Origin of the sequence: uncultured Cetobacterium sp. (assembly GCF_947072685.1) — a bacterium.
Lineage (GTDB): Bacteria > Fusobacteriota > Fusobacteriia > Fusobacteriales > Fusobacteriaceae > Cetobacterium_A.
In genome coordinates this window covers 57,672-104,315 of record NZ_CAMTIK010000007.1, presented here as the reverse complement: position 1 = coordinate 104,315, position 46,644 = coordinate 57,672, and the positions used below count along the sequence as shown (strand labels likewise).

The window sequence follows — 46,644 nt, the reverse complement described above, 5'->3', positions numbered from 1 at the left end:
GGAGTTATTAGAAGTATTTTTAATGAATCCTCTTATGAAGATATAACTTTTGATATAACTGATAAAAATATAATAAAGATAGAAGTTTTTGAAAATGCTACAAATAACTTAATGTCTCAGAGGATTGTAACTCCAAATGGATACAATACTCTTGTTATTAATCCAGCTTTAAAAGAGTATTGTACAGAGAATTTTGAATTTATAAAAAATGGACCACGTTTTCTTTATAATGAAAAAGATATTTTACTAGAAGAGCAAGAGTATAAAGATGGAGAGTTGGTAGGAACTTCTAAATATTATTATGAGGATGGAAGTTTAAAATTTTTAACAAATTTAAATCAAACAATAGAATTTTACGAAACAGGTGAATTAAAAAGTAAAGTATATAAATTTAAAAAGTTTTCAAAAATTGTGGAATACTATTTAAATGGAAATTTGATGAGCATAGGAACTTTTAATAATAGTAATGAATATATTGGAATGGGATGGACTTTTTATGAAAATGGTCAGCTAAAAAAGATTTGTTCTTATGTGGACAACTTAATAGATGGAGAGTATAAAGACTATTACAAAAATGGAGTTATAAAAACTGATAGTTTTTATATTTTAGGAAAAGAAAATTGCGAGTTTAAAAGCTATTATGAGAACGGCCAAATAGAATGTATCATAGATTTAGAAGATGGAAAACGTTGTGGGAAGTTTTTTAAATATTATAAATCTGGTCAGCTACAAGATGAGACATATTATTCTAATAATGCTCCAATAGATGATTCGTTACTTTATTATGAAAATGGTAAATTGTATGCTAAATTAGCTTATAAAAATGGATTAAGAGTTGGAATATCTCAGTGGTTTTATGAAACAGGAGAGTTACAATCAATTAGTAAATATGATTTAATTGATTGTAACTCGTACTTAAATTATTCAAAATCATATTATGAATCGGGAGCTTTAAAAAGCTATATTCAATGGGAGAATGCTCTTTGTGAGCATAACGACCAAGATTACTCATATAATATAACTCAGGGATCTGAGATATTAGAAACCTCTTATTATGAAAATGGAAATTTAAGAAAAAAACAGAAAATAGTTGGAGAAAACAAATACTCAATAGAGCGTTATGATGAAAATGAAATTCTGATACAAAAGGGAGTTTTCTTTAGAGATGAAAATGTATTTTATTGGATAGGTGAGCTACTAACATTTAATCAAAATAAATCTTTAAAAATAGTGACAAACTATTCAGAGGACGGAAAGTTTATAGATACACAAAACTATCTTAATGAGATTTTAGAGAGTACTACAATTTATTTATCAGATGAAAGTGTATATAGATTTATAAGTTATTATTCCAATGGAAATATGAGAGAAGAGGGACATTATATTTACGAAGATAATTATAATAACGATATCTCTTGGATAGGAGATCATAATTTTTATTCAGAAGGGGGAGAATTAATAGAATATGAAAAATAGAGTTGTTGAAAAATTTATATACAACAATTCTAGAGATTTACTATTTGGATGGCGTGAAATTATAAAAAGATATGATCCTATAGAAATAAAATACTATAATAAATACGGGCAGTTTCAGAAAATGGAGGGTACAGATGAGTAATTATATAAAATCAAACCAGAAGGATAAAGAGTTTTTAGAAAATAATGAGGAAGATATATTAAAGTGTATTGATAAAAAAGGGGAATATTATCTAAATATTTTTAAAGGATCAAAAAATAAAACGAATTTTTGTGCTTTATTTTTAGGTCCTTTATGGATGGGTTATAGACAAATGTATTTTGAAACTTTTATCGTTGGTTGTTGCGTTGCTCTATTAGGATTTTTAGCAATGATATATGAATTTGTTTCTGTAACAGTTATTTCTAACTCTGTTATTAGAAGTTTGAACTATGCTTTAATGGGATTGATGGGATTTTTTGGTAACTATATCTATTTTTTATCTTTGAAAAGAAGAATAAATAACGGTGATAAAAAAATAGGAGTTTCAAAAATAGGGATATTATATGGATTTCTTTTAGGTGTTTTAATGCCAATGGCTATTACCGGAGCAGTTGGAGTTATTTTAATGCTTTTATTAATTGACTAGTATGAAAGCCTCAAATAAAAAATTAATAATAGGAATTTGTATAGCTATTTTTATATTTTTAACATCTTTCACATCTAAAATTAAAAGAAGAGAGGGTTATATAGGGGTATATCCCTCTCTTAATTTCAAGGGAAGTAGCAATAGCTCAGAGGGAACGTTCTACATTCTTCTTAAACTAACTGTGGGACCTTTAGTAATCCCTATATATATGCTGGATAGAACATCGTCATTTATATATGATACTATTCTTTTTCCTATAGATGCATACAAAGATTACAAAGCTAGCAATGGGAAAATTACTAAATACTATGAGGATGAGTTTAGAGTTCAGTGGATTGGAAGAGGAGAAATAAAACCACTTTATACTGATAAAAAAAGATTGGAATATACTTTAAAAAATGGGAAATATATAGGTGAGTACTATGAATATTTTGAAGATGGAAGTATCAAAGAGTTTTCCAATTGGAAAAATGGAGAATTAGATGGAGTGAAAAAAACATATTATTCATCTAAGGAGATTCAAACAGATGAGGTATGGAAAGATAATCAATTAATATCTTTAGTTTATTATGATTCTGGTGATAAAAGAACAGGTTTTAAAGAGATTAAGTATTCAGAAAATGGGGATATTATCTATGAATGTGTTTTAAGTGAAGAGGAAGAAAAAGAATTATATAAAAAATTTTATAAATCTGATAATTAAATAATAATTTATAGAAACGAGTGGAAATGGGAGAAATTTTAATAATTACATTTTTTATTATTTGGTGCTATCTATGTTATGTTTATGATAGCTTTTATTCTGAACGAGTGACTGAGGAAAAATTAGAAAGTATTAAAGAGACTAAGGATATTTTATCTAAAAAAGATTTACTTATATTGAGTGGGATTTATAAAAATATATTCTTATTAAAAAATAAAGGAATTGTAACTATTTTAGAGGGAAAGATTAAAAAAAAAGATAGAAGCTTTCGTGGGAAATATGGGATTAAGTATACATATCCCTTTGATTATATTAACGATTGGAAAATAAATATTTTTAATACTTATTTTATAAATAAGGGCGAAATCTTTTTAAAAGAAAATGAAGTTGCAACTTTAAAAGGAGTTGTTGCTTTAGGTAGTTTTTATGTTATTGAGATAAATGGATTTAATATTTTAGATTATGCTAAAGAGGTTAAGAGCTTTCCAACTGAAAGAGATAAAACAGATCCAATTGTTAGTAACCTTGTTTTATCTTTTATATTTTTATTTGCTGCTTTTTTTAATCCTTTTTCAAAACTAACAACTGTGTTTACTTCGGTTGTTGTGGGGTGTACTATTATTTTTAATCTAAGAGGTATATTTTTTTCAAAACTGTATAAAATTGACAATAAATTATGTAAAGTGGAATATTTTCCAACTTTTTCAATAGATGATGTTATAACAAATGGAAGATTAACTACTAGAGTTAGTCGTCTTAGATGTATTGAAATATCTATTCTATTAACTTTAATAGTTTGCTTAATTTTTTCATTTAAAACTTTTAGAATATATAGTGATGGATTGCATAGATATACTCAAAAAGAGATAGTTATTGAGGGAAGCAAAGAGTATAGTTTTTTAGATTTTGAAATAGGGGATAAATTAATTTTAAAAAATATTCAGGCTATGTCAGATGAATCTACAGGAATAATCCATCTTTTAAGAAAGGAAAATCCAAGTGAAGATAATGAGGTAATGACTCTTCTTAAAGGGCTTCCACTATATCCTTTGAGAAATGAAAGCGTTATTCAAATAGCTGACATCTATAATTTTTATGAAAAAGAGATTGAGTTTTTAAAAGAGCATAGAGAGATTAGAAAAAATGATTTTATGTTTAAAATAGATTTGATACCTGAAAATATAAGACGTTACTATATTCTTTCAAATGGAGGTGTAAGTTACGATCTATTAAAAAGAAATTCAAAACAAATTTTAAAATTTATAAACGGAACGGAGTTTAGCACAACAGGGATTATAACGAAGAAAAATAAAATGACTAAAATAATAACGTTAGATGCCTCTAAAAAAGATTTTGGTGAAAAGGAGTTTGAAAATTTAAGAGTGATATTCAAACTTTATATTTTAATTGCTCTGTTATATTTATATCTATTTTTTACATATCTATATAAGTATTGGTTTATAAAAAATAGATTGGATGACACTGAAGATATTTAGGAGAGGTGGATGAAAAAAAAACGTGGATTTAGATTTATTTTATTTGGAATTATTATCTTTATTTTTTTTAAAAGTTGCCTCAATTATGAAAAAAACCCCCCTGAGTTTTTTGGAGATACTATCCACTGGAAAGGTAGTAGCTATATTATCTCTCAGGGCGGACACAAAGAGGGAGAAAGAATAGCTAAGGGAGATGGGTTTTCTCTATTTAGTGCAGGAGATCCAACAGAAACTTTTATAGTTTACAGATCTTTTTTAGATAATGCACTCTATGTAAAGGAGGATTTTAATATACCTACGGAGGGGAAGATAACTAAAGTGTCTTGGGCATACGAGATTTTTACTGATAAAGATCTGTGTGATACGATTTTAAAAATATTGGAAGAGAGTAAAAATTTAGAAATAAATAGATATGAATCAGAAGATCTAATTTTTAGACTAAAACCAGGTTTAGTTATGAGGACTTTATATGTTGCGTATGAAGACACATATATTCCAACCAAATATAAGGGAGAGATAGGAGTTATTAATGGGAAGTGGTCAATAACAACTAGTGCCGAAGAGAAGATTGGCGAGAATGGAATTTTATATAAATATAGTTATATTCTTGTCCCAGAAAATTATGTGAATGTTTTAGAAGATTACTTTAAAATAGGGGTGTATGGTGAATAAATTATGTTATAAATTTTTAATTTCTTTTATTTTTTTCTTTCAATTAAACCTATATGGAGACTCAATTCACAAAAATTTGGAATTGGAATTATATAAAGATGAAACAACAAAAATGAATGGAGTTTTAAAGTTTCAAAAAAATAAAAATAGATACGATATTATTTTTGAGATGCCTGAAAAAAATTTAAGTGCCGTTTTAGATACTTTAAATGTTAAAAAAGAGATTAAAAGTGTATTTTTATATGATATTAATAAAGATAATATTAAAGAGATATTTATAATTTATAATGAAAATAATAAAAATTCTTTGGAGGGGTATTCGTTAGGAAATTTATATCTAGATGAGATAGGGTATGAAGAAGATGAAGTAATAGATTTTTTTAAAACACTTAATATTGCTACTTCTCAAAAGTTAAATAAAAAAATTGAGAATGTTAAAAACTTCAATGCTAGCTTAGCTAAAAAAGAGCTGGAACAACTGGAACCTTACTATAAAGTTGTAAATTTTAATAATTATAATATTTGGGATGTTTTAGAAAGAGTTGGAAAAGATGACTACTATAGTAAAGGCTATCTTTATCAATATGAGCTTATTCCTCAAGACTATGAAAAGTTTAATCTCCAGAAATATTTTAAAATCTATTCACTTGATAAATTGAATTTCATAAAAAATATTGGTAGTAGCACTATATTTAGTGATGGAAATTACTATTTTCTTTTTCAAGTTCAAAGACAGGGACTAATAACTTTAGAAGAGGTTTTTCAGGGGGATATTTCAAAAGAAGGTATCGTAAAAAACGGAGAATACTTTAATAAATTTGAGAATGGTTATTATGAAAAAAATAATAAAGTTGAAATTTGGAACTCTTATGAGTATTCAGAGCAATTAAAGCGTTATCTTCCTGTTAAAAAATATTTTGCTAAAGGAGTGTTAACTAGAAAAGATATTCTCTACAGAAGGACGGAAGAACTTCACACATTTTCTTCAACTTTTTATAATTTAAAAAATGAAATAGAAAAAATAAAGTATTATGAACCAAATGGAGATATCTCGCAAATTAAAACTTATAAAAACTCTATTTTAGAAAAAGTTGTAAATTATACTCACTATAAAAGGAAGTATACAATCTATGATAAATTAGTCAATCCAAAAACTGGATATGAATATTATAAAGCTAGAGAGTCTTTAACACAGTTTAAAGATTTAAATCTTTTAGATGCAAATTTGGAAAATGAGGAACTTAATCTATACTCTCTAAAGGATTCCAATGACAAAGATATTTTTATAGTATTTCAAAGTTATTCTCCTGGAAAAACTTCTCAAGAGGGGATTCGTTGGTATGAAGATCCACTTAAATATTTTGGAATAAAAGAGATTTTTTATGGGAAGAGAAAAAGTGAAAAAATAAAATCTTATGAAGATATAGTTAAAGATGGGTATTTTGAAGAGTTTAATTTAGGATTTTTCCCTGGGACAGCCTCTATAACAGGATCACCATGTAATATAGAAACTGTTGTAAAAACTGGATATTTTGAAAATGGATTGGAAAGTGGAGTTCGGAAAAACTATGATTCTTCTAGTGGAGATTTAGTTTCATCATTCACCTATATTAAAGGTATTTTACAAGGGTCTTATAACCTGTATGATAGTGATAAGATATTAAAAGAGAATGGTGAGTACAAAGATGGTGAGAAAATTATCCTTTGGAAAGCACCACCTTTCTTTATTTTTAGTTCTTAATTTAGCTTTCTAAGAACAAAAAAAGGTTCTCAAGTATGAGGACCTTTTTTGTTGCTTTATAGGTATAGTTAAATTAAGGTGAGTTTTTTTAAAGATTTGATCATTAGTGGAATACTTACACCTAAACATAATAATTCAGCAATCGGAGTAGCAAGCCAAATACCTATATCTCCAAGTATAATTGGAAGACTAAAAAGAGGGATCATAACAAATATTATAGATCTACCACAAGAGATAAAAGCTGACTCAAGAGGCTTTTCAATAGAGGTATGAAAACTACTAGAAATAATATTGATAAAAGATAGTAGGTAAGTAAAAGTAAAGAAAAATATTACATCATTAGTTAAGGAAGCAAGTTTTTTATCTCCATTAGAAAATATATTTATTAAGCTTTCACCAAAAATTTGCATAGCAATAAAAGCGACAATTCCAATAGCAGCCCCAGATTTTAAAGATATTTTAAGGACATCTTTTATTTTATCTATTCTTTTAGCTCCAAGATTGTAGGAAACAATTGGTTGAAGTGCTTGAGAAAGACCGTATAAAGAGATATTAACTATTGAATTTACATAAAAAACAATACTTAAAGCTGAAATTCCCAAAATCCCAATATTTTTCATAACAATAATATTAAAGATAAAAGTTGTGATAGCAGATGATACGGTAGTCAACATTTCAGAACTACCATTGTAAAAAATGTCTTTGACATCGTTGAGAGAACCAGCTAATTTCCCAAATTTTATATGTGGAATAAGAGTCAGAGCTCCTAGCATATTAGCAAAACAAGTAGCAATTGCAGCTCCTTCCATTCCCATTCCAAGTTGAATTATGAATATAAAATCTAAAAAAACATTTCCAATAAAGCAAACTAATGCACTGATAAAAACTTGATTGGGTTTTCCTGCTATTCTAATAAATGTTTCTGTAAATATAGGCATGTTAAAAAATACAGAACCTGCAACCAATATAGAAAGATAGTTTTTGACATAAGGATAGATTTCCTCAGTAACTCCTAATAGGCTTGTAACTGATTTGAAGTTAATCAAAACCAATATAGATAAACTAAGTAAAACAGAAAAAAATAATACCAGAGTTAAAGTTGTTAATCCTTCAGCTTTAGTGATATTCTTATTACCGGAAGCTATTCCAACAAGAACCCCCCCACCAACGCAAATCATAAGAGCGATACTTAAAAATAAGTTTATCAGAGGCATTGAAAGATTAACTGCAGCCAATCCAATAGATCCGATACCTTTGCTTAGAAAGATTCCATCGACAATCATTTGCAAAGATACAATAAGCATGCCTAAAATACTGGGTATAGCAAATTTAAAAAATAATTTTTTAACACATCCATTTTCTAATGTGATATTTTGTGCCATTGTTGTCTCCTTTTATAAAAAAAATTTATTTATTTATTTAAGTGTTATATGATATTATAAACTATATACTTTAGTATATAGTCAAGGAGGGAAAATGAAAAATAGGTATAAAACTTCAGAATTAGCTAAAATCTTTAATATATCTAAGCAGACCCTTATTTTTTACCACAAAAAAGAGATTCTAGTTCCTGATTATATAGATGATGAGAATGGATACAGATATTATTCAAATTCACAAATTTGGGATTTATTTTTTATAATAGCTTTAAAAGAAGCAGGATTTTCTTTAGAAGAGATAAAAAAATATAGTAGAGTTAAAAAAGTAGTTGAAAATATAGAATTTTTAGAAGAAAAAGTGGATGATATAGATGAAAAAATAAGTGAACTAATGCGAAGTAAAAAAATAATAAAGGAAAAAATATTATGTTTAAAAGAGATGTCAAGCAATTTGGAAGAGAAAATAAAACATGTAAGAAGAGCAAAAGAGAAAGTGTTTTTCATAAAACTGAAAAATCCTTTCGATGAGGGAGAAATAGCAGAAACTTACGATAAGCTAAAGCGAATATGTAACAAAAATAATATAAAAGATATAGTTTTTATTACAACAGTAGGGATAACTAAATTTCAAAAGATAAAAGATTTACCGTTAGAAAAAATAGGAATTCTTTTGCCTAATGAATTAAATATGGAGGGACAAGAGTATATTCAAGAGGGTGAGTATATCTCGCTGAAGCATAAGACAACGTTTGATATGATAGACTTGACATATCAAAATTTAATAAAGTATATACTCGAAAAGGGGTACGAGATAATGGGGGATTCGATTGAGATAGGAAATGAAGTGGTCATACCGATGGAAAATGGTTTTGGAGGGATTATAGAGATTTTTATACCTGTAAAAAAAATTGAAAAAATTGAGTAATTAGGTTATTCTATTTATAGCATAAAAATAAGGAGAGGTTATGGATACTAAAAAAGCAAGAAAGAAAAAAGCGATGGGGTTAGAAGGAGTAATTTGTATATTAGTTTTATCAAGCTTAATATACCTGTTGTCAAGTAAAATGGGTGGAATAAACATGATAAATACAATTATAAAAACGGCACATGATTTGTTATTAAATACCGTATTTTTTATAATGGGAGTTTCTGTTATAGCGGGGGCATTCGCAGGGATACTATCCGAGTTTGGTGTGATAGCTATTTTGAATAAAATGTTATCCCCACTTATGAGACCTCTGTATAGATTGCCTGGAGCAGCAGTTTTAGGAATACTTACGACATACATATCTGATAATCCAGCAATTTTAAGTTTATCTGCAGATAAGGGATTTACTAAGTATTTTAAAAAATATCAGCTCCCTGCATTAACAAATTTAGGAACATCTTTTGGTATGGGTTTTATAGTATCAACATTTATGATTGCTCAGAGTGGAAGCATGGGCGAGAACTTAGTACTTCCAGTTATAATAGGAAATTTGGGAGCATTTGCAGGAAGTATAGTAAGTGTGAATCTTATGATAAACTCCACTAAAAAAATATTCCATGAAAATGGAAATGATTTGGAAGAAAGTTCAACATCAGATTTCTTGAACTATAGAGAGATAAGAGATGGAAATGTATTGGAAAGATTGTTAGAAGCTCTTTTAGAAGGTGGAAAAAATGGTGTACAGATGGGAATGGAAATTATACCAGGAGTACTAATAATTTGTACAACAGTTCTATTGTTGACAAATGGACCTACAGTAAATGGTTATACAGGTGGGGCTTATGAGGGAATAGCACTATTACCTTATATAGGAGAAAAGTTACAATTTATACTGAAACCACTGTTTGGATTTACAAGTGCAAAAGCGTTAGCTTTTCCAATAACATCACTAGGTGCAGTAGGTGCAGCATTAGGATTAGTCCCTCAGTTTATAGCAGATGGGGCAATAACCTCAAGAGAGATTGCTGTTTTTACAGCAATGGGAATGACATGGAGCGGTTACTTAAGTACTCATGTTGCTATGATGGATAGTTTGGGATACAGAAAATTGACAGGAAAAGCTATATTTAGTCATACAATAGGTGGAATTGTAGCTGGAATCACAGCTAATATTCTATATACAATTTTTATATAGGAGGACAATACTATGAAAAGAGATTATAAAATTGATTTACATATACACACAAATGTGAATCCCCACGCTTTTAGTACTTTGGAAGAGAATGTAAGGGCTGCATCTAAAAAAGGAATGGATGTGATTGCTATAACAAATCATGGGCCAGCTTTGCCAGATACACCTCATTGGTGGCATCTTGTAAATATTGCGATACTTCCTGAGTATATTGAAGGGGTTAGAGTTTTAAAAGGAGTAGAAGCAAACATATTAGATGAAAATGGAAAGTTGGATATAAATCAAAATATTTACGGAAGAATGGATATTATTTTGGCAGGATTTCATACAGTGAATGAGTATGAAGATATAGATAACATCACTAAAAATACTAACGCCATATTGAATTTGATAAAAAGTCAAAAAGCTGATATAATAGTTCATCTAGGTAATCCAATTTTTCCTGTGGACTATGAAAAAGTAGTTAAGGCTGCAAAAGAAAACAGTGTAGCTTTGGAAATAAATAACACCTCTTTAGGTACAATAACAAGAGCGGGCTCAAGAAAAAATTGTAAAAAGATGTTAGAGTTAGCTAAAAAAGAAGGGTGTTATATAGTATTAGGATCGGATTCACACTATTCTGACCATATAGGTGAGTTTACAAATGCAATTAAACTTATAGAGGAAGTAGGATATCCCGAAGAGTTAATATTAAATAACTCAGTGGAAAACCTTGAAAAATTTTTAAAATTAAGAAAAGGGTTAAGACCGAAAGAGATTAACACTTAAGTTTAGGAGGAATTAATGAAAAAAAATAGAGTTTGCGAACTATTAGGAATTAAATATCCAATAATCCAAGGAGCTATGGCTTGGATATCGGACGGAAATTTAGCAGGACACGTTTCTAAAGCTGGTGGACTAGGAATAATTGCTGGTGGAGGAATGCCGCCAGAAATATTAAGACAAGAGATAAAAAAAGCAAAAGCTATAACAGAAAATCCATTTGGTGTTAATTTAATGCTTATGATGGAAAGTGTAGCTGAACAAATAGATGTATGTATTGAAGAGGGTGTAAGGGTTGTTACAACTGGAGCCGGAAATCCAGGAGTTTATATGGAAAAGCTAAAATCAGCTGGAATAAAAGTTATACCAGTTGTTGCATCGGTTGCTCTTGCAAAAAGAATGGAGAAAATAGGTGCGGATGCAATTGTTGCTGAAGGATTAGAAGCAGGAGGTCATATTGGTGAAATAACAACAATGGCTTTAGCTACACAAGTGGCAAGAGAAGTTTCTATTCCTGTAATAGTAGCTGGTGGTATAGCTTCGGGAGAACAATTCTTAGCAGCTTTATCTTTAGGAGGAGAGGCAATTCAAGTTGGAACAATTTTTATTGTTGCTGATGAGTGTAATGTTCATGAAAACTATAAAAAATTAGTACTGAAAGCTAGAGATAGATCAACAGTGACAACTGGAAATTATACAGGGCATCCAGTGAGAGTTTTAAATAATAAATTTTCAAAAGCAATTTTAGAATTAGAGACAAAGGGAGCCTCTAAAGAAGAGATTGAAGAGTTAGGAAGAGGAAAGTTAAGACTTGCTGTTGTAGAAGGGGATATAGAGCAAGGAAGTGTTATGTCTGGACAAGTTGCTGGAATGGTAAAAGAGGCTTTAAGTTGTCAAGAGATTGTGGATAAGCTAATGTCAGAATTAAAAGTTGAAAAAGTAAAATTAGATGAAAAAATTTCAACTATAATTTTTGAATAAAATAAAAAATGGGGTGGAGAAATCTACCCTTTTTATCTAAAATAACAAATTAGGGAGAGGATAAGTATGTTTAAAAGAGTATTAGAAACTACACAGTATTTAGAAAATAGAGTTGAAAATAGACCAAAAATTGCAATAATATTAGGATCAGGTTTGGGTGGACTTGTAGACTATATTGAAAATAAAGTAGTTATTCCTTATGAAGAGATTCCAAATTTCCCAGTATCTACAGTAGCAGGTCATGCTGGAGAGCTTGTATTTGGAACTATTAATGGAATTGAGGTTCTTGTGATGAAAGGAAGATTTCATTACTATGAAGGATATGATATGAAACAGGTAACTTATCCACAATATGTATTCAAACAGTTTGGAATAGAGACAATGATAGTTAGTAATGCTGCAGGTGGAGCAAATAAAACTTTTAAACCAGGAACATTAATGATTATAAATGATCATATAAACTTTTTTGGGACAAGTCCATTGATAGGAAGTAATGATGAAAGATTTGGACCGAGATTTCCAGATATGTCAGAAACTTATAGTAAAGAATTGATAGATACAGCTAAAAAAACAGCTAAAAAATTAAATATAGAATATAGAGAAGGAGTTTATTTAGGATCTTCAGGGCCAGCGTATGAAACAGCAGCAGAAGTGAAGATGATGATGACTATGGGTGCCGATGCCGTAGGAATGTCAACTGTACCAGAATCAATTGTAGCAAACTACTTGGGTATAAAAATACTAGGTATTTCTTGTATAACTAATATGGCGACAGGGATTGCCACAAAACCTCATTCTCACGAAGAGGTAATGGAAATAGCTAACCAAACAGGAGCAAAATTCTGCAATTGGATTGCAGAGACTGTAAAAGAGTTATAAAATATTAATTTTCACAGGAGGAATATTATGAAGGCAGCATTTTTTGATATTGATGGGACAATTTACAGAAATTCACTATTGACAGAGCATTTTAAAAAACTTATAAAATATGAACTTTTAGATATAAGGGAATATGAACTAAAAGTAAAAGATGCTTTTAAAAAGTGGGATGAAAGAGTTGGTGATTACGATAAGTATTTGGAAGAAATTACAACAACTTATGTAGATGCTATAAAAGGATTATCACTACAATATAATGATTTTATTTCAGATCAAGTGCTTGAATTAAAGGGGAACAGAGTTTATAAATTTACAAGAGATATGATAAAATGGCATAAAGAACAAGGTCATAAAGTAATTTTTATATCAGGAAGTCCAGATTTTTTAGTGTCAAGAATGGCAGAAAAATGGGGAGCAGATGATTTTTGTGGTTCAGTTTATCATTTTGAAGATGGAAAACTTTCAGGAGAGATATCTCCAATGTGGGATTCTAAAAATAAAATGATAGCAATAAATAATTTTTGTGCAAAATATGATATAGACCTATCAGAAAGTTATGCTTATGGTGACACAAATGGAGATTATAGTATGTTAAGTCTTGTGGGAAATCCAAGAGCAATTAATCCTTCAAGAGAACTTTTAGAGAAAATAAAAACTGATTGTAAATTGAAAGATAAGACTGAAATATATGTTGAAAGAAAAGATGTTATATATAAAGTATCTTCCGATGTAGAGATTTTATAAAAAAAAACTTGACTTTTATACAAAAAAGTTTTAATATCTATTAAAATATAAAAATAATTTTTTAAAAAAGGAGGAAGTTATGTTCATAAATTTCAATAATAATAATAATTGTAATAATAATAATAACAATAATTATAATTTCTTGAAATTTAAAAAATGTAATTTCCATTAATCTAAAATAGAGAAAAGTTTATATTGAATTTTAAATAGATATACCTTGTACAGGTATGGTGTATTTTATTAATTAGAACTCTCAACTATTCCAGAAATAATGGATTGTTGAGAGTTTTTTATTTTTATAAAATCTTAGGAGGTAGAATTATATGTATAAAGCAAAATTGGATATTATGGAAACAGAGAGAGCGATAAAAAAAGTGAAAGATTTTTTTGAAAGGAATTTAGCAAAAAGATTGGATTTAACAAGAGTTTCGGCACCGTTATTTGTGACGCCACAAAGTGGATTAAATGATGATTTAAACGGAAAAGAAAGAGCTGTGTCATTTGACACTAAATGTAAGCAAGATGCAGTTATTGTGCATTCACTTGCAAAATGGAAAAGAATGGCTCTTCATAAGTACGGGTTCGAGCATGGGAAAGGACTCTATACAGATATGAACGCTATTAGAAGAGATGAGGATTTAAGTCCAATACATTCGTATTATGTCGATCAATGGGACTGGGAGAAGGTTTTAAAAAAAGAGGAGAGAACAACAGAAAATTTAAAGATGATTGTAGAAAAAATATATAGTTCTTTGAAAGATACAGAGTTATATATAAGAGATATTTATCCAGAGTTATCGGAGAAACTCCCTGAGAAAATAACTTTTATTACTTCGCAAGAGTTGGAAGAGCTATATCCAGAATTAACGTCTAAAGAAAGAGAACATACATATGCAAAAAAATGTGGGGCTATTTTTATAAGTGAAATTGGAAAGGTTTTAACTTCTGGAGAAAAGCATGATGGAAGAGCACCAGACTATGATGACTGGGATTTAAATGGGGATATAATAGTTTACTATAAGCCTTTAGATATAGGGTTGGAGCTATCATCAATGGGAATCCGTGTATCGGAAGAATCTTTAGAAAAGCAATTGAAAATTGCAGATGCAGAGAATAGAAAAGAGTTGGAGTTTCATAAGAAATTATTAGCTGGAGAGTTACCGTACACAGTGGGAGGAGGAATAGGACAGTCAAGATTATGCTTATTCTTTTTAGATAAGTTACATATAGGTGAGGTTCAAGCATCACTTTGGTCAAAAGAAATATTGGAAGAGTGTAAAGAAAAAAACATTCCACTTTTATAAATAAAATAAACTTGTTTTTCTTGCTTTGAAAGGTATATAATTATAGTATGAATTAACTACCGGAGGTGAGAGGAATAAAAGAGATAATAAATAAATTAGCAGAAGAAAATTTTTTAGAAAAAGAGCAATTAGAAGAGTTACTAGAAAAATTAAATGAAGAGACAAGAGATTATTTGATTAAAAAAGCATATAATATTAGAACTTTAAATTATAGCAACCATGTTTTTTTAAGAGGATTGATAGAGATTTCCAATATCTGTAAGTGTGATTGTCATTATTGTGGAATAAGGGTTTCAAATAAACAAGTAAGTAGATACAGATTGTCTCCAGATCAAATTTTGGAATGTTGTAATAATGGCTATCATTTAGGGTATCGAACATTTGTACTTCAAGGTGGAGAAGATAGTTATTTCACTGATGAGATTTTAATTGAAATTATAAGAAAATTGAAAAAAGAGTATAAAGATATAGCAATAACACTTTCTTTAGGAGAGAGAGGAAAGGAGTCTTTTAAAAAACTATATGATGCTGGGGCCGATAGATATCTATTGAGACATGAAACAGCGGATAGAGAGTTATATAAAAGACTTCATCCAAATATGAGTTATGAAAAGAGATTGGAGTCATTGTATGATCTAAAAGAGATTGGCTACCAAGTAGGAAGTGGCTTTTTAATAGGCTTGCCTGGATTAAAATTAAAAGACTATGCCAAGGATTTAATTTTATTGAAGCAATTAGAGCCTCATATGGTGGGAATAGGTCCATTTATTCCACATATAGCTACGCCTTTGAAAGATGAAGTTGGTGGGAATTCATATGATACAATAACTCTTTTGGCAATAATAAGGTTACTTTTACCACATGTTCTTTTACCAGCTACAACCGCTTTAGGAACAATAGATTCTAAAGGAAGAGAAAAAGGATTTAAAGCAGGAGCAAATGTAATTATGCCAAATCTATCTCCAATGGATTGTAGAAAAAAGTATTCTTTGTATGATGGGAAAAAATTTTTAGATAATGAGTCAGCAGAAGAAAAAGTTAGGATTGAAAAAAGCATACTAGATTCGGGATTTGAACCGATATTGACAAGGGGTGACAATATTAAATGGAAAAGGAAATAAATTTTATCGATCAAGAATATATAGAGCGTTTAATTTTAGAAGCTAAAAATACATCTTCAGAAGAGATTGAAAGAATATTGAAGAAAGCAAAGAATAGAGAAGGACTAACTCATAAAGAGGTGGCATCACTTTTAGAGATAAGCGACAAAAACCAAAAGAAAGAATTATATAATATAGCTGGGGAACTAAAAAAAGCTATTTATGGAAATAGAATTGTTGTATTTGCACCTCTTTATGTGAGTGATTACTGTGTTAATAACTGTACATATTGTGGATATAAAAGAGATAATAATTTTTCAAGAAAAAAACTAACAAGAGATCAAATTCAAAAAGAGGTTAAACTTTTAGAAAAAATGGGGCATAAAAGATTAGCTTTAGAGCTGGGAGAGGATCCAGTAAATGTACCAATAGAGTATACACTTGAAGCGATAGATGCTGTTTATAGTACTAAGTTTGAAAATGGAGCCATAAGAAGAATAAATGTCAATATAGCGGCAACGACGGTTGAAGATTATAAAAAATTAAAAGAAGCAGAAATAGGGACATATATATTGTTTCAAGAGACATATCATAAACCTACATATGAAAAAGTACATCCCAAAAGTTTAAAAGGGAATTATGAATACCACTTAAATGCTTTCAATAGATGTATGAAAGCTGGAATTGATGACGTAGGTGCAGGAGTTCTATTTGGATTGTCTAATTATAAATTTGAAATAATAGCTTTAATGTTGCATAATGAATATTTAGAAAAAACGATGGGGGTTGGATTTCATACTATTTCAGTTCCCAGAATAAAAAAAGCTGAAGGAATGAGCTTAGAAGAGTATCCACATCAAATAGATGACGATACATTTAGAAACATTGTAGCGATTTTGAGATTGGCAGTTCCTTTTACAGGGATGATACTTTCGACAAGAGAAACAGCTGAACTGAGAAAAGAGCTTATAAAGTATGGAATATCACAAGTAAGTGCAGGATCATCCGCTGATGTTGGTGGCTACACAGATAGAGAAGAGGGGAAAACACAAACTCAATTTGAACTGGCAGATCACAGAACACCATTAGAAATATTGAAAGAACTTTTAGATGAAGAGTTTATTCCAAGTTATTGTACAGCATGTTATAGAATGGGAAGAACAGGAGATCGCTTTATGCAACTAGTTAAAAGTGGAAATATTCAAAATGTATGTTCTCCCAACGCACTTCTAACTTTAATGGAGTATGCTATGGATTATGGGGATAAAGATTTGTTAGAAAAAGTTGAACAGGTTATAGATAGAGAGATTTTAAATATAGAAAGAAAAGATATAAAAGATTTAACTTTAGAGAAGTTAGAAAGAATAAAAAAAGGAGAGAGAGACCTTTACCTATAGGAGGAGTTAATGAAGAGTACACCTAATTCAAATAGATTACATATTGGAATTTTCGGAAAAACAAATTCAGGAAAGTCCTCTCTTTTAAATGCTATTGTTGAGCAGGAGATATCAATAGTTTCCAATGTTGCGGGGACAACAACTGATACTGTAACAAAAGCAATGGAGTTTTTACCATATGGACCGGTACTTTTTATAGATACAGCAGGTTTAGATGATGAAAGTGAACTTGGTGAGCTGAGAATGAAAAGAGCGATTCAGGAATTAAAAAGAACAGATTTTGCCTTACTTGTAATGGATGTAAATGCCATTGATATGGCTTTTTATAAAGATCAAGAACTCACTTTTAAAAAGTATAACATACCATTTGTATTAGTTTTGAATAAATGTGAGGATTTAACAGATGCTAGTAAGTATATTATAAAAAAAATATTTCCTCATGGAATATTTATATCAACTCAGAATAGAGAGAGTATATTAAATTTAAAAGAGAATATTTTAAAAGAGATTCAAAAGGAACAGGAAGAACCTAAACTAATAAGTGATATTATCCCTTATAATGGGAAAGTGATAATGGTTATCCCAATTGATTCAGAAGCACCAAAAGGGAGATTAATATTACCACAGGTTCAACTTTTAAGAGAGTGTTTGGACTCAGGAATAAAAAGTTATGTGGTCAGAGATACAGAATTAAAAAGTGCGCTAGAAGATATCTCGGATGTAGATTTAGTGATAACTGATTCACAAGCGTTTAAAAATGTAGAAAAAATAGTGGGGAATAAAGCGAAACTGACAAGTTTTTCCATTATTTTTGCAAGGCAAAAAGGAGATTTAAGGGATTTAGTTAGTGGAGTAAAGAAACTTTCAAAACTAAATCATGGAGATAAAATATTGATTTCTGAAACCTGTACTCATAATACATCACATGAAGATATAGGAAGAGTAAAAATTCCAAAACTTATAAGAAATTACAGTGGAAAAGAGCTGGAATTTGAATTTGTGGCGGGAAAAGATTTTCCAGAAGACCTATCTAAATATGCAATGGTTATCCATTGTGGTGGATGTATGATAAATAGAAAGTTGATGCAAAGCAGAATTGATGAAGTCAAAAGTTTAAAAGTACCAATAACAAATTATGGCTTGGTTATTGCTGAAGTAAATGGAATATTAGATAAGGCTGTAAAAGTTTTTAGATAAGTAAACCCCTTCATTAAAGATATTTTAATGGAGGGGTTTATTATTTTATAGTACATATTAAATAAATATATAATAAGTGCTATTGACTTTAAGCCATTCATTGGGTAATATAAGTATCACTTGAGAAGTTGAAAAATTAAATAGGAGGTCCAAAATGATTTTTAATCCAGTAATACTATCCGTTACTACTATGATTGTGCTAAGTTTATTAAAATTAAATGTTATTCTTGCAATATTAGTGGCGGCATTAGTAGCAGGTGTAACTTCAGGAATTGGAGTAAGTGAAACAATGAGAACACTTATTGGTGGAATGGGAGGAAACTCTGAAACTGCACTTAGTTATATTTTGTTGGGTACTTTAGCAGTTGCTATTAATAGCACTGGAGTAGCCGCACTTTTATCAAAGAAAATTTCAAAGGTAGTCAGTGGAAAAAAATGGATATTGGCTATGATTATAGCTACAATAGCATGTTTTTCTCAGAATTTGATACCAGTTCATATAGCTTTTATACCAATTTTGATTCCACCATTATTAAAATTGATGGATGAATTAAAAATGGATAGAAGAGCAATGGCTTGTTCCTTGACTTTTGGATTAAAAATGCCATATATAGTTCTTCCGGTTGGGTTTGGATTGATATTTCATGGAATAATCCGAGATCAAATCATAAGTAATGGAATGAATGTTCAGTTAGATCAAGTTTGGAAGGCGACTTGGATTTTAGGGGTTGCAATGTTTATAGGTTTATTGATAGCTGTTTTTATAAGTTATAGTAAACCCAGAGAGTATAAAGATTTAACAGTTGGTGGCATTGTGGAGGAGATTCCAGAAAAGATGGAACTAAAACATTGGTACACATTGATGTCTGCAATAATTGCATTTGGAATTCAGTTGTATACAGGTTCATTACCTTTAGGTGCAATTGTAGCAATAGCTTTTATGGTTGCAACAAAAGTTATTAAATGGACAGATATAGATAATTTAGTGAGTGGTGGAATTGGAATAATGGGGCTTATAGCTTTTATAATGCTAGTAGCAGCAGGATATGGAAGTGTAATAAGAGAAACAGGGGCTATCTCTGGATTAGTTCAAGGTGTCGTTGGAGTAGTGGGTGGAAGTAAAATGATGGGATCTTTTGTAATGCTTTTAGTTGGATTGTTTGTAACCATGGGAATCGGAACTTCTTTTGGTACAATTCCAATACTAGCGGCAATCTATGTACCATTATGTATAGAGTTGGGAATTTCACCTTTAGGAACAATTGTTTTAATAGCTTGTGCAGGTGCATTGGGAGATGCAGGGTCACCAGCTTCAGATTCAACATTAGGACCAACTGCAGGATTAAATGCTGATGGACAGCATGATCATATAAGGGATACTTGTATTCCAACATTTATGCACTATAATATACCACTTATAATTGCAGGAGTTATAGGCGGAGTACTATTCTAAAAGGAGGCAGATTGATTTGGAACTACTTATGGGGAACAAAAGATTAAGTTTAGAGGATTTGATTGATGTAACAAGAAGAGGCTATAAGGTGAAGGTATCAGAAGATGCCAAAATGAAGGTAGCTAAGGCGAGAGAATTAGTTGAAAGATATGTAAATGAGGGAAAGGTATCTTATGGAATAACAACAGGTTTTGGAAAGTTTTCGGATAAAGTTATTTCAAAAGAAGAAACAGCCACATTACAAAGAAATTTAATCATTAGCCATTCATGTGGAGTTGGAAATCCATTGCCTTTAGATCAAGCTAAAGGAATAATGGTCCTTAGAGTAAATAATTTGATACAGGGCTATTCGGGTGTAAGGCAAATAGTGATAGATCTATTGGTTGATATGATAAATAAAGATGTAATTCCTTATATACCAGAAAAGGGTTCTCTGGGTGCTTCAGGAGACTTAGCCCCACTTTCTCATATGGTTTTAGTTATGTTAGGAATGGGAAAAGCTTACTATAATGGAGAGTTATTAGAAGGGAAAATAGCTTTGAAAAAAGCGAAGTTAAAGCCGTTGGATGAATTGTCTTCTAAAGAGGGATTAGCACTTATAAATGGAACTCAAGTGATGACATCAGTTGGAGCTCATGCAGTCTATGATGCTATTAATTTGATGAAACATCTAGATATAGCTGTCGGACTGTCAATGGAAGCATTAAATGGAATTATTTGTGCGTTTGATCCTAAACTTCAAGAAGTTAGAGGACATTTGGGACAGATTAAAACCGCAAAAAATATAAAAAAAATATTAAAAGATAGTAGCTCTATAACAAAACAAGGAGAACTTAGAGTTCAGGATCCATATAGCCTAAGATGTTCACCACAAGTACACGGAGCAAGTAAAGATACGTTGAACTATGTAAAAGAAAAAGTTGAAATAGAAATAAATGCAGTGACTGATAATCCTATAATTTTTCCAGATGAGAATGAAGTTTTATCTGGGGGGAATTTTCATGGGCAACCTATGGCGCTTCCGTTTGATTTTTTAGGGATAGCTTTAGCTGAAATGGCTAATATTTCTGAAAGAAGACTTGAGAGATTAGTGAATCCAGCTTTAAATAATGGATTGCCAGCATTTTTAGTAAAAAATGGAGGAGTAAATTCAGGATTTATGATTGTTCAGTATAGTGCGGCTTCCTTAGTTTCAGAAAATAAAGTTTTAGCTCATCCAGCATCTGTAGATTCAATACCATCATCTGCAAATCAAGAAGATCATGTTTCTATGGGGACTATAGCTGCTAGAAAAGCTTATGAAATTTTAGGTAATGCAAGGAAGGTTATAGCTATGGAAATACTGACAGCATGTCAAGGTATTGATTTAAGAGATGTTCGAAAATTAGGGAAGGGAACAAATGAAGCTCATACTCTGGTGAGAGAATTGGTAGAGTACTACGATGCAGACAGAGTTATGTATATAGATATTGAAAAAGTGGAAGAACTTATAAAGACAAATAAAATTGTTGAAAAAGTAGAGGAGAATGTAGGTATTTTAAAAATCTAATTCAAACTTGGAGGAAGAGATGAGAAAGTTAGTACAGTGTGTGCCTAATTACAGTGAAGGAAAAGATTTAGAAAAAATAGAAAAAATAGCGGCTCCATTTAAAAACAATAAAAATATTAAGTTTATGGGTTGTGAGCCAGATGCAGATTATAACAGAACAGTTATAACTGTAATTGGAGAACCAGATGATATAGTAAAAGCAGTTGTAGAATCTGTTGGAATAGCTACTGAATTAATAGATATGAATTTTCAAAAGGGTGAGCATTTAAGAATGGGAGCAACAGATGTGATTCCATTTATTCCTATAAAAGATATCACGATGGCTGAGTGTATTGAGTTATCGAAAATTGTCGCGAAAGAGATATGGGAAAATTTCAAAATCCCAGTTTTTTTATATGAGGAGTCGGCAACAGCTCCGAATAGAGTTTCTTTACCCTCTATTAGAAAGGGTGAATTTGAAGGGATGGGAGAAAAATTAAAACTGGATGAATGGAAGCCAGATTTTGGAGAAAGAGTTCCTCATTTAACAGCGGGAGTAACTGCGGTTGGAGGAAGAATGTCTCTTATAGCTTTCAATATTAATTTAGATACAACTAATGTAAATATAGCTAAAGAAATTTCTAAGGCTATAAGATTTTCTAGTGGTGGTTTTAGATATATTCAAGCGGGTCCGGCGGAAATAAAGGAAAAAGGATTTGTTCAAGTTACTATGAATATAAAAGATTATAAGAAAAATCCGATTTATAGAGTTTATGAAACTGTAAAAATGGAAGCTAGAAGATACGGTGTGAATGTTTTAGGAAGTGAAATAATAGGTGCGGTTCCAATGGAGGCTTTAGTAGATTCAATGGAATACTATTTAGGTTTAGATGGATTTAAAATAGATAAGGTAATAGAAAATGAGTTGTTGAAGTAGAAAGTATGGGGTGAGTTTATGAATGCAGATTTGATAGTTTATAATATTGGGCAATTAGTTACTTCTAAAGAGCTTTTAATACCTAATGACGGGGAAAGTTTGATGGAAAATATAGAAATAATTCAAGGTGGATATTTAGCCGTATCTGGAGGAGAAATAATAGGAATAGGAAAAGGTGATGTCCCTTCAAAGTTTGTAAAATTTACAACAAAATTAATTGATGCTGAAGGGAAAGTTGTTACTCCAGGATTAATAGATTCTCATACTCACTTAGTGCATGCAGGGTCTAGAGAAAATGAGTTTTTAGACAAAATTCAAGGAGTACCGTATCTAGAAATTTTAGAAAAGGGTGGTGGGATACTAAGTTCTGTAAAATCTACTCAACAAGCTACAGAGGAGGAACTGGTTTTTAAGGCCAAAAAAAGTTTGAAGAGAATGCTAGGATTTGGAGTCACAACTATTGAATCTAAAAGTGGATATGGATTAGATAGGAATACAGAGTTAAAGCAACTCTACGTGAACGAAAGATTAAATCATGAGCAAGAAGTAGAAATTGTCTCGACATTCATGGGAGCTCATGCTCTTCCAAAAGAGTTTAAAAATAATAGAGAAGGATTTATAGAATCTGTTATTGCGTTATTGCCGGAAATTAAAGAGAAAAAATTAGCAGAATTTTTTGATGTCTTCTGTGAAGAAGGGGTTTTTTCAATAGAAGAAAGCAGAAAAATGTTGTTAGAAGCGAAAAAAAATAAATTAAAATTAAGACTACATGCGGATGAAATTATAAATATAGGTGGAGCACAGTTAGCAGTTGAAGTTGGTGCGTATTCAGCAGATCATCTTATGGCTATAAGTGAGAATGGAATTAAAGCATTGAAAAATAGTAAAACTATAGCAAATTTACTTCCTGGGACATCATTTAGTCTAAATAAAGAGTATGCTCCTGCAAGAAAAATGATAGATGAAGGAGTTCAAGTAGCACTTTCAACAGATTATAATCCAGGATCATGTCCAACAGAGAATTTACAATTAATCATGCAAATAGCTGCATTGAAATTAAAAATGCGTCCTAAAGAGATATTTAAAGCTGTAACTATAAATGCAGCGAAATCCTTAGGAAAAGATAAAAAAATAGGGTCTTTAGAGATTGGAAAAAAAGCAGATTTTGTAATTTTTGATGCCAATAATATAGAGTATATACTTTATCATTTTGGAATTAGTCATACAAAAAAAGTGTTTAAGGGTGGATGTTTAGTTTTTAAAAAGTAGGAGGATATGATGAAATTACTAGATTTGACAGTGGAAGAGTTTCTAAATGAAGTAGATTCTAAAAGCCCAGCTCCAGGAGGTGGATCGGTATCAGCATTGGTATCGGCGTTAGGGTGTACATTAGCAAGAATGGTAGCACATTTAACCTTTGGAAAGAAAAAATATAAAGAGCTTTCAGATGAAGATATAGAAATTTTTGGAAAAGCGTTCAATGAAATAGGGTACGATAGAAAAAAATTAGAAGAGCTCGTAGATAGAGATACGGAAGCTTATAATTTAGTGATGGACGCATACAAGCTTCCAAAAGAAACGCAGGTGGAAAGGGATACAAGAGGTCAAGCTATAGAAAATAGCTTGAAAATGGCTATTAAAACTCCACTAGATATTTGTAGGTTATCAGAAAAAACTTTAAAAAATTTGAAATATATATTAAAATATGGGAACAAGAATGCAATTACAGATTTGGGGGTCTCAGCCATATTGTTATACTCAGGAATTGAAGGCGGAATATTAAATGTAAAGATAAACCTATCAGCTTTGCCAAATAGCTCATATAAAGAGGATATCATTAAAGAGTTGAATGAGCTGGTTATAGCTTCAGAAGAGGTTAAAAAAGAGATATTAGAGGCTGTAAATCAAAATTTGTAGTGAAGTGACACTTTTGTGTCACTTTTTTTTAAGAAAAGGGGAGTTATAGATGATAAAAATAGGAATTATAGGAACGAGTAAAATTAGTAATCAATTTATAGAAGCAGCATTGAAAGTTAAAGGTTGCTCTATAAGAACTATTTATTCAAGAAGTTATGAAAAGGGAAAAGAGTTTGGAGATATATATGGAGTAAATCATATTGTAACAACTCTGGATGAATTAGGGAAAAGTGATGTGGATATGGTTTATATTGCTAGTCCAAATTCTCTTCATTGCTCTCAAGTTATAGAGCTTTTAAATGCAAAAAAAAATATTCTTTGTGAAAAACCAATGGGTCTAAATGAAAAAGAAATTGATGAAATGTTCAATGCAGCTTATAAAAATAAAGTTACCTTGATGGAAGCAATGAAAAATACATTTCTACCAAATTTTAAATCTATTCAAGATAATATCCATAAAATAGGTATTGTGAGAGGATTTATTGGAAATTTTTGTCAATATTCTTCTAGATATACAGATTTAAAGAATGGGAATTTGACAAATATATTTGATCCGAAATTTGGAGGAGGTGCTCATTTAGATATAGGAGTTTATCCGTTATACTTTGCGTTGAGATTATTTGGGATTCCAATTTCATCAACAGGTAGAGATTATCTTTTAAATAGCGGAGTTTCTGGGATAGGAAATATTGTATTGGAGTATAAAAATATGATAGCAAGTATATTTTATTCAAAAATAACAAACAGTTATATAGGAAGTGAAATTCAAGGTGAGAAAGGTTGTATCGTAATAGATAGTATTTCTAATATTAAAAATATAAAAATAATCTATAATGACGCTTCTGAGGAGATAATAACTGTACCTCAAGAAGAGAATAGCATGATATATGAACTAAAAGGTTTTTTAAAATTAATTGAGGAAAAAAAGGTAGAATCCGAAATAAATACTTGGGAGCTATCTAAAAATGTAGCGAAAATAATGACAAAATAAATTGGTCTATCCAAAAAGTAAATTTTTTATATTTTACTTTTTGGATAGCCATTTTTTATATTTTAGTCTAAAATTTCAAGCGAGGATTTTCCTAATATATTGAATGTTATAGAGATCCTATTTTCATTTAGAGAAACATCCATAATTTTTAAGTCAGAAATATTTGTTTTGAGATGAACATTTTTATCAACTTCAATGTATCCTAATTTTTGTTGAAGGAAATCTTTCGCTAAATTTATTTCTTTTGAAGTATTGAAAGAAAGATAGTTTTCAATAATATTTTTTCTGATTTTATTTTTAAACAGTTTATTGGCAATACTTAACATGAAACTATTTGTCTCTAAAACATAGTCAAAATTTTCACTGGAAAGAGTTTCAGTGTTGGCATCAAAATTAGGTTTAATAGTTGCTTTTATTATACCTGTTGGTTTTAAAAAATTTAAAATAGAAACTGAAAAATCACTTGTTATGTAGAGTTCATTATTTAAATTTGAAAGTGCAATATTATCTATATGGGAATATACACCAGGAATAACTTTAAAATTTTCTTTTGGAAGATTCTTGTTGATTACTTCATTCAAAGAGCTGTATGAAGATGAAACAGGTAAAAAAATATTAAAGTTATTGTCAACAAATCCAAAATTTATAGGAGGGAGTGCTGTTAAATTTAAAGGCGAGGGTTTCTCACCAAAATAAAGTTGTATCTGAGCATCTGCGCCAACTTTTATTCCTAGTCGATCATCTGTTGAAACTAAGTCAGAATATCTAGCTGAATTTAGATTTGCTGTAAGCCAAAGATTATATTGTGGATTTATGAGGATAGGTTCTTTTAGTTGTAACCAATATTTTTCAACGAGTTCTCTTAGGTTAAAAGATGATATTTTAGAATCTAGGTCCTTCGTAGCTACTTTAAGTTTAGAAACAACACTTTTTTCTAAACTATCAGCAATATTGATATCTGTTTTTAATTTTAAACCATAAACATTTAAAGTTAAAGGAATAGTATTGTTTGAAATATTTAAAAATGGGGAGCTATAAGACTCGATAGTCCAATTCGGAGTAATACTAACTCTACTTTTAATCCCAGCATCTCCATCTAAATTGATTTCTGTGCCTTGTTTTTGTTTGTTCCAATTTGCTTTAAAGAGACCTGTAAAATTAGTGACAGCTTGAACCTCTTGTCCTTGAGCACTAAAAACAATAGGAGTTCTGTTTATTTTATATGCCCACATGAAAGATTCTGAAAATTGTGAAAACTTCTTATCTACAGCCCCAAGAATATCTAAACCAACAGATAAAAGGTTATTGTTATTACCAGCAAAAATTTGAGTTCCAGAACCGGAATCTTCAATGGTGTTTGGAAGTTCTTTGTTTATAATATTTTCAACTATAGATTTTTTTAAAGAAATATCTATATCAATTTTAGAGGTTGGATTTTCTATAGAGTAGAGATTAGATGAACAGATAGCTAAGATTAAAAATATAAAATAATGTCTTTTCATTTTTTATCCTCCTTATTAAATAAAAAAGTAAGAAGCCCCCTTTTTGAGGCTTCTTTTTAGTATAAATTATCTGTGAGTTTTAATTTTAGGGAAATATTTAGTATGTAAAAGCTCATGTGCTTTTCTACTCAATGGATAGTCCAAGTACTTGTCGTAAATAGCTAAAACTTGAGGATTTTCATGAGATCTTCTGTGCTCTGACATCTTATCAATGTTATTGAGCCCCTCCGCTCTTTTTTCAAGCGTTATCTGTTTTTTAATGGCTTTTGGTTGCCCACCACCACCAATACATCCACCTTTACATGCCATGATTTCAATAGCGTGATAGAATTCATCCCCGCTTCTTATTTTATCTAGCATCTTTTTGGCTTCTTCTAAACCATGAGCAATTCCGATTCGAAGTTCAATATGTCCAATTTTAAGGTCACAACTTCTAAATCCATCCCATCCTCTAAGAGCTTCAAATTCAATATTTTCAATTCTTTCTCCGGTAATCATTTCAATAGTAGTTCTAGTTGCGGCTTCAATAACCCCTCCTGTTCTACCAAAAATAATACCAGCCCCTGAATACTCTCCAAGAGGATTATCAAACTCTTCATCCTCAACTGTGGCTAGATCGATTTCAGTTTCTTTAAAGATTTTAATAAGTTCTCTAGTCGTTATAACGTAGTCAGTATCATAGTTATCCCCTCTAGAAAATTCTGGTCTAGCAGCTTCATATTTTTTTGCTAAACAAGGCATCAAGGCAACAGTTGTAACTTGGTCTCTCTTATAACCTTTATCTTTAGCCCAGATATCTTTAGCTATTGTTGAGAAAATTTGCATGGGGGACTTAACTGTAGATGGGATATCTAGCATATCTGGATAGCTCTGCTCTATAAACTTAACCCAAGCAGGACAACAAGATGTTAGGATAGGCAATCTAACGTTATCATCTCCTTTAAAAAAGGCTTCAAGTCTATGTTGAAACTCAGTAGCTTCTTCCATAATTGTTAAATCAGCAGCCCAAGTAGTATCAAAAACATAGTCAACTCCTAACATTCTAAGAGCTCCGTTGATTTTCTTTTCGATATTAGTTCCAGCTTCAAAACCAAAAGCTTCTCCTAAAGCGACTCTTACTGCTGGGGCCATCTGAGTAAGAACAATTTTTCCAGGAGTAGCTAAATCTCTAAGAAACTTCAAACTGTTATCTCCTTCATTGATTGCATTTACAGGACAAACAGCAACGCACTGACCACAGTGAGTACATCTTTCGATATCAATATGATGTCTTTCTTTTAACTTTCCATCGATACAATGAACTGGACAAACTTTTGAACAAGCAGTACACCCGATACATTTACTAGTTATTCTAAATCTTACAAGCTGTGGACATTCACCTGTATAACATCTGTGTTCTTCAATATGTTCTTCAAACTCTTTGTAAAAAGCATCTATAGTTTCTTCTATTAGGTTATGCTTTTGATTGGTAGAATCTTTTATAAGTTGTGAAAGCTGTCTTAGAAGGTATATATCCCTCATATTAGCCTTTCCTTTAGATATTCTATCTAGAACCCTCCAAGATCTTTCGATTTCAAATTTAGCTATAAGGTACTCTCTGTATTCACCTTTTGAAAGTTTACCCAAGATGAACTCAGTGTAATATTTTGCAAATTGAACCATACAACTTTCACCGGATAAAATAATAAGTGTTTTAGGATGGTTAGAATCAAAATAATGCTCGAAATCAACAATTTTGTTTAAATCATCTTTTGTTGCAAACCCACCAAAAGGTAGACCAAACTGTGCAGCTTTAAAATCTTTACCCAGCTTCATTCCACCAGCAAGGTCAATAATACTTTTTAGAGTTGCATTCTCAGGAATTTCGTATATACCAGGATTGTTAACTTTTCCTGAAATAGTTATTAATCTATTGTCACCAATAAGGCCACCCATCAGGTCACTTTCCATGAAAACTGATCCGAGAGAAGTTCTAAGTAAATTTTGTTTCTTGTTCATAAACACTCCTTTTAATCTTTATAATTTTTTAATATATTTTTAAAAAGTTTAAATTTACGACTACTTATATCCAGTAAATTAGGTTCATCTCCTTGATTGTTCAAGAAGTTAGCTATAATGTTTGGAATTGTATCTGTTTTAAAATGTTTTGCTTTTGCAAGAATTTTAAAAGCACCGGGATTATTCAAGAAAACAGCTATATATAGAGGATTATCAAAATTGAAATTGCACCTTAGAAAAATTTTAATAAATTCATCTGTTTTTTCCCTAGACATTTTCATATTTCCCAAACAATAAAGAGGAACTAAATCCTTCCCCTTTATAAAAGATGTTAAATTTCCTCCAAGCATTAAAATCATGTCAAACAGGACAGGGTCCTCTTTTAAAATAAGAGCTCTATGCAGAGGGGTTAATTTATCTTTTTTTCCAAAACTATTTATATTTTTACCTAAAATAATATCCTCTAGCTCCAAAATTTTATCTTTAAAATTAGGAAGGTTTCCAAAATTTTCTGAAAGTAAACCCATTCGAGCAGTCCTTATTCCTGTTTCATTATTTAAAGATTGAAAAATAAGTAAAGCATCGTTGAATTTATTCATCTTAAGCAATAAATCCCCAACAAAATTTGAATCCTTTTTTTCTCTAAAAAAGTTGAGAATTTTTTGAAGTTCTTTGGGAGTAAAAATATTATCTTCAATTCCTATTTTAATTCCCTCTTTTATTTCTTTCTCCTTATATGAAATTCCAAATTTTTTATTGCATTCAACCGCATCTAAAAACAAAGAATTTTCAATAGAAGTATCTATAATTAGTTTCTTATAATAGTTTTGTTTTCCTTTTAAATTTGTTGAATTTATTTTTTTTATTGCATTTTTAAATAAAAATGCAGAGATATCTTTTTCAATTTCTCTTTCAAGAATCCATGTGGGTTCACCAGCTTTTTCAAAAGCGTATTTGGCCTCTTCAATTTTTTCGAGTTTAAAGAGTTTAATCCCTTCTTTTAGCCACTCCGATTTTTCTTTTTTAGAACTTTGAACCTTTTTATCAATAACTATATTATTGTTTGGAGTTAAGAAATCATGGAGTTCCTTTAAAATAATATTAGAATTAATATTTTCCTCCATAATAATAAGTTTTTCTTGAGCTCGAGTGATACCAACGTAAAACATATTGAAATATTTTCTATATCTCTGATCATGTTTTGCTTCTTTTGAAAAGATTTTATTCCATTGCATCTGGTAAGCTGAGGATAAATTATAGCAAATGATATTATTATACTCCAAACCTTTAATCTCTTGAATAGTAAAAATTCTATGTTTATTTTTTAGCTTATCTAAAAGATTATTTTTAACAGTTTCATCGGGAACAACAATGGCATAAGTTACATCATTTTGTGCATTCTCAATAAGTGTGAGGTCAATTTGTGTGAGATTAACTTCTCCATCCTTATGGATGGAAATCTCTTTATAGTCATCAATTCCTAAATTTCCAATATATGTGGCTCTAAGAGTGGAAAAATAATTAGCTAAATCAACGATTTTCTTTCCACTTCTATAATTTTTAGAAAGAATTTTAATATTAATATTTTTTTTAAACTTTGAATAAAAAAGATTTCTAATTCTTTCAAAATTAAAAAAGGTTGAATTGACCATTTGATGAATATCACCAGCTAAAAACACACTATCTTTAGATTTAGCAAAGGAGATTAAAGAAAATATTTGAAGTTCCGTTAAATCTTGAATCTCATCTATTATGATAAAATCAAAGCTCAACTCAATATTTAATGCCAGTCTTGCTAAGTCATTCAAATCAAAAAAGTTATTGTTTTTTAGCCATTGATTGTAATTTTGGCAAATTTGATATACAGCTATTCTATTCTCTGTATTCAAAATAGAATACTTCAGACTTAAATTTAAATAGTCATCCAGTTCAATGGTTGATTTAGATGTGTCCCTATTCCAATTGTCAGCAATCCCTTTAACCATAATCCCTTTAATAATCCCATTGATTTCAGAATAGATTTCTTCTTCAGAAATCCCTAATTTCTTTCGATTTGGATAGGAAAAATTTAAAAAAGAATGAAACTCTTTAAAACCAACAATGCTATTTTGAGAAATTTCTAGATGTTGTGAAAAAAAACTTTTAAGAGTATAAAACACACCAATATTTGGAGAAGAGTTATTTCGAAACTCAAGGTATTGGTCAAAAGAATTATCTTTAAGATATTGATTAGCGGTTAGATAAAGAACTTGACTGTAGTTATAAATTGAGCGATTTTCTTCCAAATTTAAAAGTTTTCTAAGAGTAAGGGTACTCTTTCCACTTCCAGCACTTCCAGCAACAAAGTATGGAGGTAAATCACTAAGACAGTTAAACTGTTCATCATTTAAATAATAGTATTTAAACTTTTTATTGTGGAAATTTTTAGAGAAATCTTCATCGTCTAACATTTCATAGGTGATTAAATTGTTCCAGTTGAAATAGTCCTCATCTAAAGTTTCGATATTATCTTGGCTATCAAATGTAATAAATTCTTTTAAATTAGATGTCTGTAGCTCTTTTCTTTTAGCTTTTTTGATAGCGTTATCATGAGAAGAGAAAAGTAGAAAGATAATATTACCATTGATTTCTCGTGAAAAATTATTCAATAAAAAAAATATTCGATCACCACTATCAACTCTAAATTCAAAGAGAGATGTAGTTCCTTTAATTTTTTTTATCCAAAATCCTTTTGGTAAATCGAATGATAAGAGTTTATTTTGTTTTATTGTATTGTAAAAATAATAGAGTCTATTTAAAACTTTATTGTTTTTTTCATAAGGTATACTTTTAAAGAAATAATCTGTAATTAAAAATTTCATAAATCTACTCCTAATGTTTGACCTGATTAGATGGTATATTATTTTAAGAAAAAATTCAAGGTCTTTAGTTAACAAATAAAAAAAAGATTATACTTTAACCACAATATAATCTTTTAGTGTTTATTATTTTATATTTAATTCTTTTAATGTATCTGAAAGATAACTAATATCTTCAATAGACATTTTTTTTATTTCATTTTTTAAAGTCGTTCGTTTTTTTATAAAGCTATCTCTTTTTAAAGATGAGAATAATGAAAATACCATTATTGGAAGTAATATTAAAAGAGGAAAGGCAATTATTATTGAAGCTGTTTTCAACATATCTAATCCTCCAGCAGAAATTAAAGCAATTGCTAAAAGTGATTGAAAAATTCCCCAGACTAACTTTTTGTAAGCAGGTGGATTTAAATCACCATCTGAAGTCATCATTCCGAGAACATAAGTTGCGGAATCAGCGGATGTTATGAAAAATGACGCAAGTAATAAAATTGCAACTCCACTCATTAACTCTCCAAATTTATATTGTCCAAAAACAAGAAATAGGGTTGTTTCGGTATGTTCAATTGCTACCTGTGCAAACTCTTTTCCCAATGTTATTCCAAGCGTTCCAAAAGCTGAAAACCAAATAAAAGAAACAAGCGATGGGATGACAACAACTCCGATTATAAACTCTCTTATAGTTCTTCCTTTGGATATTCTAGCGATAAAAGTTCCTACAAAAGGGGTCCATGCTACCCAGTTTGACCAATAAAAAATTGTCCAAGATGAGAGCCAAGTTTTATCTCCAAAACTATTGGTTCTTAAACTGATTTTCAAGAAATTATTTAAGTAGTTTCCTAAACTTTCGGAAAAAACATTAAAAATAGAGATTGTTGGTCCAAATATGATAACTATTAAAAGTAATAAAAAAGATATAAAAATGTTTAAATTGGATAGGATTTTAATTCCTTTATCCAAAGAACTTAAAGCAGAGTATATAAAGATTACTGTTACGATAGCTATTATGATTATTTGAGTGGTTATATTGTTTGGAATTTTAAAAAGATAGTTTAACCCGCTGTTGATCTGTAATGCTCCTAGGCCCAAAGTTGTTGCTACTCCAGTTATTGTAGCTAAAACAGCGATGATATCTATCAACATTTTTATTTGATTTTCATATTTAATTCCTTTTAAAATTGGTGAAAATATGGAGCTTATAAGTCCCTTTTCCTCTTTTCTAAATTGGAAATATGCCATTGCTAATGCTAAAAAACTATATATGGCCCACGGATGTATTCCCCAGTGGAAAAAAGATGTACTGAATGCAAAATCTATTGCGGACTTAGAGCCACTCTCAATTCCACCTATTGGATTGATAAAATGAGTCATAGGTTCTGCTACTCCAAAAAAAACTAAACCTACACCCATTCCCGCAGAAAAAAGCATTGAAAACCATGAAATGTTTGAATATTCTGGCTTGGAATTATCTTTTCCTAATCGAATATCGCCGTAACGACTACAGCAAAGGTATAAACATACAAAAGCTATTAACAATACTATTATTAAGTATAAAAATCCAAAATTCGTTATAATGGAGCTTAATAATACTTTTGTTATCTTTTCAAACTCTGTTTTTTTGAACCCAACAATGGTTAAAATTGTAAAAATGATGAAGAATGGGATGTAAAAGATTGGATTTCCTTTTAAAAGACCTCTTTTAGAAATTTTTGTTAAAATTATATTATTTTCTTTGTTCACACTCATGTAAAACCTCCCTTTTTTTAAGTAATAGATATATTTTAACATGGATGATAGGTTTAGTCAAATTTCGCAAAAAAAATAGCTATCAAATATAAAAATTTGATAGCTATTTATCTAAGTTCTAAAAATACGATTCAATAAGATTTCATCTATTTAATGATACCTTTATTACTAAGTAAATTACAACCGCCTTTGTATTCTGGAAAATGATATCTGACAAGGGAAGCGATAAAATACTTATTGATTTTGTTTCTTTTAACAAACAATTTAAATCCTTTGTTAAGCTTGATCTTACTTATTAATTCTGGAATAATAATATTTCCATCATTATCGTTAGAAAAAACTAGATTTTTAAATAATTCTATTTCAGATTCTGTTATATTGACAAATGTTACAAGACCAATATAAGATCTATCAAAGCTGATAATTTTATCAGAATTATCAATAGCATTGTTCAGTGAAACATTCGAATAATTAAGTTTTTCTTGAATATAACTTTTTTCAAGGATTTTACCTTCAGACTCAATAAATTTCTCTAGCTCCTCAACTCTATTAAAACCTTGATCACCGATTGTCAAAACCCTACTATTACCATTTGTAGTAAGATTGAGTTCTTGGGCAAAATGGTATTTAAAAAGAGAATAAAAAACATGATCTGAATAGATACCAATGTTGTTTAATATTTTCTCTAAATTTTTATAAACAGCAATGCTATCAATATAATTTTCATTAAATGAAAGTATTTTATCTTTTAATTTTAAAAAATCAGCAATATTATATTTAATTTTATTGATATGAATATAAGTTCTAGAATCAGTCATTATAATGCCATCTATTCTAGAAAGCAACCCTTCTAGTCTACGTGCTAGATAGACAGCGGAATTATCGTTGATATTTTCAATCTCTTCAAAATATAGGTTATAATCTAATTTAGAATTGATATCTTGAATTATTAATTTTATGGTATTTTCATCCACTCTTAAAGGGTGTGAAACAAGTTTTACAAAATAGAGCTCAAGAATATCTTTATATCCATTATTTTGAACATAATATTTGCCATGTTTCTCATAACCAAGTTTTGTAATAATTTTCTCAATTTCCTCTTGTGTAATCCATTTAAAATTTTTAAAACTACTTCTAATTGTTTTAACATTTTCTGTGGTTAAAATATTTGTGAACTCAAGAGAATAGAATATTTTAAAGAAACGTTCTCTTTTATCAAATAAAAATAAATCTAAAAAGTCAATATAAAAAGGTCTAGAAAAAATTTCATTACGCTTTAAAAAGCTGACTAAAAAATTATAACTAGAACCAAAAAGTCCTAACATCTCCTGAAGAGAGATTTCATCTTTAAAATCAGATTCGATTTTTAATGCGACATTGAGGTTAGTATTTTTAAATATATTGCTTATAATTTGTTTGAGTTTTATCTCTATTTGTCTAGTTCTTTCACGACTAATATTTCTTTGAGTCCCAATCTCTTCAAGAGTTTTATTTTTTTCAAGTCTATCTATTAAAAGTTGAGTGTCCTCTTCTGAAAGAGTTGTTTTAATTTTTTTTAAAGTTTCTTTTAATGGAAGCGTTGTAGTACATATTTCATAGATTCGTTCCAACTCGCTGGTAGAAAGTTTCAACTTCTCGATCTCTTCGATATTATAACTTAAGAATTCTCCAACAGAAATCCCTTCAATATGTTTTATATTGAAAATTATTTTATCTAGACGACAGTTCATAATTATTTTAAATGTTTTTTGTCTTGAAAACCTTTCCATAATTTCAGATAGATCATTTTTTATATCTGAAATTCGTCCAGGGCCAACTCCAGGTACTTTAGAATACTTGGACAATAGCTCCTCGTTTATTTCTGAGAGATAGATTGCATTCTCTTCAATACAAAAGTTTAAAAATTTCAACTTCTTTTCATCCGCATAAATAAATCTATCAATTTTAAGGTAGTTGCACCATAAATTATATGTACTCATCAAATTTCCCTCCCCAAAAAACTCTGCTCCTAATGTAGAACTAGGTTAAAGCCATTATATTTTTCTTTCGGTGTTGTATGATTCATATTTTTCTTTAAATGTATCGATGTCTTTTTGGCTAAAACCAAACTCTAGAAGGCTTTGAAAATCAAAACTCTCCAGCTCTATCATAAATTCGATGTTATTTTCAGATAAAATATTCAAAAGTTTTCTGGACTTTTGATATATTTTAGTCACTTTATCCCCCTTCATAAGGAAGGTTTTAACATCCCATTCAATAACTCCATTCTTATAGTCTAAAAATTTTTTAAGTCCTTCTTGAACATAGCGCTCATTTTTTAAAATTGTTTCAAACATCTCGATCTCTATATTTTGAAGATATTTGATACCAGATTCTAAAAGCTTTTCTCTAATAGCTACAAACTTATTTGCAGAGTAAAAATGATGTAAATCCACAAGAAAAGAGTATTGCCATTGTTCTTTTGGTAAAATTTTGTTAAGTTTAATGAAATTTTCTCTAAGTTTTATCTTTTCTTCTTGTAAATTTCGAAGATTTTTTTCCATAAGCTGCCATTGTTTTGGGTAGTCAGTATTTGGCTTAGACTCCAAAGAAGAGTAGTTGTTTATGAGATTGTCTTTTTCCTCTAATTCCTTTTGAAGATAATTTAACTTTTCATTTAAAGATAAGTTAAGTTTTTCTAGCTCTTTTATATTTTTGTTATTAAATAGCTTAAATAAAAAACTCATCAATTTCCTCCCCTTTAAAATTTAATACTTTGAATGTATAATATACTACTAACTATAATCATTATAATTCATTTTGGGTAAAAATTCAAATTAAAATATAGTATTCTTCAAATATTTGACAATATATAATACATAAAGTAATATATCACTATATAGAAAAAAAACAGGAGGAGTAAATGGTTCAAAAAATAATAATTTATAACTTAGTAGTGCTAACTTTCGATGCTTTTACATATTTTTTTATGAATAATAAATACAGAGGATATTTGGGTGTGAATGATTATTTAAGATTATTTAAAAATCCAACATATAGAAAAAGCTTATTGACAAAAATATTTATAGTAGATTTTGTGGTAATCTTATTTTTTGTACTGTTTAATTGAGAGTGTTAATTGGAATTACGCAAATTATATGTTGATTTATATTTGAAAATAGACTACAATAATAGTATTGAAATTTATAAATTTGGAGGAAAGATGTTAATAAGTAGAGAGGTTGATTATGGTGTAAGAATTGTACTTTTATTGTGTGAAGTAAATAGAAAAATGGATGCAAAGGAAATTTCAGAAATTTCAGGAGTATCTATAAGATTCACACTAAAAATACTTGGAAAATTAACTTCGTCTGACCTAGTAGAATCATTCCGTGGAGCAAAAGGTGGTTACATAGTTTCTAAAAAACCTAAAGAGATAAGTGTATATGATATAGTTAGAGTTTTAGAGGGTGGAATTAAGGTAAATGGTTGTTTTGAAGATAAGACAAGTTGCGCACCTAATAAAATGGCCTTATGTGGATTAAGATGTAAGTTGGAAGAAGTGAGTTTAAAGATAAGAAAAGAGCTACAAGAGGTAACAATGGATAAGCTAGAGAATTGTTCAGGGTATGAAAATTAATTATTATTTTAAATAAAGGGGTAGTAAAAAATGAAGATTTTGAAAACTAAAGGTGTTTGTGCAAAAGAGATAGGGATAAAATTGGATGGAGATATAGTTGAAAAAATAGAATTTTTTGGTGGATGTGATGGGAATACAATAGCTATTGAAAAACTAGTTGAAGGAATGACAATAGAGAATGTAATTAAAAAACTTGAAGGGATCGATTGCTCTGAAAGAGGAACATCTTGCCCAGATCAATTAGCTAAGTTGTTGAAAGAATTAAATTAATATCTAAAAAAAGGAATCTCTTAAATTAAAAAGTATATAATTTGTAATTTGTAATTTAAGGAGGCTTTGAGATGAAAAAATTGATAGTAGCTTCATTGTTGGCAACTTTATTGATTGGGTGTTCTAATATGACATCTAGAGAGAAAAGCACACTGGTTGGAGCAGGAGCAGGAGCTCTTGTTGGATCAGTTATAACTGGGAACTCTAGAGGAGCTCTTATAGGAGCAGGAGTTGGTGCACTTGGTGGTGCAGCGGTGGATAATCAGAATAAACGAGGCAATATATTAGGGAATTAATGTTAGAAAAAAAGTCGGAAGTTTCCGACTTTTTTTTATCTAGTAAATTAGAATTGTTGTAAAAATGTTAAAGCCATTTTAGCAGTGACTATAGTTGTTACAACCAAAAATACAGGTCTGATAAATTTAGTGCCTTTTGACACTGCAACTTTGGCCCCTGTTGTAGCTCCGATTAGCATAACCAATCCAATTGTTAAGGAGTACATATATGCAATTTTTCCAAAATATATAAAAGTTATAACACTGGCGATATTACTGGCTAGATTTAAAAATTTAGAGTTTCCACTGGCTTGGATAAAGTCTAGTTTAAAAATTTTAATGAAAGCAAATATTATAAATGAGCCAGTTCCAGGACCAAAAAATCCATCATAAAATCCAAGAAGTAAAGCCATGACCATCCCAAGCTTTAAAGTTTTAGGATTTGTTCCATTAAATTCACTTTTATCTCCTAAATTTTTGTTTTTTAAAGTATAAAGTAAGACAAACACTAAAAGACTAAATGCCAAAGGATAAAGATATTTAGAATCAATAAGCATGACAGATTTTACTCCTAAAATAGCACCTAAGAAAGAAAAGGGAATGAAATATACAATCAAATTCCAATTTACTTTGCCTGAACGAGCAAATTTCAAGGCGCTTCCAACAGTTGAAAAAGAAGCAGCAAGTTTATTTGTACCAAGAGCTACATGAGGGTCTAGACCAGCTGCCAGAAAAGCAGGCAAACTTATTAACCCCCCACCACCAGCAATAGCGTCAACAAAAGCAGCGCAAAAACATGCGGATGCTAAAAATAAAAAATTAATTAAACTAATTTGAGAAAAAAACGTTTCTATCATAAAGTCCCCCTAATTATTTTGTTAAAGTATATCATTATTTGTTTTTTTTATCAATTTTAAAATGGGGAAAGTTGATAACTTTGACATAACAATTCTTTTTTTATTTTTGTTAGTTTTTTTATCCGAATCTCCTCTTTTAAAGCTAAAGATTTAGAATCAAAAGTAGAAAAAAATTCTATCCGTATCGGTTTTTTTGCCCGCGTATATTTAGCTCCTCTTCCAGAAATATGGGCCTCAAATCGTTTTGTTAGATCTGTTGTTATACCTGTATAGAGGCTGTTGTCCTCACATCTTAAAATATATACGAACCACTTTTTTTTTACTTTTTCCATAAATTGCCCCACCTTTTTATAAATATCTTACCATTATAGTATATCTATAAATTTAGTGAAAGCTTTTTTTCCAAAAACATCTCTTTTAAAAACACCCGCATGCTCTAGAACGGTTAAAAAAACTTTTCCAATCTCTTCTTTTAAAATTGAGGAATCGATAGGAGTAGAGTTATTTTTCATAATGTTTTTAGCCCAATTGTGGTGCTTGGAGAGAATAGGATCATTTTTTAATTTTATATCCCATTCTTTATCGTTTAAATATATTTCAAGAGACTTCATTTCATCTTGTAATCTACCAGGTAAAATAGCTAATCCCATAACTTCAATAAGTCCAATATTTTCTTTTTTGATATTATGAACATCTGAGTGAGGATGAAAAATACCCATAGGATGCTCGTCTGAACATCTATTGTTTCTAAGAGCTAAATCGATTTGAAAACTATTATCAACTTTTCTGGCGATAGGAGTTACTGTATTGTGAGGAATATTATCAGTAAAAGCTAAAATATCACAAGAAAGATCGCTATATGTTTGCCATTTTTTAAAAACATATTCAGTGGCTTTGGAAAGCTCTTCTTTATCTTTAGAAGTTAATCTAATCACTGACATTGGCCAATTAACAATTTCAGCATCCACATTATTAAACTTTTTTATCTTGAAAGATTTTTCTATCGAGGCTTTTTCCATCGGAAAAATATGATTGCCAGCTTGATAATGATCATGGGATAGAATAGAGCCTCCTACAATAGGCAAATCTGCATTCGAACCAATACAGTAATGCGGGAAACTATCAACAAACTCTAAAAGTCTATCAAAAGTATTTTTGCTCATTTTCATTGGTCTGTGTTCTTCACAAAATATTATAGAATGCTCATTGTAGTAAACATATGGTGAGAACTGGAAATACCAGTTTTCATTTTTTAATGTCATGGGGATAACTCTGTGCGTTTGTCTAGCTGGATGATTTAGTCGACCTCTATAGCCAACATTATCTATGCAGAGAAGACAGTTTGGATAAGAAGATTTAGGCATATTTTTTTCACGCTCAATATCTTTGGGATCTTTTTCAGGCTTAGCTAAGTTGATAGTTATTTCAAGATCTCCATATTGTGTTGGCGAAAGCCAATGTAAGTTTTTTTCAATTCTTTTAGCCCGGATATAATTAGTATTTTTTGAAAAATTATAATAATTTTTTGTGGCTAGTTCAGGGGAGTTTTTAAAATCAGTATAAAAATTTTTTATAACTTCACTCGGTCGTGGAGATATACAGTTCATAATTTTTGTATCTAAAAGTTCCATTTCTACAAGGGAATTGTTTATGAACTTATTTCTAACTGCCCATTGACAGATAGCGATTAATAGATCTTCGATATTGTTATCATTTGCTTTAATATTTTCATCTTTCCATTCATCTAAGTTAAGACAATCTAAAATTAAGTTTCTAGAGTAAATTTCATCCTCTTTGTCTATAAATTTTTTATCTATTCCATAGTTGAGAACTTCTTGTATGAGAGAAAAGATAGACATTAAAAATCACCTAACTTTCTAGCTCCATCTCCAGGATTACCGATGTAGAATGTGGCTTCTAAACCCGTTTTTTCTTTATACTTATCTCCAACATTCTGAACAAAATTATCTATACAATTGTTTTTTACAAGGGAAACTGTACATCCACCAAAACCAGCTCCAGTCATTCTTGATCCTATAACCCCATCTTCCTCCCATGCAGCTTGAACTAAGCTATCTAATTCCCAACCTGTAACTTCATAATTATCTCTTAAAGAGATATGTGACTGATTCATAAGTGAACCGAAATTTTCAAGATCTCCATTCTTTAAACTTTTCATAGCTTCTGAGACTCTGTAGTTTTCAGTAACAGCATGTTGTGCTCTAATTTGAGCTTCTTCAGATTTTATAAAATGTTTATATTTCTCAAAAGAAGTGTTGTCCATATCACAAAGAGATGTAATTTTAACCCCATTATTTCTTAGGTCACTTAATGCCTCCTCACAAGAAGATCTTCTTTCGTTGTATTTTGAATCTCCCAATCCTCTTCTTTTATTTGTATTAGCAATTATTATGGAAGAATCTTTAAGTATAAAAGGGGCATATGAATAATCTAAAGTATTACAATCCAAAAGAATAGCATGATTTTTTTTCCCCATTCCAATAGAAAATTGATCCATAATACCGCAATTAACTCCGATGAACTCATTTTCAGCTTTTTGACTTAATTTAACCATCTCTACCATGGAAATATCCAAATTAAAAAGATGTTTTAAAACAACAGCAGTTAGAACTTCTATTGATGCGGATGAAGAAAGTCCAGCACCGTTAGGAATATTTCCAAAAAATAAGATGTCGAACCCAAAATCTATATTGAAATTAGAATCTAGAAATGTCTTTATAACTCCTTTTGGGTAGTTTGCCCAATCATCAGACAGTTTGTAGCATAAGTCAGAAAGAGAAAATTCAACAATACCTAAACTTTTGAAATTTTCAGAAAACATTCTAAATGTTTTATCTTTTCTTTTCTTAACCACGGCATAAGTTCCAAAATCTAAAGCACATGGAAAAACTTTTCCACCATTATAATCGATATGCTCACCAATTAGATTGACTCTTCCAGGTGCAAAAAAAACTTCTACCGAATCATTTGTATCAAACTCTTTTTTAAACCTCTCCACTAAAGTATCTATAATTTTCATAACTCACTCTCCAATCATTTTTATTTGAGTATACTTCAAAAGAGGTTATATTAGAAGAATGAAATTGATTTTTAATATAAACTTATTTAAAAAAGTAAAAAAAGTATGTGCGATAGACATTGACTAAAAAAAATATAAAGGGTATTATAAAAACAAAAGGTTGGGGGGGAATATATGGATTTTACTCATTCTCAATTGAGAATTTTAGAGATGATAAAAAATAAAAAGAGAATATCTAGGAAGAAAATAGCTGAAGAGTTAAGATTAACTCCCGCTGCTATAACAAAATCTATTAATCCACTTTTGAAATTAGGAGTTGTTTTAGAAGATTCGGAGGGGGAATCTACTGGGGGAAGAAAACCGATAGAATTAATTTTGAATAGAGAGTGGCTAGGAGCGGTTTTGGGTATATCGTTAACACCTACAGCCTTAATTATCTCTGTTGGTGATATATCGGGGAATATTTATAAGAGTAAAAGTTATGAAATTTTAGATTCAGATGATTTAGTTAAATTTTTAAAAAAAATTATACGAGAAGAGTTACTTGCAGAACAAAAAATAAAAGTCATATCTTTAGTGCTGACAGGGTTGATCAATTCAGACAATGGAGTATTGATCTTTTCTCCTCACTATAATTGGAAGAAAGTTAATATAAAAGAGTTACTTGGGAAAGAGTTTGAAATTCCGATATTGATAGAAAATGATGTACGAGCTATGGCGTTGAGCGAGAGGTATTTTAACACCTCGAAAGAATCTAATAATTTTGTGGTTTTGAATGTTTCTGAGGGGATAGGAAGCTCGATTTTCGTAGGTGAAGATTTATTAGCAGGCTATGGTTTTATGTCTGGAGAAATAGGGCATGTAGTTATGGATAGATCTAGTTTAAGAAAATGTTCTTGTGGGAAAAGAGGATGTTTAGAAGCAGAAGCATCAAACAAAGCGATAATAAATAAGATATTTTCAATGATTAAACTAAATAATTATAGCAGTTTGAAAGAACGGTTAAAACAGAATGGCGAAATTAATATAAATGATATTGTTGAAGCGGTAAATAAAAGAGACTTTCTGAGCACAAAAGTAGCAACAGAGGCTATAGTGATAATAGCTCATAGTATAGATATGATTATTTCCATACTAAATCCAGAAAAAATAATTTTATTTGGAGAGTTGTTTAATGAAAAGTACCTGTTGAACACTTTAAAATTAGAGTTACAAAAAGTGACTTTAGAGGAACAAAAATATGAGCTTGTTGTATCAAAGCTATTGGAAGAGATACACATATACAATCCTTTAGCTGTTGTAATACATAATATTTTTAGAAAAAATATTTGGAGGAGATAGGTATGGAGTTGAAAATATCAATATTTGGGAAAACATCTGATGGAGAAGACGTTCTTTTGTATAACTTTTTAAATGAATATATAGACGTTGAGATATTATCATATGGTGGGATTATAAAAAGTTTAAAGGTACCAGATAGATACGGGATATTTGAAAATGTTGTTCTAGGTTATGAAAGTTTCAGAGAATATGAAAATGATTTGTGCCATCATGCTTGTATAACTGGAAGAGTTGCTGGAAGAACAAAAGATGCAGTACTAGAAATAAACGAAAAGAAATATCCCCTTTCTAAAAATAATGGAAAAAATAATCTTCACGGTGGAGAAAATACAATTCATAATAGGAATTGGAGGGCATGTGGAGAAGTTGTAGACAATGAGGGTATTTTAACATTGGAAACTTTCAGTCCTCATTTGGAGGAGGGTTTTCCTGGGAATGTTGAATTTAAAGTGATCTACAGAATTCAAAAAAATAAATTGGTGATTGAATATGTAGGGTATCCAGATAGAGAGACGTATTTAAATTTAACAAATCATGCTTATTTTAATCTTTCTGGAAATGCTAAAGAAAAAATACTATTTCAAGAGGTTTTAATAAATGGAATAGGATATGGAAAAGTTGATAATGAAACACTCCCAGTATCTGTGGAGAAAGAGGATTTATTTGTAAAAATGTCTAAATATTCAAAGTTAAATGATATAGTAAAATCTAAACACTCACAAGTGGAGATAGTAGGTGGCGGGATTGATCACCCCTTTATTTTATCTAAATTAGACAACTATGACGTTTCTCTAAAAGATGAAAAGAGTGGTAGAGTTTTATTTGTAAAAAGTGATCAGCCTGTAGCAGTAATATATACGGGGAATTTTTTAGAGGAAAAATATAATGGGATATGTTTTGAAATGCAAGATTATCCAGATATTCAAAATTTTATGCCTACAAAAATAAAAATCTATAATAAAAGCAAACCATATCAACAAAATACAGAGTTTTTGTTCGATATACTATAAAAAAGTTTTAAAAATAATCAAAAAACTTGAAAAAAAATAAAAAGAGTGTATAATATCCTCATATTTAGTAAATATAAAAGGAGGAATTATTAATATGGCAGAAGTAATATTAAAAAATGTTGAAAAAAGTTATCCTAATGGATTTAAAGCAGTTCACGGAATTGATCTTGAGATTAAAGATGGAGAGTTTATGGTTTTTGTTGGACCATCAGGATGTGCAAAATCAACAACACTTAGAATGGTAGCTGGATTAGAAGAGATTACAGGTGGAGAAGTTTTTATAGGAGATAAGCTCGTTAATGATTTACCTCCAAAAGATAGAGGGATTGCAATGGTGTTTCAAAACTATGCGCTATATCCTCATATGACAGTTTATGATAATATGGCCTTTGGATTAAAAATGGCTAAAGTTCCAAAGGGAGAGATTGATAAAAGAGTTAGAGAAGCTGCTGATAAATTGGAGATAACAGATTTATTGGATAGAAAACCTAAAGAGATGTCAGGTGGGCAAAGGCAGAGGGTCGCTGTAGGAAGAGCAATTGTTAGAAAACCGGATGTATTTTTATTTGATGAACCACTATCAAATTTAGATGCAAAACTGAGAGTTTCCATGAGGGTGAGAATTACACAGCTTCATAAGCAATTGAAAGAAGAGGGGCAAAATGCAACTATGATTTACGTAACTCATGATCAGGTTGAGGCCATGACTATGGGAGATAGAATCTGTGTGTTGAATTATGGTAAAATTATGCAAGTGGATACACCATTAAATCTTTATAATAAGCCCTCAAATAAATTTGTAGCTGGGTTTATAGGCTCTCCGGCAATGAATATTGTAAAGGCAAAACTTATTGGAGAAAATGATTCTATTTACGTAGAATTATCAAATAAAGATAGAATAAAACTACCAAAAGAGAAAGCGGATAAGGTCCAAGAGCAAGTTGGAAAAGACGTATGGTTTGGTATAAGACCAGAAAATATTGGAAATAAAAATATGGAGTTAAATGAGAGTGAAAAATATATCTCAGGAAAGATAAATATAGTAGAACAGATGGGAAATGAAGAGTTCATCTATTTTATGATTGGCGATACACAATATACATCAAGAATACCTGTAGAGAAATCGACGGGAGCTAATTTTAATCAAAACGAATATTTTTATTTTGATATGAATAAATGTCATATATTTGATATTAAAACTGAAAAAAACATTACAATTTAATATGTAAAAAACAAATTAAAGAGAGACTTTGAAAAAAAGTCTCTCTTTGTTTAATTACGAAAACCAAATGTTGATAAAGTGATTGAAGTTTGAACAGGAAAATGATATAATTCAGTAATTGTGTAAAAAAGGATAGTTAGGAGAGAAAAGGTATGAATGACTGTGTAATTTTAAAAGGAAAAAAAGACAGATTAATTGTACAATTAGACAGCAATATTGATTTTGGATCTTTAAAAGATAAGTTTTCTGAAAAGATTAAACAGGCAGAATCATTTATAGGGAGTGCGAAAATAGCTATAGAATTTACTAATAGAAAATTAACTGAAGTAGAAGAAAATATTTTAATAAATATAATAAATAAAGAGACTAGCATAGAGATAGCATTTATTTTTTCCGAAAAATCAATTTTTTCTGAATTGCCTACAACAAAGTTACTTTTTAATTCAATAAAAGATGTTACAGATGAAGGGGCGACAAAATTTTATAAAGGGACTCTTCGTTCTGGGCACAATCTTGAATTTGATGGAAATGTTGTTGTTTTAGGAGATGTAAATCCAGGGGCTGTCATAAAATCAAAAGGGAATGTGCTTGTTTTGGGTTATCTAAATGGGACTGTTTATGCTGGAGAGGATGAGGGAACAGAGGCATTTGTAGGAGCTTTTTCATTAAATCCAATTCAAATAAAAATAGGACAGATAATAGCTAAAAATCCGAGTTCAAATATATTAGATGCAAATAAAGTAAAGAAAACAACTGATTTTGAAATTGCATTTTTAAAAGATGGGAATATATTTATAGAAAAATTTAACAAGACTACTTTAGATTACATGGTAAAAATATAAGGAAAAGGGAGGAATTATGGGAAAAGTTATAGTAATTACTTCAGGAAAAGGCGGAGTAGGAAAGACAACAAGTAGTGCTAATTTAGGTGCAGCTTTAGCTATGCAAAATCAGAAGACGCTTTTAATTGATACAGATATTGGATTAAGAAATTTAGATGTTGTGATGGGATTAGAGAATAGAATAGTATATGATTTGATAGATATTATAGAGGGGAACTGTAAACCAAGACAAGCAATCATTAAGGATAAAAGAAATGAGAATTTACATCTTTTGCCAGCTGCTCAGTCAAAAGATAAAAATGCAGTAACACCTGAACAAATGAAAGAGTTAATAGAGTCTTTAAAAGAGGAGTTTGACTATATTTTAGTTGATTGTCCTGCAGGAATAGAGCAAGGTTTTAAAAATGCTATCGCAGCAGCAGAGGAAGCTTATGTAGTGACAACACCTGAAATTTCAGCTGTTAGAGATGCAGATCGTATTATTGGATTACTAGAGGCAAATGAAATAAGAAATCCAAAACTGATTGTAAATCGTTTGAGAGTAGATATGGTTAGAGATGGAAATATGCTTAGTGTGCAGGATGTCACAGATATTTTAGGAATAAAGCCTATTGGAATAGTACCAGATGATGAAAATATAGTTATATCTACAAATAAA

43 protein-coding genes (1 of these 43 cut by a window edge) are annotated in these 46,644 nt (G+C 30.0%); 32 read left to right on the top strand and 11 right to left on the bottom strand.

The genetic code is table 11. From position 1 onward, the window contains the following. The 7 genes from Q0V67_RS04030 to Q0V67_RS04000 all read left to right on the top strand — a co-directional run. The coding region (locus tag Q0V67_RS04030; protein ID WP_297597268.1) for a toxin-antitoxin system YwqK family antitoxin at positions 1-1,476 on the top strand (1,476 nt) is incomplete at its 5' end. Continuing rightward, positions 1,466-1,618 carry a hypothetical protein gene (locus Q0V67_RS04025; protein WP_297597266.1) on the top strand — a complete coding sequence of 51 codons (153 nt, stop codon included), beginning with the start codon at positions 1,466-1,468 and terminating at the stop codon, positions 1,616-1,618. The genes Q0V67_RS04030 and Q0V67_RS04025, both read left to right, overlap by 11 nt. Further along, positions 1,611-2,105, top strand: coding sequence for a DUF2628 domain-containing protein (locus Q0V67_RS04020; protein ID WP_297597264.1), 495 nt, complete (start codon positions 1,611-1,613; stop codon positions 2,103-2,105). The genes Q0V67_RS04025 and Q0V67_RS04020 overlap by 8 nt, the downstream gene beginning before the upstream one ends. A gap of 1 nt (position 2,106) precedes the next feature. Further along, positions 2,107-2,808, top strand: coding sequence for a hypothetical protein (locus tag Q0V67_RS04015; protein ID WP_297597262.1), 702 nt, complete (start codon positions 2,107-2,109; stop codon positions 2,806-2,808). A 26-nt stretch (positions 2,809-2,834) separates the two neighbouring features. Beyond that, positions 2,835-4,304, top strand: a complete 1,470-nt coding sequence (locus Q0V67_RS04010) for a hypothetical protein (RefSeq protein ID WP_297597261.1) — start codon at positions 2,835-2,837, stop codon at positions 4,302-4,304. A 9-nt stretch (positions 4,305-4,313) separates the two neighbouring features. Further along, positions 4,314-4,976: a hypothetical protein gene (locus Q0V67_RS04005; protein WP_297597260.1), complete on the top strand. Its 663-nt coding sequence runs from the start codon at positions 4,314-4,316 to the stop codon at positions 4,974-4,976. Continuing rightward, a complete protein-coding gene (locus Q0V67_RS04000) occupies positions 4,969-6,717 on the top strand; it encodes a hypothetical protein (RefSeq protein ID WP_297597259.1) in 1,749 nt (582 codons plus the stop codon). The genes Q0V67_RS04005 and Q0V67_RS04000 overlap by 8 nt, the downstream gene beginning before the upstream one ends. Positions 6,718-6,785: 68 nt before the next feature. Here the strand turns inward: Q0V67_RS04000 and Q0V67_RS03995 are convergent, their stop codons facing one another. Further along, positions 6,786-8,099 carry an MATE family efflux transporter gene (locus Q0V67_RS03995; protein WP_297597258.1) on the bottom strand — a complete coding sequence of 438 codons (1,314 nt, stop codon included), beginning with the start codon at positions 8,097-8,099 and terminating at the stop codon, positions 6,786-6,788. 94 nt (positions 8,100-8,193) lie between these two features. Here Q0V67_RS03995 and Q0V67_RS03990 point away from each other — a divergent pair, with 94 nt between their 5' ends. The 16 genes from Q0V67_RS03990 to Q0V67_RS03915 all read left to right on the top strand — a co-directional run bounded on the left by Q0V67_RS03990 (position 8,194) and on the right by Q0V67_RS03915 (position 25,406). Further along, positions 8,194-9,021, top strand: a complete 828-nt coding sequence (locus Q0V67_RS03990; protein WP_297597257.1) for a MerR family transcriptional regulator — start codon at positions 8,194-8,196, stop codon at positions 9,019-9,021. A 40-nt stretch (positions 9,022-9,061) separates the two neighbouring features. Further along, positions 9,062-10,219, top strand: coding sequence for a hypothetical protein (locus Q0V67_RS03985; RefSeq protein ID WP_297597256.1), 1,158 nt, complete (start codon positions 9,062-9,064; stop codon positions 10,217-10,219). Between the two features lie 12 nt (positions 10,220-10,231). Further along, a complete protein-coding gene (locus Q0V67_RS03980; protein WP_297597255.1) occupies positions 10,232-10,984 on the top strand; it encodes a phosphatase in 753 nt (250 codons plus the stop codon). 15 nt (positions 10,985-10,999) lie between these two features. Further along, positions 11,000-11,959: a nitronate monooxygenase gene (locus Q0V67_RS03975; RefSeq protein WP_297597254.1), complete on the top strand. Its 960-nt coding sequence runs from the start codon at positions 11,000-11,002 to the stop codon at positions 11,957-11,959. A gap of 66 nt (positions 11,960-12,025) precedes the next feature. After that, positions 12,026-12,838: a purine-nucleoside phosphorylase gene (locus Q0V67_RS03970; RefSeq protein WP_297597253.1), complete on the top strand. Its 813-nt coding sequence runs from the start codon at positions 12,026-12,028 to the stop codon at positions 12,836-12,838. Between the two features lie 27 nt (positions 12,839-12,865). Then, a complete protein-coding gene (locus Q0V67_RS03965; RefSeq protein WP_297597252.1) occupies positions 12,866-13,582 on the top strand; it encodes an HAD family phosphatase in 717 nt (238 codons plus the stop codon). A 323-nt stretch (positions 13,583-13,905) separates the two neighbouring features. Then, entirely contained in the window at positions 13,906-14,886 is a 981-nt protein-coding gene (gene asnA, locus Q0V67_RS03960) for an aspartate--ammonia ligase (protein ID WP_297597251.1), read from the top strand. A 65-nt stretch (positions 14,887-14,951) separates the two neighbouring features. After that, positions 14,952-16,007: a [FeFe] hydrogenase H-cluster radical SAM maturase HydE gene (hydE, locus tag Q0V67_RS03955; protein WP_297597250.1), complete on the top strand. Its 1,056-nt coding sequence runs from the start codon at positions 14,952-14,954 to the stop codon at positions 16,005-16,007. Beyond that, positions 15,992-17,383, top strand: a complete 1,392-nt coding sequence (gene hydG / locus Q0V67_RS03950; RefSeq protein WP_297597249.1) for a [FeFe] hydrogenase H-cluster radical SAM maturase HydG — start codon at positions 15,992-15,994, stop codon at positions 17,381-17,383. The genes hydE and hydG overlap by 16 nt, the downstream gene beginning before the upstream one ends. A 9-nt stretch (positions 17,384-17,392) precedes the next feature. Then, positions 17,393-18,580, top strand: coding sequence for a [FeFe] hydrogenase H-cluster maturation GTPase HydF (gene hydF, locus Q0V67_RS03945; protein WP_297597248.1), 1,188 nt, complete (start codon positions 17,393-17,395; stop codon positions 18,578-18,580). Positions 18,581-18,734: 154 nt separating this feature from the next. Continuing rightward, positions 18,735-20,033: a Na+/H+ antiporter NhaC family protein gene (locus Q0V67_RS03940; protein ID WP_297597247.1), complete on the top strand. Its 1,299-nt coding sequence runs from the start codon at positions 18,735-18,737 to the stop codon at positions 20,031-20,033. Positions 20,034-20,049: 16 nt separating this feature from the next. After that, positions 20,050-21,582: a histidine ammonia-lyase gene (hutH, locus tag Q0V67_RS03935; protein WP_366938434.1), complete on the top strand. Its 1,533-nt coding sequence runs from the start codon at positions 20,050-20,052 to the stop codon at positions 21,580-21,582. A gap of 19 nt (positions 21,583-21,601) precedes the next feature. Next, positions 21,602-22,498: a glutamate formimidoyltransferase gene (gene ftcD, locus Q0V67_RS03930; protein ID WP_297597246.1), complete on the top strand. Its 897-nt coding sequence runs from the start codon at positions 21,602-21,604 to the stop codon at positions 22,496-22,498. Positions 22,499-22,516: 18 nt separating this feature from the next. Then, complete coding sequence (gene hutI, locus Q0V67_RS03925) at positions 22,517-23,767, top strand: imidazolonepropionase (protein WP_297597245.1); 1,251 nt, start codon at positions 22,517-22,519, stop codon at positions 23,765-23,767. Positions 23,768-23,776: 9 nt separating this feature from the next. Further along, complete coding sequence (locus Q0V67_RS03920; RefSeq protein ID WP_297597244.1) at positions 23,777-24,415, top strand: cyclodeaminase/cyclohydrolase family protein; 639 nt, start codon at positions 23,777-23,779, stop codon at positions 24,413-24,415. Positions 24,416-24,464: 49 nt separating this feature from the next. Continuing rightward, positions 24,465-25,406: a Gfo/Idh/MocA family oxidoreductase gene (locus tag Q0V67_RS03915; protein WP_297597241.1), complete on the top strand. Its 942-nt coding sequence runs from the start codon at positions 24,465-24,467 to the stop codon at positions 25,404-25,406. A 62-nt stretch (positions 25,407-25,468) separates the two neighbouring features. Here Q0V67_RS03915 and Q0V67_RS03910 read toward each other — a convergent pair whose 3' ends face one another. The 6 genes from Q0V67_RS03910 to Q0V67_RS03885 form a co-directional block, all read right to left on the bottom strand. After that, complete coding sequence (locus tag Q0V67_RS03910; RefSeq protein ID WP_297597239.1) at positions 25,469-26,908, bottom strand: DUF4403 family protein; 1,440 nt, start codon at positions 26,906-26,908, stop codon at positions 25,469-25,471. 66 nt (positions 26,909-26,974) lie between these two features. After that, positions 26,975-28,906: a [FeFe] hydrogenase, group A gene (locus Q0V67_RS03905; RefSeq protein ID WP_297597237.1), complete on the bottom strand. Its 1,932-nt coding sequence runs from the start codon at positions 28,904-28,906 to the stop codon at positions 26,975-26,977. An 11-nt stretch (positions 28,907-28,917) separates the two neighbouring features. Next, positions 28,918-31,767 carry a UvrD-helicase domain-containing protein gene (locus tag Q0V67_RS03900; RefSeq protein ID WP_297597234.1) on the bottom strand — a complete coding sequence of 950 codons (2,850 nt, stop codon included), beginning with the start codon at positions 31,765-31,767 and terminating at the stop codon, positions 28,918-28,920. 123 nt (positions 31,768-31,890) lie between these two features. After that, a complete protein-coding gene (locus Q0V67_RS03895) occupies positions 31,891-33,510 on the bottom strand; it encodes a BCCT family transporter (RefSeq protein WP_297597232.1) in 1,620 nt (539 codons plus the stop codon). A 146-nt stretch (positions 33,511-33,656) separates the two neighbouring features. After that, the gene (locus Q0V67_RS03890; protein WP_297597230.1) at positions 33,657-35,489 is read right to left on the bottom strand and encodes a sigma factor-like helix-turn-helix DNA-binding protein; all 1,833 of its coding nucleotides are present in this window, start codon (positions 35,487-35,489) and stop codon (positions 33,657-33,659) included. A 54-nt stretch (positions 35,490-35,543) separates the two neighbouring features. Next, positions 35,544-36,236: a hypothetical protein gene (locus Q0V67_RS03885; RefSeq protein ID WP_297597228.1), complete on the bottom strand. Its 693-nt coding sequence runs from the start codon at positions 36,234-36,236 to the stop codon at positions 35,544-35,546. Between the two features lie 176 nt (positions 36,237-36,412). Between Q0V67_RS03885 and Q0V67_RS03880 the strand changes: the two genes are divergently transcribed. From Q0V67_RS03880 to Q0V67_RS03865, 4 genes are all read left to right on the top strand, one after another. After that, a complete protein-coding gene (locus Q0V67_RS03880) occupies positions 36,413-36,619 on the top strand; it encodes a hypothetical protein (protein WP_297597226.1) in 207 nt (68 codons plus the stop codon). A 93-nt stretch (positions 36,620-36,712) separates the two neighbouring features. Next, positions 36,713-37,129, top strand: coding sequence for an Rrf2 family transcriptional regulator (locus Q0V67_RS03875; protein ID WP_297597224.1), 417 nt, complete (start codon positions 36,713-36,715; stop codon positions 37,127-37,129). Between the two features lie 30 nt (positions 37,130-37,159). Beyond that, positions 37,160-37,399 (top strand): TIGR03905 family TSCPD domain-containing protein, encoded by a 240-nt coding sequence (locus tag Q0V67_RS03870; RefSeq protein WP_297597221.1) that lies wholly within the window; start codon positions 37,160-37,162, stop codon positions 37,397-37,399. Positions 37,400-37,470: 71 nt separating this feature from the next. Continuing rightward, positions 37,471-37,695, top strand: a complete 225-nt coding sequence (locus tag Q0V67_RS03865; RefSeq protein ID WP_297597219.1) for a YMGG-like glycine zipper-containing protein — start codon at positions 37,471-37,473, stop codon at positions 37,693-37,695. 47 nt (positions 37,696-37,742) lie between these two features. On the opposite strand, the gene Q0V67_RS03860 is transcribed toward Q0V67_RS03865, so the two are convergent. The 4 genes from Q0V67_RS03860 to Q0V67_RS03845 are packed head-to-tail and all read right to left on the bottom strand — an operon-like array spanning position 37,743 to position 41,565. After that, entirely contained in the window at positions 37,743-38,531 is a 789-nt protein-coding gene (locus Q0V67_RS03860; RefSeq protein WP_297597217.1) for a TSUP family transporter, read from the bottom strand. 56 nt (positions 38,532-38,587) lie between these two features. Beyond that, positions 38,588-38,863, bottom strand: a complete 276-nt coding sequence (locus tag Q0V67_RS03855; protein ID WP_297597215.1) for a GIY-YIG nuclease family protein — start codon at positions 38,861-38,863, stop codon at positions 38,588-38,590. 33 nt (positions 38,864-38,896) lie between these two features. Then, positions 38,897-40,390: a UDP-glucose--hexose-1-phosphate uridylyltransferase gene (gene galT / locus Q0V67_RS03850; RefSeq protein ID WP_297597214.1), complete on the bottom strand. Its 1,494-nt coding sequence runs from the start codon at positions 40,388-40,390 to the stop codon at positions 38,897-38,899. Next, on the bottom strand, positions 40,390-41,565 hold the full coding sequence (locus Q0V67_RS03845) for a galactokinase (RefSeq protein ID WP_297597270.1): 1,176 nt from the start codon (positions 41,563-41,565) through the stop codon (positions 40,390-40,392). The genes galT and Q0V67_RS03845 overlap by 1 nt, the downstream gene beginning before the upstream one ends. Before the next feature lie 180 nt (positions 41,566-41,745). On the opposite strand from Q0V67_RS03845, the gene Q0V67_RS03840 reads away from it, so the two are divergent. The 5 genes from Q0V67_RS03840 to minD all read left to right on the top strand — a co-directional run. Further along, the gene (locus Q0V67_RS03840) at positions 41,746-42,912 is read left to right on the top strand and encodes an ROK family transcriptional regulator (protein ID WP_297597212.1); all 1,167 of its coding nucleotides are present in this window, start codon (positions 41,746-41,748) and stop codon (positions 42,910-42,912) included. A 2-nt stretch (positions 42,913-42,914) separates the two neighbouring features. Continuing rightward, entirely contained in the window at positions 42,915-43,922 is a 1,008-nt protein-coding gene (locus Q0V67_RS03835) for an aldose epimerase family protein (protein ID WP_297597211.1), read from the top strand. Positions 43,923-44,016: 94 nt separating this feature from the next. Further along, complete coding sequence (gene ugpC, locus Q0V67_RS03830; protein WP_297597209.1) at positions 44,017-45,144, top strand: sn-glycerol-3-phosphate ABC transporter ATP-binding protein UgpC; 1,128 nt, start codon at positions 44,017-44,019, stop codon at positions 45,142-45,144. A 152-nt stretch (positions 45,145-45,296) separates the two neighbouring features. Further along, the gene (locus Q0V67_RS03825; protein WP_297597207.1) at positions 45,297-45,986 is read left to right on the top strand and encodes a septum site-determining protein MinC; all 690 of its coding nucleotides are present in this window, start codon (positions 45,297-45,299) and stop codon (positions 45,984-45,986) included. 16 nt (positions 45,987-46,002) lie between these two features. Then, positions 46,003-46,644, top strand: the 5' portion of a protein-coding gene (minD, locus tag Q0V67_RS03820) for a septum site-determining protein MinD (protein WP_297597205.1). The gene runs 150 nt beyond the window's last position; only the first 642 of its 792 coding nucleotides appear in the window; the start codon lies at positions 46,003-46,005; the stop codon falls past the right edge of the window.

What these genes read in the sequence shown, in the direction of transcription:
- hutI (WP_297597245.1), top strand. Translation starts at nt 22,517, where the DNA reads ATGAATGCAGATTTGATAGTTTATAATATTGGGCAATTAGTTACTTCT.
- Q0V67_RS03895 (WP_297597232.1), bottom strand. Translation starts at nt 33,510, where the DNA reads ATGAGTGTGAACAAAGAAAATAATATAATTTTAACAAAAATTTCTAAA.
- Q0V67_RS03890 (WP_297597230.1), bottom strand. Translation starts at nt 35,489, where the DNA reads ATGAGTACATATAATTTATGGTGCAACTACCTTAAAATTGATAGATTT.
- Q0V67_RS04010 (WP_297597261.1), top strand. Translation starts at nt 2,835, where the DNA reads ATGGGAGAAATTTTAATAATTACATTTTTTATTATTTGGTGCTATCTA.
- Q0V67_RS03920 (WP_297597244.1), top strand. Translation starts at nt 23,777, where the DNA reads ATGAAATTACTAGATTTGACAGTGGAAGAGTTTCTAAATGAAGTAGAT.
- Q0V67_RS04015 (WP_297597262.1), top strand. Translation starts at nt 2,107, where the DNA reads ATGAAAGCCTCAAATAAAAAATTAATAATAGGAATTTGTATAGCTATT.
- Q0V67_RS03860 (WP_297597217.1), bottom strand. Translation starts at nt 38,531, where the DNA reads ATGATAGAAACGTTTTTTTCTCAAATTAGTTTAATTAATTTTTTATTT.
- Q0V67_RS03840 (WP_297597212.1), top strand. Translation starts at nt 41,746, where the DNA reads ATGGATTTTACTCATTCTCAATTGAGAATTTTAGAGATGATAAAAAAT.
- Q0V67_RS03880 (WP_297597226.1), top strand. Translation starts at nt 36,413, where the DNA reads ATGGTTCAAAAAATAATAATTTATAACTTAGTAGTGCTAACTTTCGAT.
- Q0V67_RS03990 (WP_297597257.1), top strand. Translation starts at nt 8,194, where the DNA reads ATGAAAAATAGGTATAAAACTTCAGAATTAGCTAAAATCTTTAATATA.
- asnA (WP_297597251.1), top strand. Translation starts at nt 13,906, where the DNA reads ATGTATAAAGCAAAATTGGATATTATGGAAACAGAGAGAGCGATAAAA.
- hydG (WP_297597249.1), top strand. Translation starts at nt 15,992, where the DNA reads ATGGAAAAGGAAATAAATTTTATCGATCAAGAATATATAGAGCGTTTA.
- Q0V67_RS04025 (WP_297597266.1), top strand. Translation starts at nt 1,466, where the DNA reads ATGAAAAATAGAGTTGTTGAAAAATTTATATACAACAATTCTAGAGAT.
- Q0V67_RS03905 (WP_297597237.1), bottom strand. Translation starts at nt 28,906, where the DNA reads ATGAACAAGAAACAAAATTTACTTAGAACTTCTCTCGGATCAGTTTTC.
- Q0V67_RS03835 (WP_297597211.1), top strand. Translation starts at nt 42,915, where the DNA reads ATGGAGTTGAAAATATCAATATTTGGGAAAACATCTGATGGAGAAGAC.
- Q0V67_RS03900 (WP_297597234.1), bottom strand. Translation starts at nt 31,767, where the DNA reads ATGAAATTTTTAATTACAGATTATTTCTTTAAAAGTATACCTTATGAA.
- ftcD (WP_297597246.1), top strand. Translation starts at nt 21,602, where the DNA reads ATGAGAAAGTTAGTACAGTGTGTGCCTAATTACAGTGAAGGAAAAGAT.
- Q0V67_RS03915 (WP_297597241.1), top strand. Translation starts at nt 24,465, where the DNA reads ATGATAAAAATAGGAATTATAGGAACGAGTAAAATTAGTAATCAATTT.
- galT (WP_297597214.1), bottom strand. Translation starts at nt 40,390, where the DNA reads ATGTCTATCTTTTCTCTCATACAAGAAGTTCTCAACTATGGAATAGAT.
- Q0V67_RS03940 (WP_297597247.1), top strand. Translation starts at nt 18,735, where the DNA reads ATGATTTTTAATCCAGTAATACTATCCGTTACTACTATGATTGTGCTA.
- Q0V67_RS03855 (WP_297597215.1), bottom strand. Translation starts at nt 38,863, where the DNA reads ATGGAAAAAGTAAAAAAAAAGTGGTTCGTATATATTTTAAGATGTGAG.
- Q0V67_RS04020 (WP_297597264.1), top strand. Translation starts at nt 1,611, where the DNA reads ATGAGTAATTATATAAAATCAAACCAGAAGGATAAAGAGTTTTTAGAA.
- Q0V67_RS03875 (WP_297597224.1), top strand. Translation starts at nt 36,713, where the DNA reads ATGTTAATAAGTAGAGAGGTTGATTATGGTGTAAGAATTGTACTTTTA.
- Q0V67_RS04005 (WP_297597260.1), top strand. Translation starts at nt 4,314, where the DNA reads ATGAAAAAAAAACGTGGATTTAGATTTATTTTATTTGGAATTATTATC.
- Q0V67_RS03970 (WP_297597253.1), top strand. Translation starts at nt 12,026, where the DNA reads ATGTTTAAAAGAGTATTAGAAACTACACAGTATTTAGAAAATAGAGTT.
- Q0V67_RS03985 (WP_297597256.1), top strand. Translation starts at nt 9,062, where the DNA reads ATGGATACTAAAAAAGCAAGAAAGAAAAAAGCGATGGGGTTAGAAGGA.
- Q0V67_RS03825 (WP_297597207.1), top strand. Translation starts at nt 45,297, where the DNA reads ATGAATGACTGTGTAATTTTAAAAGGAAAAAAAGACAGATTAATTGTA.
- Q0V67_RS03865 (WP_297597219.1), top strand. Translation starts at nt 37,471, where the DNA reads ATGAAAAAATTGATAGTAGCTTCATTGTTGGCAACTTTATTGATTGGG.
- Q0V67_RS03995 (WP_297597258.1), bottom strand. Translation starts at nt 8,099, where the DNA reads ATGGCACAAAATATCACATTAGAAAATGGATGTGTTAAAAAATTATTT.
- Q0V67_RS03965 (WP_297597252.1), top strand. Translation starts at nt 12,866, where the DNA reads ATGAAGGCAGCATTTTTTGATATTGATGGGACAATTTACAGAAATTCA.
- ugpC (WP_297597209.1), top strand. Translation starts at nt 44,017, where the DNA reads ATGGCAGAAGTAATATTAAAAAATGTTGAAAAAAGTTATCCTAATGGA.
- Q0V67_RS03980 (WP_297597255.1), top strand. Translation starts at nt 10,232, where the DNA reads ATGAAAAGAGATTATAAAATTGATTTACATATACACACAAATGTGAAT.
- Q0V67_RS03870 (WP_297597221.1), top strand. Translation starts at nt 37,160, where the DNA reads ATGAAGATTTTGAAAACTAAAGGTGTTTGTGCAAAAGAGATAGGGATA.
- hydF (WP_297597248.1), top strand. Translation starts at nt 17,393, where the DNA reads ATGAAGAGTACACCTAATTCAAATAGATTACATATTGGAATTTTCGGA.
- Q0V67_RS03910 (WP_297597239.1), bottom strand. Translation starts at nt 26,908, where the DNA reads ATGAAAAGACATTATTTTATATTTTTAATCTTAGCTATCTGTTCATCT.
- Q0V67_RS03975 (WP_297597254.1), top strand. Translation starts at nt 11,000, where the DNA reads ATGAAAAAAAATAGAGTTTGCGAACTATTAGGAATTAAATATCCAATA.
- Q0V67_RS03885 (WP_297597228.1), bottom strand. Translation starts at nt 36,236, where the DNA reads ATGAGTTTTTTATTTAAGCTATTTAATAACAAAAATATAAAAGAGCTA.